This window comes from Solibacillus faecavium, assembly GCF_014836905.1.
GTDB lineage: Bacteria > Bacillota > Bacilli > Bacillales_A > Planococcaceae > Solibacillus > Solibacillus faecavium.
The window spans coordinates 115,343-166,613 of sequence record NZ_JACSPZ010000008.1 but is presented as its reverse complement, the minus strand read 5'-3'; the positions used below and the strand labels follow the sequence as shown (position 1 = coordinate 166,613).

General features: G+C 38.9%; 59 protein-coding genes (1 of these 59 only partly in view). 4 read left to right on the top strand and 55 right to left on the bottom strand.

Going from position 1 to position 51,271, the window contains the following annotated elements:
- The first annotated feature begins 283 nt into the window (after positions 1-283).
- A complete protein-coding gene (locus H9635_RS15370) occupies positions 284-853 on the top strand; it encodes a hypothetical protein (protein ID WP_225231336.1) in 570 nt (189 codons plus the stop codon).
- A 76-nt stretch (positions 854-929) separates the two neighbouring features.
- Here the strand turns inward: H9635_RS15370 and H9635_RS15365 are convergent, their stop codons facing one another.
- Positions 930-1,610, bottom strand: coding sequence for a KinB-signaling pathway activation protein (locus tag H9635_RS15365; RefSeq protein WP_191701181.1), 681 nt, complete (start codon positions 1,608-1,610; stop codon positions 930-932).
- Between the two features lie 147 nt (positions 1,611-1,757).
- On the opposite strand from H9635_RS15365, the gene gerD reads away from it, so the two are divergent.
- Complete coding sequence (gene gerD / locus H9635_RS15360; protein ID WP_191701180.1) at positions 1,758-2,369, top strand: spore germination lipoprotein GerD; 612 nt, start codon at positions 1,758-1,760, stop codon at positions 2,367-2,369.
- Positions 2,370-2,418: 49 nt separating this feature from the next.
- Here gerD and H9635_RS15355 read toward each other — a convergent pair whose 3' ends face one another.
- The 5 genes from H9635_RS15355 to H9635_RS15335 all read right to left on the bottom strand — a co-directional run bounded on the left by H9635_RS15355 (position 2,419) and on the right by H9635_RS15335 (position 8,164).
- A complete protein-coding gene (locus tag H9635_RS15355) occupies positions 2,419-3,474 on the bottom strand; it encodes a P-loop NTPase (RefSeq protein ID WP_191701179.1) in 1,056 nt (351 codons plus the stop codon).
- A gap of 73 nt (positions 3,475-3,547) precedes the next feature.
- Positions 3,548-4,261, bottom strand: coding sequence for an N-acetylmuramoyl-L-alanine amidase (locus H9635_RS15350; protein WP_191701178.1), 714 nt, complete (start codon positions 4,259-4,261; stop codon positions 3,548-3,550).
- A gap of 57 nt (positions 4,262-4,318) precedes the next feature.
- Complete coding sequence (locus tag H9635_RS15345; RefSeq protein ID WP_404828876.1) at positions 4,319-6,127, bottom strand: ABC transporter ATP-binding protein; 1,809 nt, start codon at positions 6,125-6,127, stop codon at positions 4,319-4,321.
- Positions 6,120-7,859: an ABC transporter ATP-binding protein gene (locus H9635_RS15340; RefSeq protein ID WP_191701177.1), complete on the bottom strand. Its 1,740-nt coding sequence runs from the start codon at positions 7,857-7,859 to the stop codon at positions 6,120-6,122. The genes H9635_RS15345 and H9635_RS15340 overlap by 8 nt, the downstream gene beginning before the upstream one ends.
- A gap of 32 nt (positions 7,860-7,891) precedes the next feature.
- On the bottom strand, positions 7,892-8,164 hold the full coding sequence (locus H9635_RS15335) for a 2-keto-3-deoxygluconate kinase (protein ID WP_191701176.1): 273 nt from the start codon (positions 8,162-8,164) through the stop codon (positions 7,892-7,894).
- A 186-nt stretch (positions 8,165-8,350) separates the two neighbouring features.
- Here H9635_RS15335 and H9635_RS15330 point away from each other — a divergent pair, with 186 nt between their 5' ends.
- Positions 8,351-9,175, top strand: coding sequence for a methyl-accepting chemotaxis protein (locus H9635_RS15330; RefSeq protein WP_191701175.1), 825 nt, complete (start codon positions 8,351-8,353; stop codon positions 9,173-9,175).
- Positions 9,176-9,411: 236 nt separating this feature from the next.
- Here H9635_RS15330 and rpsI read toward each other — a convergent pair whose 3' ends face one another.
- The 40 genes from rpsI to H9635_RS15130 form a co-directional block, all read right to left on the bottom strand.
- Positions 9,412-9,804, bottom strand: a complete 393-nt coding sequence (gene rpsI / locus H9635_RS15325; protein WP_191701174.1) for a 30S ribosomal protein S9 — start codon at positions 9,802-9,804, stop codon at positions 9,412-9,414.
- Positions 9,805-9,829: 25 nt separating this feature from the next.
- Entirely contained in the window at positions 9,830-10,267 is a 438-nt protein-coding gene (gene rplM / locus H9635_RS15320) for a 50S ribosomal protein L13 (protein WP_191701173.1), read from the bottom strand.
- A gap of 236 nt (positions 10,268-10,503) precedes the next feature.
- A complete protein-coding gene (gene truA / locus H9635_RS15315) occupies positions 10,504-11,247 on the bottom strand; it encodes a tRNA pseudouridine(38-40) synthase TruA (RefSeq protein WP_191701172.1) in 744 nt (247 codons plus the stop codon).
- 13 nt (positions 11,248-11,260) lie between these two features.
- A complete protein-coding gene (locus H9635_RS15310) occupies positions 11,261-12,058 on the bottom strand; it encodes an energy-coupling factor transporter transmembrane component T family protein (RefSeq protein WP_191701171.1) in 798 nt (265 codons plus the stop codon).
- On the bottom strand, positions 12,055-12,927 hold the full coding sequence (locus tag H9635_RS15305; protein ID WP_191701170.1) for an energy-coupling factor ABC transporter ATP-binding protein: 873 nt from the start codon (positions 12,925-12,927) through the stop codon (positions 12,055-12,057). Before H9635_RS15305 ends, H9635_RS15310 begins: the two co-directional genes overlap by 4 nt.
- The gene (locus H9635_RS15300; protein ID WP_191701169.1) at positions 12,903-13,748 is read right to left on the bottom strand and encodes an energy-coupling factor ABC transporter ATP-binding protein; all 846 of its coding nucleotides are present in this window, start codon (positions 13,746-13,748) and stop codon (positions 12,903-12,905) included. Before H9635_RS15300 ends, H9635_RS15305 begins: the two co-directional genes overlap by 25 nt.
- Before the next feature lie 444 nt (positions 13,749-14,192).
- Positions 14,193-14,570 carry a 50S ribosomal protein L17 gene (gene rplQ / locus H9635_RS15295; RefSeq protein ID WP_008406715.1) on the bottom strand — a complete coding sequence of 126 codons (378 nt, stop codon included), beginning with the start codon at positions 14,568-14,570 and terminating at the stop codon, positions 14,193-14,195.
- A gap of 56 nt (positions 14,571-14,626) precedes the next feature.
- The gene (locus tag H9635_RS15290) at positions 14,627-15,571 is read right to left on the bottom strand and encodes a DNA-directed RNA polymerase subunit alpha (protein WP_008406717.1); all 945 of its coding nucleotides are present in this window, start codon (positions 15,569-15,571) and stop codon (positions 14,627-14,629) included.
- Between the two features lie 149 nt (positions 15,572-15,720).
- Entirely contained in the window at positions 15,721-16,110 is a 390-nt protein-coding gene (rpsK, locus tag H9635_RS15285; protein ID WP_008406718.1) for a 30S ribosomal protein S11, read from the bottom strand.
- 26 nt (positions 16,111-16,136) lie between these two features.
- Positions 16,137-16,502 carry a 30S ribosomal protein S13 gene (gene rpsM / locus H9635_RS15280; protein ID WP_008406720.1) on the bottom strand — a complete coding sequence of 122 codons (366 nt, stop codon included), beginning with the start codon at positions 16,500-16,502 and terminating at the stop codon, positions 16,137-16,139.
- 24 nt (positions 16,503-16,526) lie between these two features.
- Positions 16,527-16,640 (bottom strand): 50S ribosomal protein L36, encoded by a 114-nt coding sequence (rpmJ, locus tag H9635_RS15275; RefSeq protein WP_000868344.1) that lies wholly within the window; start codon positions 16,638-16,640, stop codon positions 16,527-16,529.
- Positions 16,641-16,677: 37 nt separating this feature from the next.
- Complete coding sequence (gene infA / locus H9635_RS15270; RefSeq protein ID WP_016839390.1) at positions 16,678-16,896, bottom strand: translation initiation factor IF-1; 219 nt, start codon at positions 16,894-16,896, stop codon at positions 16,678-16,680.
- A gap of 416 nt (positions 16,897-17,312) precedes the next feature.
- Positions 17,313-17,966: an adenylate kinase gene (locus H9635_RS15265; RefSeq protein WP_191701168.1), complete on the bottom strand. Its 654-nt coding sequence runs from the start codon at positions 17,964-17,966 to the stop codon at positions 17,313-17,315.
- A gap of 62 nt (positions 17,967-18,028) precedes the next feature.
- The gene (secY, locus tag H9635_RS15260) at positions 18,029-19,324 is read right to left on the bottom strand and encodes a preprotein translocase subunit SecY (RefSeq protein ID WP_191701167.1); all 1,296 of its coding nucleotides are present in this window, start codon (positions 19,322-19,324) and stop codon (positions 18,029-18,031) included.
- Positions 19,324-19,764, bottom strand: coding sequence for a 50S ribosomal protein L15 (gene rplO / locus H9635_RS15255; protein WP_191701166.1), 441 nt, complete (start codon positions 19,762-19,764; stop codon positions 19,324-19,326). Before rplO ends, secY begins: the two co-directional genes overlap by 1 nt.
- A 33-nt stretch (positions 19,765-19,797) precedes the next feature.
- Positions 19,798-19,977 carry a 50S ribosomal protein L30 gene (gene rpmD / locus H9635_RS15250; RefSeq protein WP_008406936.1) on the bottom strand — a complete coding sequence of 60 codons (180 nt, stop codon included), beginning with the start codon at positions 19,975-19,977 and terminating at the stop codon, positions 19,798-19,800.
- A gap of 14 nt (positions 19,978-19,991) precedes the next feature.
- The gene (gene rpsE, locus H9635_RS15245) at positions 19,992-20,492 is read right to left on the bottom strand and encodes a 30S ribosomal protein S5 (protein ID WP_191701165.1); all 501 of its coding nucleotides are present in this window, start codon (positions 20,490-20,492) and stop codon (positions 19,992-19,994) included.
- 21 nt (positions 20,493-20,513) lie between these two features.
- On the bottom strand, positions 20,514-20,873 hold the full coding sequence (rplR, locus tag H9635_RS15240) for a 50S ribosomal protein L18 (protein WP_191701164.1): 360 nt from the start codon (positions 20,871-20,873) through the stop codon (positions 20,514-20,516).
- A 41-nt stretch (positions 20,874-20,914) separates the two neighbouring features.
- Positions 20,915-21,454, bottom strand: a complete 540-nt coding sequence (gene rplF, locus H9635_RS15235) for a 50S ribosomal protein L6 (RefSeq protein ID WP_191701163.1) — start codon at positions 21,452-21,454, stop codon at positions 20,915-20,917.
- 31 nt (positions 21,455-21,485) lie between these two features.
- On the bottom strand, positions 21,486-21,884 hold the full coding sequence (gene rpsH / locus H9635_RS15230; RefSeq protein ID WP_008406947.1) for a 30S ribosomal protein S8: 399 nt from the start codon (positions 21,882-21,884) through the stop codon (positions 21,486-21,488).
- A gap of 30 nt (positions 21,885-21,914) precedes the next feature.
- Positions 21,915-22,100, bottom strand: a complete 186-nt coding sequence (gene rpsN, locus H9635_RS15225; protein WP_008406949.1) for a 30S ribosomal protein S14 — start codon at positions 22,098-22,100, stop codon at positions 21,915-21,917.
- A 21-nt stretch (positions 22,101-22,121) separates the two neighbouring features.
- The gene (gene rplE / locus H9635_RS15220; protein WP_191701162.1) at positions 22,122-22,661 is read right to left on the bottom strand and encodes a 50S ribosomal protein L5; all 540 of its coding nucleotides are present in this window, start codon (positions 22,659-22,661) and stop codon (positions 22,122-22,124) included.
- Between the two features lie 28 nt (positions 22,662-22,689).
- Positions 22,690-22,998: a 50S ribosomal protein L24 gene (rplX, locus tag H9635_RS15215; protein ID WP_191701161.1), complete on the bottom strand. Its 309-nt coding sequence runs from the start codon at positions 22,996-22,998 to the stop codon at positions 22,690-22,692.
- A 37-nt stretch (positions 22,999-23,035) separates the two neighbouring features.
- Positions 23,036-23,404, bottom strand: coding sequence for a 50S ribosomal protein L14 (gene rplN, locus H9635_RS15210; protein WP_008406955.1), 369 nt, complete (start codon positions 23,402-23,404; stop codon positions 23,036-23,038).
- A gap of 45 nt (positions 23,405-23,449) precedes the next feature.
- Positions 23,450-23,713, bottom strand: coding sequence for a 30S ribosomal protein S17 (gene rpsQ / locus H9635_RS15205; protein WP_008406957.1), 264 nt, complete (start codon positions 23,711-23,713; stop codon positions 23,450-23,452).
- 18 nt (positions 23,714-23,731) lie between these two features.
- Positions 23,732-23,932, bottom strand: coding sequence for a 50S ribosomal protein L29 (gene rpmC / locus H9635_RS15200; protein WP_008406958.1), 201 nt, complete (start codon positions 23,930-23,932; stop codon positions 23,732-23,734).
- Positions 23,922-24,356: a 50S ribosomal protein L16 gene (gene rplP / locus H9635_RS15195; protein ID WP_008406960.1), complete on the bottom strand. Its 435-nt coding sequence runs from the start codon at positions 24,354-24,356 to the stop codon at positions 23,922-23,924. Before rplP ends, rpmC begins: the two co-directional genes overlap by 11 nt.
- 1 nt (position 24,357) lies before the next feature.
- Complete coding sequence (rpsC, locus tag H9635_RS15190; RefSeq protein WP_191701160.1) at positions 24,358-25,014, bottom strand: 30S ribosomal protein S3; 657 nt, start codon at positions 25,012-25,014, stop codon at positions 24,358-24,360.
- A 3-nt stretch (positions 25,015-25,017) separates the two neighbouring features.
- Positions 25,018-25,362 carry a 50S ribosomal protein L22 gene (rplV, locus tag H9635_RS15185; protein ID WP_191701159.1) on the bottom strand — a complete coding sequence of 115 codons (345 nt, stop codon included), beginning with the start codon at positions 25,360-25,362 and terminating at the stop codon, positions 25,018-25,020.
- Between the two features lie 22 nt (positions 25,363-25,384).
- Positions 25,385-25,663 carry a 30S ribosomal protein S19 gene (rpsS, locus tag H9635_RS15180; protein WP_004233637.1) on the bottom strand — a complete coding sequence of 93 codons (279 nt, stop codon included), beginning with the start codon at positions 25,661-25,663 and terminating at the stop codon, positions 25,385-25,387.
- A 60-nt stretch (positions 25,664-25,723) separates the two neighbouring features.
- On the bottom strand, positions 25,724-26,554 hold the full coding sequence (rplB, locus tag H9635_RS15175) for a 50S ribosomal protein L2 (RefSeq protein ID WP_191701158.1): 831 nt from the start codon (positions 26,552-26,554) through the stop codon (positions 25,724-25,726).
- Between the two features lie 42 nt (positions 26,555-26,596).
- A complete protein-coding gene (rplW, locus tag H9635_RS15170) occupies positions 26,597-26,881 on the bottom strand; it encodes a 50S ribosomal protein L23 (RefSeq protein WP_008406966.1) in 285 nt (94 codons plus the stop codon).
- Positions 26,881-27,504 (bottom strand): 50S ribosomal protein L4, encoded by a 624-nt coding sequence (rplD, locus tag H9635_RS15165; RefSeq protein WP_191701157.1) that lies wholly within the window; start codon positions 27,502-27,504, stop codon positions 26,881-26,883. The genes rplW and rplD overlap by 1 nt, the downstream gene beginning before the upstream one ends.
- A gap of 26 nt (positions 27,505-27,530) precedes the next feature.
- On the bottom strand, positions 27,531-28,160 hold the full coding sequence (rplC, locus tag H9635_RS15160) for a 50S ribosomal protein L3 (protein WP_191701156.1): 630 nt from the start codon (positions 28,158-28,160) through the stop codon (positions 27,531-27,533).
- A gap of 53 nt (positions 28,161-28,213) precedes the next feature.
- Positions 28,214-28,522 (bottom strand): 30S ribosomal protein S10, encoded by a 309-nt coding sequence (gene rpsJ, locus H9635_RS15155; protein WP_008406970.1) that lies wholly within the window; start codon positions 28,520-28,522, stop codon positions 28,214-28,216.
- 369 nt (positions 28,523-28,891) lie between these two features.
- Entirely contained in the window at positions 28,892-30,211 is a 1,320-nt protein-coding gene (locus H9635_RS15150; protein ID WP_191701155.1) for a Na+/H+ antiporter family protein, read from the bottom strand.
- Between the two features lie 125 nt (positions 30,212-30,336).
- A complete protein-coding gene (locus H9635_RS15145) occupies positions 30,337-32,289 on the bottom strand; it encodes an ABC transporter permease (RefSeq protein WP_225231332.1) in 1,953 nt (650 codons plus the stop codon).
- 19 nt (positions 32,290-32,308) lie between these two features.
- Complete coding sequence (locus H9635_RS15140) at positions 32,309-33,070, bottom strand: ABC transporter ATP-binding protein (RefSeq protein WP_191701153.1); 762 nt, start codon at positions 33,068-33,070, stop codon at positions 32,309-32,311.
- A 96-nt stretch (positions 33,071-33,166) separates the two neighbouring features.
- Positions 33,167-34,138: a sensor histidine kinase gene (locus tag H9635_RS15135; protein ID WP_191701152.1), complete on the bottom strand. Its 972-nt coding sequence runs from the start codon at positions 34,136-34,138 to the stop codon at positions 33,167-33,169.
- Positions 34,135-34,815: a response regulator transcription factor gene (locus H9635_RS15130; RefSeq protein ID WP_191701151.1), complete on the bottom strand. Its 681-nt coding sequence runs from the start codon at positions 34,813-34,815 to the stop codon at positions 34,135-34,137. The genes H9635_RS15135 and H9635_RS15130 overlap by 4 nt, the downstream gene beginning before the upstream one ends.
- A 102-nt stretch (positions 34,816-34,917) precedes the next feature.
- Here H9635_RS15130 and H9635_RS15125 point away from each other — a divergent pair, with 102 nt between their 5' ends.
- Positions 34,918-35,805, top strand: a complete 888-nt coding sequence (locus H9635_RS15125; protein WP_191701150.1) for a LysR family transcriptional regulator — start codon at positions 34,918-34,920, stop codon at positions 35,803-35,805.
- A gap of 141 nt (positions 35,806-35,946) precedes the next feature.
- Here H9635_RS15125 and H9635_RS15120 read toward each other — a convergent pair whose 3' ends face one another.
- From H9635_RS15120 to H9635_RS15080, 9 genes are all read right to left on the bottom strand, one after another.
- The gene (locus tag H9635_RS15120) at positions 35,947-38,127 is read right to left on the bottom strand and encodes a malate synthase G (protein WP_191701149.1); all 2,181 of its coding nucleotides are present in this window, start codon (positions 38,125-38,127) and stop codon (positions 35,947-35,949) included.
- Positions 38,128-38,317: 190 nt separating this feature from the next.
- A complete protein-coding gene (gene tuf / locus H9635_RS15115) occupies positions 38,318-39,505 on the bottom strand; it encodes an elongation factor Tu (protein ID WP_191701148.1) in 1,188 nt (395 codons plus the stop codon).
- 136 nt (positions 39,506-39,641) lie between these two features.
- Complete coding sequence (gene fusA, locus H9635_RS15110) at positions 39,642-41,720, bottom strand: elongation factor G (protein WP_191701147.1); 2,079 nt, start codon at positions 41,718-41,720, stop codon at positions 39,642-39,644.
- Positions 41,721-41,802: 82 nt separating this feature from the next.
- Complete coding sequence (gene rpsG, locus H9635_RS15105) at positions 41,803-42,273, bottom strand: 30S ribosomal protein S7 (protein ID WP_191701146.1); 471 nt, start codon at positions 42,271-42,273, stop codon at positions 41,803-41,805.
- Positions 42,274-42,314: 41 nt separating this feature from the next.
- Positions 42,315-42,734 (bottom strand): 30S ribosomal protein S12, encoded by a 420-nt coding sequence (gene rpsL / locus H9635_RS15100; protein WP_191701145.1) that lies wholly within the window; start codon positions 42,732-42,734, stop codon positions 42,315-42,317.
- A gap of 100 nt (positions 42,735-42,834) precedes the next feature.
- Positions 42,835-43,086, bottom strand: coding sequence for a ribosomal L7Ae/L30e/S12e/Gadd45 family protein (locus tag H9635_RS15095; RefSeq protein ID WP_191701144.1), 252 nt, complete (start codon positions 43,084-43,086; stop codon positions 42,835-42,837).
- 180 nt (positions 43,087-43,266) lie between these two features.
- Positions 43,267-46,947, bottom strand: coding sequence for a DNA-directed RNA polymerase subunit beta' (gene rpoC / locus H9635_RS15090; RefSeq protein ID WP_191701143.1), 3,681 nt, complete (start codon positions 46,945-46,947; stop codon positions 43,267-43,269).
- Positions 46,948-47,094: 147 nt separating this feature from the next.
- Positions 47,095-50,652 (bottom strand): DNA-directed RNA polymerase subunit beta, encoded by a 3,558-nt coding sequence (gene rpoB, locus H9635_RS15085; RefSeq protein ID WP_191701142.1) that lies wholly within the window; start codon positions 50,650-50,652, stop codon positions 47,095-47,097.
- 253 nt (positions 50,653-50,905) lie between these two features.
- Positions 50,906-51,271: the 3' portion of a class I SAM-dependent methyltransferase gene (locus tag H9635_RS15080; protein ID WP_191701141.1), read on the bottom strand. It continues 237 nt past the right edge of the window; 366 of the gene's 603 nt are visible here — the last part of the coding sequence; its start codon lies beyond the right edge, outside the window — the gene reads right to left on this strand; the stop codon is at positions 50,906-50,908.

The following is a 51,271-nucleotide window of genomic DNA, read 5'->3' as shown; positions in this document are numbered from 1 at the left end:
AAAAGTTAAAATCTATTGTTTGCTTCATTTAAGAAGCTTGTTTCATTAACGTTGCTTGTTCAGTTTTCAAGGTTCATCGTGTTTCGTTTGTCGCGTCATCTCTTGGCGACTCACTTATAGTAACATCCTCTTGTTATATCCGTCAACACTTTTTCATAAGTTTTTAATAGAATCGTGTTTAAAACAATCGGAAAGTGGGTAGTTAATCATGTTTAAAACGTTGGTATCACTAATTTTATGCTTATTTCTGGTATTCATTTATTTTGATGAAAAAAGTAGTATTATGCCTGTATTTCAATTAACAGAGACTCCAGCAATCATTACAAAAGGTCAATTCGGTAAAAGTGTAATCATTGAACTCAGTTATTCTCATAAAGGTTTGGAAGAATGGGTTACAAACCTGAAAGAGCCTTATCCACTTTTTTTAGCAGATAGTGATTGGCTATTACGAAGTCCTGATTTAGTAAAAGTATTAATAGAAAAGAATATTAGAGTTGGTCTACTCGGTTCTACAAGTGATCAATATGTCGATGAAGCACTTTTAAATAAACAGCTCGCTATTTACGAAAAAACATTTTACAAAAAGCCACTATGGTTTGCGACCGCTGATTACAAAATGGAAGATTCTATGCAATCAGCTTTACATCAACTTGGCATTAACATAATTGCTCCAACAGAAACCTTTCCTATAGTAGAAAGTAAAATTCCTGAAGGTTCATTTGTAAGTATTCCTTTACATCGTGAGGAGAATGTCTCTTTTGATGCCATTAAACAATTTATGAATGAGCATATTTTTGTTTCAATTGAACAAAATATATTTGGTTATGAAATTTCTACAAAACGATTCCCATAATAAATATGAATCTATGTCTACTATAAAATAACAATGGGCCGTCACAAACGCTTATGTTTGTGACAGCCCTTTCTATTTAAGCTTTTGCAGTAGTATGCGACTCTTTTCTTGCTTTGCGACGTTCTTCCAATTTTTTTCGATCGGCTTCAGATTGTGCATTATACTTTGGCAACATTAAAATTTGGTATGCATTAACTGCCACTAACGGGAACAATAATAGTGCAACATATACGTCAATGTTATCCTGGCGGCCCATTAAAGCGATAATCCACTCTAATGAAGTTACAACAATCATAAAGAACATTGTGGAGATTAAGACATGTGGCTTTTTCGTCATTTTTATTTTCTTTACTGCCGTTAATATGGCCGCTCCGACTAAAACTATAAGTAAAAATCCGTAAATCAGCCAATCCCCCATTGTACTAGCTCCTGGGGCAAAGCGGAAAATCACAATATCGACTAAAACTATAATGATCAATAACATTTGTATCCAGTTCCAAAGCGTTAATGATCTAAATATATTAACACCAACTTGATGTAACGTTAAATAAGCAAAAAACCCTGCTTGGGCCATCACACTCATCGTCATACCTAAAACGATATTCCAAATAACCGCAGCCAGAAATTCCGAAATTTCCCCGTTCGCTAAATATGGTTGGTAAAAGTCCCAACGAATAATTAACGAGGCAACTGCATTCACTAAACCACCAATTATCAATGCCCAAAAAGCAAATTTAACCCAGTTTCGTATCGTCACGAACAATTCCCCCATTTTTTAATATACTTGTATATTTTATCAATTCGATTTGAAAAAAGCGACCTCTACTAAAAGTTGTTACATATATTTTGTTAAATTGTGAACAATAAACGAAAGCGCTTAAGTGAAGAAAGGAAGGAAGAAATAGTGAAACGTTTAATAATACTTGCCTTTTCCATCATTCTAATTGCTGGTTGTAACGATTCCAAATCAACGACGCTTTCTTATGACGAAGTAAAGAAAATTATGGTTGATGCTATCCAAACAGAAGATGGAAAAAAGGCGATCCGACAAATATTTGAAGATAAGAGCTTCCGGGAGCTGCTTATTTTAAATACCGAGGAAGTAAAAAAGGCGACCGAGGAAACAATGCTGTCAAAAGAAGCCATGGATTTTTGGGTAAAAACATTTGAAGACCCTAAGTTTAAGGAGAACTTCGCAAAAAGTATGCAGGATCAACAAAAGGATTTAATGAAAAACCTATTAAACGATTCTGCGTACCAAGAAGCTTTAACATCATTTTTTGGACAGCCGGATATGCAAAAGCAACTGGAATCAATTATGAAAGGTGCTGTAATGCGTAAGGAACTGGAAAAAGTGGTGACCGAAACAATAGAGAACCCTCTGATGCAGTCAAAATGGGAAGAGCTGATTAAAAAAAGCGGTGAAGGTTCTTCGTCTGAAAAAGAATCCGGATCTGGTGGTGGAGGTGGATCTGAGAAGGGAAGTAGCGAAGAAAAAAGCGGTGGCGGATCATAATAAAACAACCAGTTGTTCCATTTTGGGACAACTGGTTGTTAATATAAGCTTATTTATTTAATGCCGATACAATCTCTTCAGCAATTTTCAAGTAAATCTGACCTGTAGGGTGATTCTCTGCATAGATAGATGGCGCAAAATCTTCTTCAGTCCAATCTGGTTGACCTAACGGAATTTGACCAAGTAGCTTAGAACGTAATTCTTCAGCTAGCTTTGGACCGCCGCCTTGACCGAATACAAATTCCTTTTCACCAGTTTTGCTTTCATACCAAGCCATGTTTTCGATAACACCTAAAATCTCATGATTCGTTTGTAATGCCATTGCACCTGCACGAGCTGCTACAAATGCTGCTGTTGGGTGTGGCGTTGTAACAACAATTTCCTTTGAAGCCGGTAGCATCTGGTGAATATCAAGTGCTACGTCCCCTGTTCCTGGCGGTAAATCTAATAGTAGATAATCCAATTCGCCCCACTCTACATCACGGAAGAACTGGTCTAGTACTTTTCCAAGCATAGGACCGCGCCATACAATTGGTGCATTATTTTCTACGAAGAACCCCATTGAAATAACTTTTACACCTAAACGCTCAACTGGATATATACGATCTTCTTTTACAACTGGCATTTCCGTTACACCCATCATATCTGGAACAGAGAAGCCATAAATATCTGCATCGATTAATCCTACTTTTTTTCCTAAGCGCGCTAAAGCAACTGCCATGTTGACAGATACAGTCGATTTCCCTACGCCACCTTTACCAGAAGCAATTGAGATAAATTGCACACTTGATAATGGTGATAATATATCCTGTGCCTGTGACTCCGTCGCTTGTCCACGGAATGATTGTAAAACTTCTGCTGGTAATTCTTCAAAACGAATCCCCACTGAAGCCGCGCCGTTTTCTTTTAACACTTCTACAATTTTCATTTGTAGTGTCATTTGTTCCGGCGTATTTACCTTTGCAATTGCAATACGAACACTAACATGCCCTTTTTCTGCTTTAATTGAAACGTTTGTTACACCTTTTGTTTCTGCTAATGTTTTATGTAAAAACGGATCCTGTAATTCGCCCAATAGTTCTCGAACTTGTTGTTCATTTAGCACATCAAACACTCCCCTGAATGAAATATCCATTGTTAGTATATCATACTAGTCCCGTATTGCTATTACATGTTGCCTAGTCAAATTTCACATGAATATAATTTTCGATTCCACGCGCAATTGCAAATGCCATCTTATCCTGATAACTTTCAGTAGCAAGCAAGTCCCTTTCTTCTTCATTGCTTAGGAAACCCGTTTCTACCAATACTGCAGGTATTTCCACCTTCTTTAGTAAATAAACATTTTTAATCGATAATGCTTCCCTGTCTGTATTTTCCATCGTAGTACGAATGGATTGTTGAACAGCCTGTGCGAGTGCTTCACTCTTTTCATGTCCTTCATGATGATAAAACACTTGGGCTCCTCTCCATTTACTATTTGGAATTGCATTTGCATGAATCGTAATAAATATATCCGGCTCATGTGATTCCACTAATGTTTCACGTAGGAAAATATCCTGTTTTTTACGCTCACGAAGTGTTGGAAATGTCTCCTTTGGTGCATGTTCACTTAGTACATCTCCATCTGTTGAACGCGTTAATATTACTTCTGCCCCTAAACGTGTCAATTGACGAGCTACTTTTTTTGTAATTGCCAATGTCACATCTTTTTCGATTACATCACCATTTGAAGCACCACCATCAATACCTCCATGACCAGCATCCAATACAATTTTCAACCCACCTAATGGCTCGGGTAAAAAAAATCGCCGGTCGGAAGCATTTGTTTCATATACAACGACTAGCATCGAACAAAAAATAACGAATATAAGTGCAAGCCAACGCTTCATAAAAACACCGCCCTTTTTGCCTACTATACGCAAAAGAGGGGGCGTTTATTACCTCGATTAATTGGCCATTAGCTGATTTTGAAGCGTTGCATAAAATCCTTTGGCATTAATTAAAGAATCGTGATTGCCTTGCTCTAAAATTTGTCCATCTTTAATGACGAGAATTTGATCGGCGTTTTCTATCGTCTTTAAACGGTGTGCAATAACAAAACTTGTACGACCTTTCATTAAATTATTCAACCCTTTTTGAATATGAACTTCAGTCATCGTATCAACGCTCGAAGTTGCTTCATCTAAAATTAAAATATCTGGATCCTCCAAAATCGCACGTGCAATGGCAATAAGCTGACGCTGCCCTTGACTTAAGTTTAAGCCGCCACTTGATAACACTGTATCGTATTGCTCTGGCAAGTACTTGATAAAATTATGTGCATAGGCAATTTTGGCCGCCTGTTCAACTTCCTCGTCTGTAGCATTCAACTTGCCGAAACGAATATTTTCACGTACCGTCCCGGAAAATAAATACGTCTCCTGTAGGACTACCCCGACATGATCCCGAATATTATTCATTTTGTAATGCGTAATCGGCTCATCATCCAGTAGTATTCGGCCTCCTGTTGCATCGTAAAAACGTGTAAGCAATTGAATAATGGTCGTTTTTCCTGAACCGGTTGGACCAACAATCGCTATTGTTTCCCCGGCTTTCGCTTTAAAGTTGATGCCGCGCAGTACTGGTTTCCCTGACTCATACGCGAATTTGACATTTTCAAAAGTGACATCCCCTTTAAACTGAGGTTTTTCTTTTGCATGCTCGATGTCTTCTATTTCCCTTACTTCATCTAATACTTCAAATACTCGCTCAGAACCAGCAATTGCTGACTGGAATGTATTTAATAAGTTTGATAGCTGATTAATTGGACGGAAAAACTGGCGTGTATATGTAACAAACGATGCGATAACCCCAATCGTAAGTCCACTCGTTACCGCCATAACTGCACCTGTCCCAATTACTAAACTTAATCCTAGGTTATTCATGAAGTTATTAACTGGACCCATGAACCCGGAAATAATATCTGCCCGCATTGCAGAACCACGTAGTCTTTCGTTCGCTTCTTTAAATTCTGCCAGCGTTGATTTTTCTTTACCGAACAGTGTAATAATATCTGCATTAGAAATCGTCTCTTCAATGTAGCCATTTAAATTACCTAGATCCCGTTGACGCGCTTTATAGTTTACACTGCTTCTTTTTATAATCTGTTTCGTAGCGAACACGATAAGCGGGATGATAATAAGTGTGACAAGTGCTAAACGCCAATCCAAATAAAATAGCGCAAATGCCGTACCAACAATGGTTAAAAAGCTCGATACAATTTGAATAACACTTTGCGACAATGCTGCATTTAAATTTTCAATATCATTTGTCATCCGACTCATTAAATCACCCTGTTGCTTTTTATCATAAAAAGCTAATGGTAGTGATTGATATTGCTCAAAAAGCTGTTGACGTAAACGGCGAATGGTCTTTTGTGATACACGTATCATTACAAATGTTTGAATCCACGTTAGTAAAGATGATGCGATATACACCCCTGCCAAAACCAGCGCCATACGAATTGATCCTGATATATCAAGCTTTATAATATAGTCATCAATTGTCTTACCTATTAAAAATGGACCGACTAAACTTAAAAGCGTACTTATAATTACAAAAATAACAACACTAATTAGTTCAACCTTTTGAATACGTAAATAACTCCATATACGAAGTAATGTCTCTTTTTGATTTTTCGGCTTCACAACAGGACCGGTAAATCGCCCTCCTGGATGGCCCATCGGATTTGGTGGTCCCCCTTGTTGTTTATTCACTTAAGGTCACCCCTTTTTCCGCTTGTGTTTTTGCCATTTCATTATATAACTCGCTCGTCTTTAATAATTGCTCATGCGTCCCTTTGGCAATTATTTTCCCGTCATCCATTAAGAGAATTTGATTGGCATGTCGAACTGAGGAAATTTTAGATGAAACGATAAATTTTGTCGCCCCGGCAAACTGTTCATCAATTGCCTGCTGAATAGCCTTTTCGGAAATACTATCAACTGCACTCGTCACATCATCCAACACTAAAATATTCGGTTTGCGTATAAATGCTCGTGCCATTGCCAGCCGTTGCCTTTGTCCACCCGATAAATTCGTTGCCCCTTGTGTTAGCACATGCTCTGTCCCTGCCTCAAGTCTATCAACAAATTCTCTCGCATTCGATGCTTGCAATGCTTGTAAAATTTGTTGCTCTGTTGCCTCTGACTTTCCATATTGAAGGTTCTCAGCTATTGTTTTTGAAAACAAGGTCGCCTTTTGAGGAGCGAATCCTATTGACTGGCGTAGATGTTCAAGCCCGTATTGTCCTATTGGTATCCCATCAATTTTTATCACACCACTATCGACATCAAACAATCTTGGAATCATCTTGACTAACGTGGATTTCCCGCTCCCTGTCATTCCTAGAATGCCAACCGTTTCACCGGCATTTACATGGAAACTAATATTTTTAAGTACTGATTCCGTTCCTTTTAAATAAGAGAAGCTGACATTTTCAAAACTAACACTACCTTGAATCTTATGTGACTCTGGTACGGAAGGATTTGTAAATTCTATTTTTTCCTCCAATACTTCTACAATACGCTCTGCACTCGGAACTGCACGTGCAAGCTGTACAAGAACCATTGAAGAACTCATCAGCCCTTGCATGACCATCATTAAATAGTTAATAAAGGCTAAAATAACACCTACTTGTAAGGTATTATTATCTACCTTAATGGCACCCATCCATAATGCTGCAACAATTCCCATATTCACGACAAACATCGTCAATGGAGCTAGCACACCAATAATTTGATCTGCTGACATAGAGCGTTTCATTAATTGTGTATTAATGTCTGTAAACTGATCAATTTGATGATTTTTTCGGTTATAAGCCTTAATAACCCGAATACCAGCTAAATTTTCTTGAACCTTTGTATTTACTACGTCGACTACCAACTGAACTTTATGGAAAAGCTTGCCTGACAGTGCTGTGAAGTAATACATACAAAACGCTAAAATCGGTACTACTACCATCAAAATCGGAAATAGTTCCCGCGCTGTAATAAATACAATAACAATAGCCCCGATAAACATCATTGGACCACGAACAAATATTTTAAGCAGCATCGTTAATGCACGCTGAAGCATTTCAATATCACTCGTTAAATTCGTAACAAGTTTTCCGAGTGTAAATTTGTCTTTACTACTATTTGAAAAATAAGTAATCGTTTCATACAAATCATGACGAAGATCCGTTGAAAAATTAACTGCGGTTCGTGAGGCATAAATCGAACATCCAATCCCACCTATCAAACCGATTAATGATGTAATAATCATTAAACCAAAACTTCTTAGTATAAATACCGTATCGTTTTCAGCAATCCCATCGTCAATAATATGCTGTAAAATTGTTGGCTGTAACAAATCCATACTTACTTCGACTATCATCATTATCGGTGCAATGATAGCAAACAGAATATATGGTTTTATATATTTTGATAATTTCCCTACTGCCTGCATTAAATTCGTTCACTTCCTTATGGGAATCCAAATTAATTTTCTTGTGGATCTTCTAATATTTCATTTAGCTGAAACAACTCTAAAAAGTCATTCATAATAGCTTCCGTTGCTTTTAATTCGCCTGCGATAACTGGATGAATAGTTTGCAGTTCTTTAGATTCCAATTGATTTATTAATGTAGCGCGCTTTGATTCAAGCTGGCGATAAAATACAATTGCACGACCTCGACGGAAAGTTTGGGCACCTCTTCGGCGAGTGCCACACTCGATATCCTTACGTCGTCTACCGCTACCTTCTGATTTCATGAAATTCCTCCTTAGTATATGAATATAATCGTATCTTATTGTATACGAACGTATACAATATTGCTATTTATCATAAATTATTCATAATATTCTGTAAAATATGCCCCCTCTAAGTAGAGTATATAGTAGAATAAAGTTAGATATTGTTCGAATCAATTTATTAATATTTGTTAAGGGGTGGTTGCTATGAATCCAAAGCTACAAGCAATTGTAGACTCGATTGACTTTTACCAATCTACATATCCTGAAGATGCATGCATACTTATATTTGATACGGAAAAGGTGATCGGATACAAAAAGGGGCGTAACATTGATTTAAACATTCAATTAGGGGAATCAGTTGAAAAGCATCATCATACGACGAGTGTCCGTGCTCTGAAAAGTGGAAAATTTCTTCGTGAAGAGCGTAGTGCAGAAGGATTTGGCTTCCCATATATCGCATCTTCTGTGCCAATATATGAGCAGGGCGAAGTAATTGGTGTTGTAACAGGTGTTATCTCCAATTACCGGGTGAGTAATATGCGATTTGTAGCAACAGAGCTTTCTGGAGCTGTCGAAGAAATGTCCGCGACTACAGAACAATTAGCAAATGCCAGCAGCGATGTGTCTAAGCGCGTCGAAGAACTATCCGTTTTCGCAGAGCAAATGCATAAAAATATTATAGAGATTAATTCAATTGTGGGTGCGGTAAAAGATATTGCTATGCACTCAAAAATTTTAGGGTTAAATGCCTCTATTGAAGCTGCCCGTTCAGGCGAACATGGTAAAGGCTTTGCAGTCGTAGCAAAAGAAATACAGAAAATGGCCCAAAACAGTACGGACAGTGCAGATAAAATTGCACAACAACTTATTGATATTACTAATTCCATTGAATATATTAATACGTACACGAATCAAATTTCTACATTTACCGAAGAGTATACTGCGAGCATGCATGAAATGAGCAGTGCGTACGGAAGTATAAATGAAATGGGCGAAAAACTTTTAGAGCTAGATAATATTGAAAAATAACTTTGACTTATATATTTAAATAAACTAGTAAACCCTTTCCCGAAAAATATTGGGGAAAGGGTTTTGTTATGGGAATTTCTAATTTCATTTTAAATTTAAATGATTAAAAGTGACCTTACCTTCACTAGATTAGTTATAACTATTCGGATACGTCGTTAAAAAACACAGAAAAACCCTTTCTCGGAACAAGTCCTGAGAAAGGGTTTTGTAATTTCGCAAAATAGTAATCGTAAAGATTAACGTTTTGAGAACTGAGGTGCACGACGAGCGCCGCGTAAACCTGGTTTTTTACGTTCTTTCATACGAGAATCACGAGTTAATAGACCTGCAGCTTTTAAAGCTGGACGGAAGTCTGGATCAACTTGTAATAATGCACGAGCGATACCGTGACGGATTGCTCCAGCTTGACCTGTGAATCCACCACCGTTTACGTTAACGTGAACGTCATAAGAACCTTTAGTTTCTGTAGCTACTAATGGTTGGTTGATAATTAAGTGTAAAGTTTCGTATGGTAGGTAATCTGCAATTTCACGATTGTTGATTACTACTTTACCTTCGCCTGGTACTAAACGTACGCGAGCAGTTGAGCTTTTACGGCGACCTGTGCCGATGTATTGTACTTGTGCCAAAGTTATTTCCTCCTATTATAGTTTATTAACCACGTAGCTCGTAAGCTTCTGGTTTTTGTGCAGCATGTGGATGTTCAGAACCAGTGTAAACGTTCAGTTTAGTGAACATTTGACGACCTAAAGAGTTCTTTGGAAGCATACCCTTAATTGCTAGTTCAAGCATTTGTGTTGGGTATTTTTCTTTCATTTCTCCAGCTGTACGTTGTTTTAAACCACCAGCGAATTGAGTGTGACGGTAGTAAATTTTCTTTTGTAATTTGTTACCTGTTAACTCAATTTTATCAGCGTTGATGATGATCACGTGATCTCCTGTATCAACGTTTGGTGTGAAAGTTGGTTTATGTTTACCACGTAAGATAGAAGCTACTTCAGAAGCTAAACGACCTAATGTTTGGCCTTCTGCGTCAACTACTAACCATTTACGTTCTACTTCTTGACCTTTAGCCATGAAAGTTGTGCGCATGTTTGTATCCTCCTAATCGATATGAATTACCGTTATTTTTCATTATATACACTATATAAGTTTCGGGGCTTATTATTGTGGTGGTAATGAAAATACCATACATCATCATATAATGTATCGCGTTTAAAGTCAAGATATTTAATTGAACACCTGGAGAGGTTGTTAATCCTTTTCCCACGGCTATTTTTCTCGTATTTTTACATAATCGTACAAAAAATTTTCAAAAAATATATAAATTATTTATAAAAAACTTGCTCTAAATATAAACCGTGCGCTGGGGCAGTCTTACCTGCCAAAGAACGATCCTTCGAAGCAATCATCTGGGGTAACGAACTTATTTCCCTTCTCTCTGTTCCTACTTCCCATAACGTACCCGCTATAATCCGGACCATATTGTACAGGAAGCCATTCCCGCTTATTGTCATATGCAATTCCTCACCATGCCAATTAAGCTCTAATGCATTGACTACACGCACCTTATCAACCACACTCGTATTCGCCGCGCAAAAACAGCTAAAATCATGCTTTCCTATAATAGCTTGAGCCGCATCTCGCATTGATTCAATATCGGGTTTTATCCCATTAGTCTCAACTGCATAATGACGTCTAAAAGGACTTTGAATCATGCTACAATCCCAAATGTACCGGTAACGCTTTCCTAGTACATCATAGCGTGCATGAAAATCATCCTTTACTTGCTCTACTTGCATTACTCGAATATCACGTGGTAACTGCACATTTAAAGCCTTTTGATATTTTTCTAGCGGTATGGATAAAGGTGTATCGAAGTGAATCACTTGACCTGTTGCATGGACACGCGCATCCGTACGTCCACTTGCTGTAATTTTCACCTGATTTCCTTTATGCATCGTAGCTAATACCTTTTCAATTTCAAGCTGTACTGTACGCTCTCCCGGCTGAACTTGATAACCAGCAAATGCCGTACCATCATAGCTTATTGTTGCTTTTAATCTGACCATTTCAATACCCCTCTTAACCTCGTAGCATCCACAGCAGGACCGCCATTATTACTAGTGCGATTAAAATTATCGTATCTTTTGCATGCCATTTTAACAAACGATACTTCGTACGACCTTCGCCTCCACGATAGCCACGTACTTCCATGGCCGTTGCAAGATCCTCTGCTCGTTTAAATGCGCTAATAAACAGCGGCACTAGCAATGGTACCACAGCCTTTAGACGATCTTTAATCGGTCCCGCACTTAAATCTGAACCTCGTGCCATTTGTGCTTTCATAATTTTATCTGTTTCATCCATTAATGTTGGAATGAAACGCAGTGAAATAGACATCATGAGTGCTAGCTCATGCACAGGCAGCTTCAACTTCTTAAATGGGTTTAACAGGACCTCTAAGCCATCTGTAATGGAAATAGGGGATGTTGTTAGCGTTAAGATGGATGTCATAAAGACGAGCATTAAAAAGCGCAGTGAAATATACACACCTTGGCGCAAACCTTCTTCATAAATTTTCATAAAGCCAAGGTCAACGAGTACAGGACCTTCTCTCGTCATAAATAAATGCAATATGAGTGTAAAGAGCATTAAAAATATAACCGGCTTTAATCCATTAATTAAAAAGTAAAGTCGAATTTTTGAAAGCAAAATTACGATTAAGGTAAAGGCTAATAGTATTCCGTACGTCAACGTATTATTGGCCAAAAAGACAACAATAATAAATGCAAATACAAAGAGCAGCTTTGAACGTGGGTCAAGCATATGAACAAATGAATTCCCCGGAATATATCGGCCAAAAATCATTTTTTCCATCATTGTCCTTCACGCTCCTTAGGAATCGCTTGTCCGATTTCAAATGCAAGCTCTTCTTCAGTTAAGCAAACTTTTGATAATGATTTGTCCATCATTTTCTCTACTTGCCGCTGGAAACGGACAATGCGTGGTGGTTCTAAACGAAATTGCGCAAGTGTTCTGCTGTCACCGAAGATTTCTCTTGGATTGCCATTCAACACACATCGACCTTCATGCATGATGGCAATTGAATCCGCATAACGTGCTGCATCTTCCATACTATGTGTAACAAGAATCGTTGTTAAACCTCGTTGTTTATGTAACTCATAAAATAAGTCCATAATCTCCTTTTGCCCTCGAGGGTCAAGACCAGCAGTTGGTTCATCCAAAACAATTACTTCAGGATCCATTGCTAAAACCCCTGCAATTGCTACTCGACGCATCTGTCCCCCTGACAAATCGAACGGAGATTTTTCAAGGATATCCTCAGGCAACCCTACAAGCGAGATTAATTCACGTGCGCGCTTTTCTGCTTCTTCCTCTGAAACTCCGAAATTCATCGGACCAAACATAATATCCTTTAATACGGTCTCCTCAAATAGCTGATGCTCTGGAAACTGAAAGACGATACCAACTTTCTGCCTTATTGATTTCAAATCTTTCGCCTTTTTCCCAGCTTCAATTAACCGGTCTCCGATTTTCACCGTACCGCTCGATGGCTTTAGTAGACCATTAAAATGAAGGAGGATTGTTGATTTACCTGATCCTGTATGTCCGATGATTGCCTGAAATGTTCCACTTTTAATTGTTAAGTCAACCTCATGTAAAGCTTGTTTTTCAAATGGAGTGCCTTTTGCATAGGCATAGCTTACTTGTTGAAGTTGGATGTCCATAAATCATTCACCAGCTCTTCTTCTGTCATATGTTGCCCTACAAGCTGTACTCCCTGTGCTTGTAGTAGCTTAGTCATCTTCATGGCAAAAGGCATATCCAGACCAAACTGCAGAAGTTTATCTCCTAATGAAAAAATTTCTGCAGGCGTACCTTCTTCATACTTTTTACCATCATTCATAAAAATAATACGATCCGCCAAAAGTGCCTCTTCCAAATCATGTGTAATCGCCAAAACAGTTAAGTCAATTTCTTTTCTTAATGTTTCAACGAGCGTCAACACTTCTTCACGACCTTGAGGATCCAACATCGAAGTCGCTTCATCCAATATTAGAATTTGAGGATGCATTGCTAAAGCCCCAGCAATCGCTACACGTTGCTTCTGCCCTCCTGATAAATGATGTGGCTCATGATTAATGAACGCCTCCATTTTAACTTGTTGAAGTGCATCCTGTACCCGCTGAACCATCTCTTTATGCGGTACACCGTTATTTTCAAGAGAGAAAGCTACATCGTCCTGCACAGTAGCACCAACAAACTGATTATCTGGGTTTTGAAAGACAATCCCAATTTGCGAACGGATGTCCCATAGGTTTTCTTCTGTTAGAATATTATGTTTTATGCGGACTTCCCCTTGCTGAGGTAATAGTAAGCCGCTCATTAATTTTGCCATTGTCGACTTTCCAGAACCATTGTGTCCAACTATTGTAATCCATTCACCTTTGTTAATTGCAAAGGAGACATCCTCTACAGCGTTTCGTGCATTTGGTTCATCGGGCGTATATGAAAATGTTACATGATTAAATGATAAAATCTCATTCATACTCAGCTATTCTCCCCTTTGCCTTGAATGTATTACACATATATAAATAGGTAGTTAAAATTTCCCAGGAAATTATACATATATAAAAATAAAGCACGTTCTCAAACAAGTTCAGCTTTATGCCACCTATTTAAACGTACTTTATGTTTGCATATGTATGAGGAATGTAGGGGCTCAATCCTAGTATTCCATAAATAAAAAAGCGCGCACCTCATTCAGAGAAATGCGCTTGTCGTTACATTTACAAAATTTACGGGTGCTCAAGCCCGGAAATTCATTGAATGAGGTGCGGAGAGCTAAACGAGACGCCAGTAGTTGACTACTCCGCTCATCATAACGCTCAGCTTAATTATTGTCGTATAAAATCACAAAACCTATGAAAAAAGAGGGGTGCATGGGTTCAACCGGTGAACCGGACACCCCTCTTCACCTATTTCGTTAGAATTAAACTAATTCGATAACTACTACTGGTGCGCCGTCTCCACGACGAGGACCTACTTTAAGAATACGAGTGTAACCACCTTGACGCTCCGCATAACGAGGTGCGATATCATCAAATAATTTTTGAAGTGCGAAAACAGTTTTTTCTTCTTCGCCTTCTCCAACTGTTACTAACTCACGACGGATGAATGCTGCCGCTTGACGACGAGCGTGTAAATCACCGCGTTTACCTAAAGTAATCATTTTCTCAACTGCTTTACGAGTTTCTTTAGCGCGCGCTTCAGTTGTTTCGATGCGCTCGTTGATGATTAAATCAGTAGCTAAGTCGCGTAGTAATGCTTTACGTTGAGAACTTGTACGACCAAGTTTTCTGTAACCCATGGACGTTTCCCTCCTTTTAAATATATCTGATCTAGCTAAATTTTATAATTTTTCGCTTAGTCTTCTTTACGTAATCCTAAACCAAGCTCTTCTAACTTATGCTTAACTTCTTCAAGAGACTTACGACCAAGATTACGTACTTTCATCATATCGTCTTCAGACTTATTAGCTAACTCTAATACCGTATTGATACCAGCGCGCTTTAAGCAGTTGTAAGAACGAACAGAAAGATCAAGTTCTTCGATAGTCATCTCTAATACTTTTTCTTTTTGATCTTCTTCTTTTTCGACCATGATTTCAGCAGTTTGTGCCTCGTTCGTCATGCCTACGAAGATATTTAAGTGTTCAGTTAAAATTTTCGCTCCAAGTGAAATCGCCTCTTTAGGACCGATGCTTCCATCTGTCCATACATCAAGTGATAACTTGTCGTAGTCAGAATTTTGTCCAACACGAGTGTTCTCTACTTGGAAGTTGACGCGTGAAACTGGAGTGTAAATAGAGTCGATCGGGATCACGCCGATAGGAAGATCCTCACGTTTGTTTTGATCAGCAGGAGTATAACCACGGCCACGTTGTGCGTACATACGCATACGTAAATGACCGTTTTTTGCGATTGTTGCGATATATAAATCTGGGTTTAATATTTCTACATCACTGTCATGTGTAATGTCAGCTGCAGTAACCGTTCCGTCACCCTTTACATCTATCTCAATGACTTTTTCTTCGTCCGAGTAGATTTTTAAAGCTAGCTTTTTCACGTTTAAGATAATTGAAGCAACATCTTCTACAACGCCTTCTACAGTTGAGAATTCGTGTAGTACGCCGTCAATTTGAATTGACGTTACAGCAGCTCCAGGTAATGAAGACAGAAGGATACGACGTAAAGAATTTCCCAAAGTATTACCATAACCACGTTCAAGCGGTTCTACAACAAACTTGCCGTATTTGGCATCTTCGCTAATCTCCACTGTTTCAATCTTTGGTTTTTCAATTTCGATCATTCCAATTTACCCTCCTTCAAAACATCTAATGTATAGGTTCTTATCATCATAGTTGTTAATCTAAGATAGACTAAAAAATGCACAAGACTTTTGTACAAAGTAACATGATGTACATAGAAGTACAAAATTATACTTCTAAGATGCACCCATTACACGCGACGACGTTTTGGCGGACGGCAACCGTTATGTGGAACTGGAGTAACGTCTTTAATAGCAGTTACTTCTAATCCAGCAGCTTGAAGTGCACGAACTGCAGCTTCACGACCAGAACCAGGACCTTTAACTGTTACTTCAATGTTTTTTAAACCATGTTCCATTGAAGTTTTAGCAGCTGTTTCAGCAGCCATTTGAGCTGCGAATGGAGTTGATTTACGTGAACCACGGAAACCTAAAGCACCAGCTGAAGACCAAGATAATGCGTTACCTTGCATATCAGTGATCGTTACGATTGTATTGTTGAATGTAGAACGGATGTGAGCAACACCAGATTCGATGTTCTTTTTCACACGACGTTTACGAGTTTGTTGTTTACGAGCCATGTTAAGAAGGAACCTCCTTTACTTAATTATTTTTTCTTGTTCGCTACAGTTTTACGAGGACCTTTACGCGTACGCGCATTGTTTTTCGTATTTTGACCACGAACAGGTAAACCACGACGGTGACGGATACCACGGTTTGAAGCGATTTCCATTAAACGTTTGATGTTTAAAGAAACTTCACGACGTAAGTCACCTTCTGTTTTGTATGAATCTAATTGTTCACGAATTTGGTTTAATTGATCTTCTGTTAAGTCTTTAACGCGAGTATTTTCGTCAATACCTGCACCTGCTAATACTTTTTGAGAAGTAGTTTTACCAATACCGTAAATGTAAGTTAATGAAATTACAACGCGTTTGTCGCGAGGAATATCAACACCAGCAATACGTGCCATTCGTTAGTGCACCTCCTTGATTAATTATCCTTGTTTTTGTTTGTGTTTAGGATTTTCACAGATTACCATTACTTTACCGCGTCGGCGAATTACTTTACATTTTTCGCAGATCGGTTTCACAGATGGTCTCACTTTCATCTAACCTAACCTCCTTAATAGTCCGGAGTGCAAAAGATTATTTAAAACGGTATGTGATACGACCGCGAGTTAAATCATAAGGAGATAACTCAATAGTAACCTTATCTCCAGGTAGGATACGGATAAAGTGCATACGGATCTTTCCAGAAACGTGTGCTAGCACAGTGTGCCCATTTTCTAATTCTACCTTAAACATCGCGTTTGGCAAAGTCTCAACAACTGTCCCTTCGACTTCAATTACATCGTCTTTCGCCATCTTCTCGTCTCCCTTCTATATGCTAATATCAAAAAACTCATGCGAGCTCTTGCAACTGTTTCTCCTGATTAAGAAGCAACTCGTTCCAACATATGTTTTGGATTGCATGAGAGATGTACAATAAGACGCTCGTCTGGTTTCGCTTCACACAATCCATGGAAACAGTCCTTATAATAAGGAACCGCATCCCTTATGTTAACACGATAGCCGGAATGTCTTGATGAGAGATTCATACCCGTTACACAGATGCTTCCACGAAACCCATTATACGTTACAAAGATGTCATCACACGAATTTTGTGCTCAACCCTTATAGTATATACCGGGCACAATATGCTTTTGCAACTCTCAAAAAATTATGTTTCGTTGTTGCCTCCGCATGAATACCGCGGAAGCTGTCTAGCGCCCGGACGGATATCAGCTGCGGCTGCCCTGCAATAGAGCATCAAGATCAGCAAATACTTTAGAAATTTCTTGCTGTCCATTAATATTTTTAAGTACTCCCTTTGCTTCATAAAAATCAAGTAAAGGTTGTGCTTGGTTCATATTTACTTCAAGACGGTTTGTAACAGTTTCAGGATTATCATCCGCACGTGTATATAACTCGCCGCCATCTTTATCACATTTGCCTTCCTCTTTTGGAGGATTAAACACTAAATGATACGATGTACCACAAGTCTTACATATACGACGTCCACTTAAACGTGCGATTAATTCTTCTTTTTCAACTTGAACATTAATTGTATGCTCAACTGGACGACCTAATTCATCAAGGATGCTATCTAAAGCTTCTGCTTGAGGAACTGTACGTGGGAATCCATCTAATAAGAATCCTTTTTCGCAGTCATGTTGTGAAAGACGTTCACGAACAATACCAATCGTTACTTCATCCGGCACTAATGCGCCTTGATCCATAAACGATTTTGCCTTTAAACCTAATTCAGTACCATCTTTAATAGCGGCACGGAACATATCGCCTGTAGAAATATGAGGGATTGCGTACTTCTCAACAATTTTGTCAGCCTGAGTACCTTTACCGGCACCTGGAAGACCCATTAAAACGATATTCATACGTAATAGTCCCCTTTACAACATAAGCCGGCAAGGAAACGTAAATGTTTCCTAAACCTGCATTATTTCATAAATCCTTTATAATGGCGTTTTACTAATTGAGACTCTAATTGTTTCATCGTTTCAAGTGCAACACCAACTACGATAATCATACTTGTTCCCCCGATTTGAGCCGAAGCTGGCAGGTTCATAAAGTTGATGAATAGAATTGGCATGATTGAAATGACTACTAAGAATAGAGCACCAACAAATGTTAAACGATAAAGAACTTTTGTTAAGTAAGCTTGTGTGTCATTACCTGGGCGAATACCCGGGATATAAGCACCTTGCTTTTTCAAGTTATCTGCCACATTTTCCGGATTCACTTGAATGAATGCATAGAAGTATGTGAAGGCGATAATTAACGCAACATAGATAATCATCCCAATAGGTTTAGTATAGTCAAACGCATTAGTGATGAATGCAGTTACATTATTATCTCCAAAGAATGTTGCTAAAGTTTGTGGAGTAACAATAAACGCTATTGCAAAGATTACCGGAATAACCCCTGCAGCATTTACTTTTAACGGTAAATGCGTTTGCTGTGCCCCAACTTTAGGTGAATTCCCAGCAACTCGTTTTGCATATTGAATTGGAATTTTACGCAACGCTTGTTGAATATATATAACTCCAACTACAACAGCTAGTAGCACTAAAACTAGTAAAGCTAAGATAGCAATATTAATAAATAATTGATCCCCAGCTCCATCAATTTGTTGTGCATACACTTGGTTTACTGCGTTAGGAATCGCAGCTACGATACCAGCGAAGATAATGATTGAAATACCATTACCAACACCATATGCAGTAATTTGTTCAGATAACCACAATAGGAATGCTGTACCTGCTGTTAACACGACAGAAATCGTTAAGTACGATTGAATACTAGTATCCGTAATCAATGATCCACCATAAAATTGGTTAAAACCAAAACTCATAGCGAAAGATTGAATAAATGCTAGTACAATTGTGAAGTAACGAGTGAATTGAGCCAACTTGCGTCGACCTACATCACCTTGTTTCGCCCATTCTGCAAACTTAGGAACGACATCCATTTGAAGTAACTGGACAATGATTGAAGCAGTAATGTATGGCATAATCCCCATCGCAAAGATAGAGAAGTTTGCTAATGCACCACCGCCAAACGTATTAAGGAAACCTACTAAGCTGAACTCATCAGTTGCCTTTAATACATCTGCGTTAACATTTGGTACCGGGATGAATGTCCCGATACGAAAAATGATTAACATTAATAGTGTGAAGATGATTTTATTTCGTATATCTCGAACGCGCATAAAGTTAGAGATTGTCTGAAACATTAGATCACCTCAGTTGTTCCGCCAGCGTTCTCAATTGCTTCTTTTGCAGAAGCAGAGAATTTGTGAGCTTTAACATTAAGCTTAACGCTTAACGTACCATGACCTAGAATCTTGATTCCAGCTTTTTCATTGCTCACGATACCAGTTTCTAGTAATAATGCAGGTGTTACTTCTGCACCATCTTCAAAACGGTTTAACGCATCAAGGTTAACGATCGCGTATTCTTTACGATTAATGTTCGTAAAGCCACGTTTAGGTAAACGACGGAAAAGTGGGTTTTGACCCCCCTCAAATCCTGGGCGAACGCCGCCGCCAGAACGAGCGTTTTGACCTTTATGACCTCTACCAGAAGTTTTACCGTTACCAGAACCGATACCACGACCAACGCGGTTACGTACTTTACGTGAACCTTCTGCTGGTTTTAACTCATGAAGTTTCATTTGGGTGGCACCTCCTTGTTCGTATAATTGAAATTAAATTTCTTTAACAGTAACTAAGTGAGCTACTTTTGTAATCATCCCGCGGATAGCAGCATTATCTGCTTGTTCCACAGTTTGGTTTAATTTACGTAATCCTAAAGCCTCAACAACTTTGCGTTGGTTTGGTTTAGTACCGATGACAGATTTATTAAGGGTAATTTGTAATTTAGCCATTATAATTCCCCCCCTTATCCTAATAACTCTTCCACTGATTTACCGCGTAGTTTTGCTACATCTTCTACACGTTTTAATTCAGTTAAACCTGCTACAGTTGCACGCACCATGTTAATTGGTGTGTTTGAACCAAGAGATTTTGAAAGAATATCAGTAATACCAGCTAGTTCTAGTACGGCACGTACTGGACCACCAGCGATAACTCCTGTACCAGGAGCTGCAGGTTTAATTAAGATTGAACCTGCACCGAAGCGACCTTGCACTAAGTGTGGAGTAGTTCCACCCACGCGTGGTACTTCGATTAAGTTTTTCTTCGCGTCTTCAACAGCCTTACGGATTGCATCTGGAACCTCTTGGGCTTTACCAGTACCAAATCCTACATGGCCATTTTTATCTCCTACTACTACTAGAGCAGAGAAGCGGAAGCGACGACCACCTTTAACAACTTTAGCAACACGGTTAATTGTAACTACGCGTTCTTCAAGTTCTAATTTGTTTGCGTCAATGCGACTCATGAAGTATGTCCCTCCTTCTTATTAAAATTCTAAGCCGTTTTCACGTGCAGCTTCTGCTAAAGCTTTTACACGTCCGTGATATAAGTAACCGCTACGGTCAAATACTACTGTAGTAATATTTTTTTCAGCAGCGCGTTTAGCGATTGTTTCACCGATTTTAGCAGCAGCCTCAATGTTTGCGCTCATACCCTCGAAACCTTTTTCTTGAGTATTAGCAGAAACTAAAGTTACGCCAGCTACATCGTCGATTAGTTGTGCATAAATGTTCTTGTTAGAACGGAATACGTTTAAACGTGGACGTTGTGCAGTACCCGAAATTTTAGAACGAACACGCCCATGACGTTTTTTACGAACTTGATTTTTATCTTGTTTCGTAATCACAGTGGTCACTCCTTTCAATTATTAATGCGATTTAAGCCGCATTATTTACCTGTTTTACCTTCTTTACGACGAACGAATTCGCCTTCGTAACGAATACCTTTACCTTTGTATGGCTCTGGTGGACGAACGTCACGAATGTTAGATGCTAATGCACCAACACGCTCTTTAGAAATACCTTTTACGATGATCTTAGTGTTCGAAGGAACTTCGACCTCTAAACCTTCTTCAGGTGTAAACTCTACTGGATGAGAGTAACCTACGTTCAATACAAGCTTGTTGCCTTGTAATTGAGCACGGTAACCTACACCGATAAGTTCTAGAGAACGAGTGAATCCTTCAGAAACACCAGTTACCATGTTAGCTAATAACGCACGAGTTGTACCGTGGTTAGTACGGTGTTCTTTAGAATCAGAAGGACGAACAACAGATAGGATGTTGCCTTCTTGCTCGATTTTCATATCTTGGTTGAATTGACGAGTTAATTCGCCTTTTGGACCTTTAACAGTAACAACGTTGTCAGTACCGACTTCGATTGTAACGTTTGCAGGTACCTCGATAACTTTTTTACCTACGCGAGACATTTATATTGCACCTCCGTTCTTTTCTTACTAATTACCAAATGTATGCTAAGATTTCTCCGCCAACTTGTTTAGCGCGAGCTTCTTTGTCAGTTAATAAGCCGTTTGAAGTAGATACTAAAGCGATACCAAGACCGTTTAATACTTTAGGTACTTCGTTTGTTTTAGCATATACACGTAAACCTGGTTTAGAAATACGTTTAAGACCAGTAATAACACGCTCGTTCTCTTTACCATATTTTAAGAAAATACGGATGATACCTTGCTTGTTGTCTTCTACATATTCTACATCACGTACGAAACCTTCACGCTTTAAAATTTCAGCGATCTCTTTCTTTACGTTAGAAGCAGGAACTTCTAACTTCTCGTGACGTACCATGTTCGCATTACGAATGCGTGTAAGCATATCTGCAATCGGATCAGTCATTGTCATGAAAATTTACCTCCTTCCCAAATTAGGGGATTACCAGCTGGCTTTTTTAACGCCAGGAATTTGTCCCTTATATGCAAGTTCACGGAAACAAATACGGCAAAGTTTAAATTTGCGGTATACAGAGTGTGGACGGCCACAGCGTTCACAACGTGTATATTCTTGAACTTTAAATTTTTGCGTGCGTTGTTGTTTAACGATCATTGATTTTTTTGCCACGTCTTCGCCCTCCTTATTTTATTACTTTTGGAACGGCATACCGAACTGTGTTAATAACTCGCGAGCTTCTTCGTCAGAATTCGCAGTAGTTACGATCACGATGTCCATACCGCGTACTTTTGAAACTTTATCGTAATCGATTTCTGGGAAAATTAACTGCTCTTTAACACCTAATGTATAGTTACCGCGACCGTCGAATGCTTTTTTAGAAACACCACGGAAGTCACGTACACGTGGAAGTGCAACAGAAATTAATTTATCCAGGAATTCATACATACGCTCACCGCGTAATGTAACTTTAGCACCGATCGCTTGACCTTCACGTAAACGGAAACCTGCGATAGATTTTTTCGCTTTAGTTACAACTGGTTTTTGACCAGTGATTGTTGTTAATTCTTCAACAGCTACATCAAGAGCTTTAGAGTTTTGAACTGCGTCACCAACACCCATGTTGATTACGATTTTGTCTACTTTAGGCACTTGCATTACTGATTTATATTCGAACTTGCTCATAAGAGCAGGTGATACTTCATTTAAATACTTTTCTTTTAGGCGGCTCATGTGTGTACCTCCCTTCTCATTTTACTTATTAGTCGATTACTACACCTGATTTTTTTGCAACACGAACTTTTTTGCCATCTTTGATCTCAATACCTACACGAGTCGGCTCGCCAGATTTAGGATCGATTAGCATTACGTTCGAAACGTGGATTGCAGCTTCTTGAGATACAATTCCACCTTGTGGGTTAAGTTGGTTAGGTTTAACGTGTTTCTTAACGATGTTTACACCTTCAACAAGAACGCGGTCTTGTTTAGGGAAAGCAGCTAAGATTACGCCTTCTTTACCTTTGTCTTTACCAGTAATTACTTTTACTTTGTCGCCCTTTTTAACATGCATTATGTGTCGCACCTCCTTGATTGGTACTGTCATGAAATTAAAGAACTTCTGGAGCTAAAGAAACGATTTTCATGAAGTTGCCATCACGTAATTCACGTGCAACTGGTCCGAAAATACGAGTTCCGCGTGGTGATTTATCATCTTTGATAATTACGCAAGCATTCTCATCAAACTTAATGTAAGTACCGTCTTTACGACGTGCACCTGATTTTGTGCGAACGATAACAGCCTTAACAACGTCGCCTTTCTTGACAACGCCACCTGGTGTTGCTTTCTTAACTGTACAAACAACGATATCACCGATGTTAGCAGTTTTACGTCCAGAACCACCAAGAACTTTAATTGTTAAAACTTCACGTGCACCTGAGTTGTCAGCAACTTTCATACGACTTTCTTGTTGAATCACTTAGGTTACCTCCCTTCGGAAATTTTATTTTATTCCGAAATGTTATTAAATAATAACCGCTTTTTCTACAACTTCAACTAAACGGAAGCGTTTAGTAGCTGATAGCGGGCGAGTTTCCATGATACGTACGATATCACCGATATTCGCAGTGTTTAGCTCATCATGAGCCTTAAACTTTTTCGAGTATTTTACACGCTTGCCATAAAGCTTATGCTTTTTATGAGTTTCAACTAATACAGAAATTGTTTTATCCATTTTGTCTGAAACGACACGGCCCGTGTAAACTTTGCGTTGGTTACGCTCAGTCATACATAAAACCCTCCTTTATCAGTTATTTGCACTGATTTCTCTTTCACGAATCACAGTTTTCATACGTGCGATCGCTTTGCGAACTTCACGGATGCGAGCTGTGTTTTCTAATTGACCAGTCGCCAATTGGAAGCGAAGGTTGAAAAGCTCTTCTTTCAGTGATTTCACTTTTAATTCAATTTCATTAGTGGCAAGGTCACGGATTTCATTAGCTTTCATTAGATTCACCACCAGTTTCTTGACGTTTTACAATCTTACATTTCACAGGAAGTTTGTGTGATGCTAAACGAAGTGCTTCACGTGCTACCTCTTCAGATACACCAGCGATTTCGAACATTACTTTTCCTGGTTTTACTACTGCTACCCAACCTTCAGGAGAACCTTTACCAGAACCCATTCGGACTTCTAGAGGCTTTTTCGTGTAAGGCTTATGTGGGAAGATTTTGATCCAAACTTTACCGCCACGTTTCATGTAACGAGTCATTGCGATACGAGCAGATTCGATTTGACGGTTAGTGATCCAAGATGCAGTTGTAGCTTGTAAGCCAAACTCACCAAAAGATACTTCTTTACCGCCCTTCGCTTCTCCACGCATGTTACCACGGTGTTCACGACGATATTTTACGCGTTTAGGTAATAACATTTTATTTGCCTCCTTCCACAGAGTTCTTTTTAGTAGGAAGGACTTCACCACGGTAGATCCAAACTTTTACGCCTAGTTTACCATAAGTAGTGTCTGCTTCAGCATGTGCATAATCAATGTCAGCACGTAATGTATGAAGTGGAACAGTTCCTTCGCTATAGTGTTCAGCACGCGCGATGTCAGCGCCACCTAAACGACCAGATACTTGTGTTTTAATACCTTTTGCACCAGCGCGCATTGTGCGTTGGATTGATTGTTTTTGAGCACGACGGAATGATACGCGGTTCTCAAGTTGACGAGCGATGTTTTCAGCTACTAATTTAGCGTCAAGATCTGCACGTTTAATTTCAATAATGTTAATATGCACACGTTTACCAGTTAAATCAGTTAAATGTTTACGTAAGTTTTCAACTTCCGTACCACCTTTACCGATAACCATACCTGGCTTCGCAGTGTGAATAGTAATGTTCACGCGATTTGCAGCGCGTTCGATTTCTACTTTAGATACAGATGCATCTTTAAGTTTAGTTTCGATATATTTACGTACTTTGATATCTTCGTGTAATAAGTTTGCGTAATCTTTCTCAGCGAACCACTTAGATTCCCAGTCACGAATAATACCAACACGTAGTCCTATTGGATGTACTTTTTGACCCACGGATTAAACCCCCTTCTTCTCAGATACCACAATAGTAATGTGGCTAGTACGTTTGTTAATTGCCGATGCACGACCTTGGGCACGTGGACGGAAACGTTTTAATGTTGGACCTTCATCAACAAAGATTTCAGATACAACTAAGTTATTAATATCTAACTCGTAGTTGTGTTCAGCGTTAGCGACTGCAGATTTTAATACTTTCTCAACGACTGGAGACGCCGCTTTTGGAGTATGACGTAAAATTGCAACTGCTTCACCAATTTGCTTGCCTCGAATTAAGTCTACTACTAGACGAACTTTACGAGGAGCGATACGAACTGTACGAGCGATAGCTTTAGCTTGTGTCATTAGGATTTACCTCCTCTCAAAATTAGCGTCTTGTTTTCTTGTCATCTGCACCGTGACCTTTATAAGTACGTGTCGGTGCGAACTCACCAAGTTTGTGACCTACCATATCTTCTGTCACGTATACAGGAACGTGTTTACGTCCATCATATACAGCGATTGTTAAACCGATGAAGTTTGGGAAGATAGTAGAACGGCGAGACCAAGTTTTAATAACTTGTTTTTTCTCAGAAGCCTCTTGTGCTTCCACCTTTTTCATTAGGTGGTCATCAACAAAAGGTCCTTTCTTTAAGCTGCGACCCATTTAGGAACCTCCCTCCGTGATACGACCACGGCTCTCAAACTGAACCGTAGTATTACCACTTTATTTTTTACGTCCGCGAATAATAAATTTAGATGATTTATTTTTCTTTTTACGAGTTTTGAAACCAAGAGTTGGTTTGCCCCATGGTGTCATTGGTGATTTACGTCCGATTGGAGAACGTCCTTCACCACCACCGTGTGGGTGATCGTTAGGGTTCATTACAGAACCACGAACTGTTGGGCGTTTACCTAACCAACGAGAACGACCTGCTTTACCGATGTTGATAAGTTCGTGTTGTTCGTTACCAACTTGACCGATTGTTGCACGGCAAGTAGCAAGAATTAAACGTACTTCACCAGATTGTAAGCGAACGATTACGTACTTATCTTCACGACCTAATACTTGCGCAGAAGTACCAGCTGAACGTACTAATTGTCCACCTTTACCAGGTTTCATTTCGATGTTATGGATTGTTGTACCCATTGGAATGTTTGCTAATGGTAAAGCGTTACCTACTTTAATATCCGCTTCTGGACCTGAATAAATAGTGTGACCTACTTCAAGACCTTTCGGAGCTAAGATGTAACGTTTTTCACCGTCAGCATAGTTAATTAAAGCGATGTTCGCAGAACGGTTTGGATCGTACTCGATTGTAGCAACGCGTCCTGGAATGCCGTCTTTAAGACGTTTAAAATCGATAACACGGTATTGTTTCTTGTGACCGCCACCGTGATGACGAACAGTAATTTTACCCTGGTTATTACGACCAGCTTTACGTTTAGTCGGTTCTAATAAAGACTTTTCAGGTTTATTAGTAGTGATTTCAGCAAAGTCAGATGATGTCATGTTACGACGTCCATTTGAGGTTGGCTTATACTTTTTAATCGCCATTTGTTTTCCCTCCTTCTTAAAGGTTACTTTATAAATTAGAAATTAGATTTCGAATAATTCGATTTCTTTTGAATCAGCAGTTAATTTAACAATCGCTTTACGACGTTTGTTAGTGTATCCACCGAATTTACCAACGCGTTTGAACTTACCTTTGTAGTTCATAACGTTTACTTTCTCAACTTTAACGCCGAAGATTTCTTCAACAGCATCTTTAACTTGAGTTTTGTTAGCGCGAGTGTCTACTTCGAAAGTATACTTTTTCTCTGCCATAATTTCTGAAGAACGCTCAGTAATGACCGGACGTTTTAAGATATCACGTGCTTCCATTATCCAAGCACCTCCTCAACTTTTTTTACAGCATCTTGAGTGAATACAACTTTATCATGACCTAATAAGTCTAATACGTTGATTCCTTCAGCTGTTAACACTGTAACACCAGGGATGTTACGAGCAGACAAAATTGCGTTTTCGTTAACTTCAGAAGTTACGAATAATGCTTTTTTGCTGATTTCTAATGCAGCTAATACTGCTTTGAAATCTTTTGTTTTTGGTGCATCAAATGATAATGCATCAAGTACTACTAAGTTTTGCTCTAATACTTTCGTAGATAAAGCAGACTTAATCGCTAAGCGACGAACTTTTTTAGGTAGTTTGTAAGCGTAACTACGTGGAGTAGGACCGAATACAACACCACCGCCACGCCATTGTGGAGAGCGGATCGAACCTTGACGAGCACGACCAGTTCCTTTTTGACGCCATGGTTTACGACCACCACCAGCAACTGCTGAACGGTTTTTAACTTTGTGATTACCTTGACGTAGAGATGCGCGTTGTGCAACAACTGCGTCGAATAATACAGCTTCGTTTGGTGTGATTCCGAAAATCGCATCGTTTAATTCGATTTCACCAACTGAAGCACCTGTTTGACTAAGTACTGAAACCTTTGTCATTCCTGTTTCCTCCTTTCTTGAGAAAATTATTTAGATTTAATAGCAGTCTTAACTGTTACTAATGCTTTTTTAGAACCAGGAACATTACCTTTAACAAGTAGTAAGTTGCGCTCTGCATCAACCTTAACGATTTCAAGGTTTTGAATAGTAACAACTGTGCCACCCATTTGACCAGGTAATTTCTTTTGTTTGAATACGCGGTTCGGAGCTACTGGACCCATTGAACCTGGACGACGGTGATAACGAGAACCGTGAGACATAGGGCCGCGAGATTGACCATGGCGTTTAATAACACCTTGGAAACCTTTACCTTTTGTTACACCTGTTACATCGATTACATCGCCTTCAGCGAAAATTTCTACCTTGACTTCTTGACCAACTTCGTAAGCTGCAGCATCTAAGTTGCGGAACTCACGGATGAAGCGCTTAGGAGCAGTGTTTGCTTTAGCTACGTGTCCTTGCTCTGGTTTGTTAGAAAGCTTAATACGCTTGTCTTCAAAACCAAATTGGATCGCTTCGTAACCATCAGTTTCAACAGTTTTCTTTTGTAAAACTACGTTTGGAGCAGCTTCGATAACTGTTACTGGGATTAAATCGCCGTTTTCAGCAAAGACTTGAGTCATGCCAATTTTTCTACCTAAGATTCCTTTAGTCATTTGTCACACCTCCTGTAAATTTTGAGAAAAAGATTTATATTGTGTTTTTACCATTAAAGTTTGATTTCGATATCAACGCCAGATGGTAAATCAAGCTTCATTAACGCATCAACAGTTTGTGGTGTCGGGTTAACGATGTCGATAAGACGTTTGTGTGTGCGCATTTCAAATTGCTCACGAGAATCTTTGTACTTATGAACCGCACGTAAGATCGTGTATACAGATCTTTCAGTTGGTAGTGGGATCGGACCCGATACTCCAGCACCTGAACGTTTCGCAGTTTCAACGATTTTCTCAGCAGATTGATCAAGGATACGGTGATCATACGCTTTTAAACGAATACGAATTTTTTGTTTTGCCATTACTTTCCCTCCTTCTCGCCTATTTTCTAGACATTCTCCACGAAAATTTCTCCTACACACCGCCATGGCAAAGCGGCCGGGTGTGTCGGCAACCTCTCGCTTCATCGCAGTCAAAGACCAACATTCAACATTATATACAATAAAAAAGAAGTTCGCAAGTGTTTTAGCAAAATTCTTTTAAATAATGTTTCGTTCTTTGTTTTTAATTAAATGCGTTCGCTCTTTTTGAGCCGTTTTCTAGTATATAAGAGTATTAACTTGAAAGCAACTATTAAGAGAAGAATCTATTTTAAATAAAATATTCAGAAAATACAATTGTTTTGTTTAACTAAAAAAAGCCACTTTCAATTAAATGAAAGTGGCGACATACTATAGGAAGAAAACAACTGCAATCCATCCAAAAATGATTTGCGGTATATTATAGAAGATAAATGTTGGAACACACGTATCCCAAATGTGGTTATGCTGACCATCCACATTTAGCCCTGCTGTCGGTCCTAGCGTTGAGTCGGAAGCTGGTGAACCAGCGTCTCCTAGTACACCTGCAGTACCAATTAGACAAATAATCGCTAATTCACTTAGACCTAGTTCCATTGCAATCGGAACAAAGATTGCTGCGATGATCGGTATTGTTGCAAATGAAGAACCAATTCCCATTGTTACGATTAAACCGACAATGAGCATTACTAATACAGCAATACTTACATTCCCATTAAAAATAGTCATCGCTCCAGTAACTAATGTTTCTACATCCCCTGTTGCATTAATCACTGCTGAAAAGCCATTTGCTGAAATCATTACAAAGCCGACGAATGCCATCATGCGCATACCATCCGAAAGAACTTCGTCGGCTTCTTTCACTTTTAATGCACCTGTTATATACAAAACCATAATACCGACAAGCGACCCGATAATCATTGAATCAGTCATAACTTGCACTATTATAGAAGCAATTAATGCAACTACAGCAAACAGTATATGTAATGTATTTACTTCTTTATCTAAACTACTCGTTACTTCTACTTTTAAGTCATCATATTGACGTGGTTTACGGAAAGCAAAAAATGCGCCGATAAGACCTACTGCCATTCCCACTGCTACGAAAGCCATCGCCTTTGGAACATCACTTAAAGAAATTTCAAGACCAGCTAAACCAAGCTGTTCCACGATTATACCTTGATAAAGTAAGCCGAAGCCTGCAGGAATAAACATATAGGGCATAACTAAACCAAATGTTAAAATACATACAATTAAACGACGATCGATTTGCAGCATGTTCATTACTTTAATCAGTGGTGGAACGATTAATGGTATGAAAGCAATATGCACTGGAATTAGGTTTTGCGACATAATGGCCATCGCTAGTAATACTAGGAAGATCAATGCTTTCGCGGCACCTTGCTTTTGTGAGTCGCCCTCACGTTGTACTACTTTTAAAATTGCCTTTACTAGCACTTCTGGTATACCTGTACGGGATATGGCCAATGCGAAGCCTCCAAGTAGTGCATAGCTCAACGCTATATTTGCACCGCCTCCTAGTCCCCCTACAAAGGCTTCTATTGTATCAGTTAAATTTAATCCTCCAACAAGACCACCAATGACAGCCCCTACTGTTAGAGATAAAACGACATTTATACGCAGTAGGCTTAAAATAAGCATAACCCCAACCGCTATTAAAACAGCATTCATGTTGTACACTTCACTTTCGTCTGCTAAATTACTAATGTGTTAAAGTTACAAGAAATCTACTATCGAGTCAATATTTTAGGACAAAATAAAACCGTCAATTAAGAAAAAATTGACGGTTTTGAGTATTATAAAGCTTGTTTAATTATTTTTTTGTAATAACTGATCGTTAATGATGCAAATATAATATACATCGCAATATATAAACTCATTGTAATTAGAAGTGGGGTTGTCATTTCTGTACCGAATAAAAACCAGCCTGATTTTACAGCATAATAGCTGTGCAGTAAGCCAATAAGCAATGGAACACCAAAATTAAATAGCTGCTTCATCATAATGCCACGTAATAATTCATCCTGTGTGAAACCAATTTTACGGAGAATTCTATATGATTCTGCCTCTTCATCTGCCTCAGACATTTGTTTAAAGTAAAGAATACTACCTGTGGCAAGTAAAAAAGCCAAGCCTAAAAATGCTGTTGTAAAAATTGTTGTACCGTAAAGATTTAAATTGTATTCAACCGTGGACTGCTGTGAACTTAATTTATTTACTGTACTGCCTTCATGAGATTCAAATAATACATTCGCACCTGTCTGTTTATAAAGCTTTTCCACCTGCTTATATGTTTCTTCATCGGCATTTGTTAAATTAATCGTTGTTTGCTCTTGTGTTGAATAACCAATTGCGTATTCGCTATTTAATTGTTGCAGCTGATTAAAAACACTATCCTCAACAACAACAATAAATCCACCTGCCGTAACCCTCCATGCTAGTACAGCTGTATCATTCACTTCTTGAATACGTAGCGGGAATTCACTTTCCTGATGTAAAAGAGTTAAGTCATTCGGTGCTTCAATTGGCATTATATTCGATTGAAAGCCGCTGAAGCCTGTAATAATTGCCTCACCTTTGTTGAGCTGTACTTCAGGATCAAGCTGGTGATAATCTGAAAGCGGAAGTATCAAGGCATCTGATAATGTATTACCTTGAAACATACCTATTACATCACCTGAAAGTATTGTAGCCAAATCAAATTGTGCACTTGTTAATCTAAACGTTTTTTGTTCAAATGCTATTCCTTCTTGCTCAAGCGCCTGAATGAATGGCTCTTCACGCCCATCTACAGCTATATAATCTGCCGGCACTTCATCCTCTGCAGAACTACTAGCTGAATAATAGCTAATATACGAAAGTGTTGTTATTGCAAGTGACACCGCTGTTAATACTGTAATAAGCGTTAAGGATTTAGCATTACCTTTCATTCGATGCATAATTGGTGTAAGTGCCAGTACATCCGTTAAATTTAAATGTCCCTTTTTTGTAAGACGGAATAAATTCAACAAAAATGCTACTGAAAAACGAAACACTAGATATGTGCCGCCAATTGTAGTCGCTAAAATAACAACCATGCTTACAAATAAATTTGTCGTTTGCCCTGTAAACAATACAGTACTTCTATAATATCCATAAATTATTAAGCCGAGGCCAATCGCCCCCATCATCATCGGGAATACACTAAAACGTTTTACACGCTCATCTGCTTGTTTAGAAGCATTAAATAAAGAAAGTAAACTTGTTTTACGAACTATAAACGCCATTTGAACTAAAATAATAACTAATAAAATCCCAAATACCATCAAAGTATTTACAACCGCTACTTTACTAAAAGTCATTGTTACTACTGCATCAAATTGCAAAAGTTTCAGCAAAATCATTGCGAACAGTCGTGAGCTCAGTAACCCTAATACCATTCCGATACTTACTGCTCCGATAAATAGTAATATATTTTCAAAGGCAATTAAGCGTGTTACAAGTCCTTTTGTCATACCGATAAGCTGGTACAGACCAATTTCCTTGCTCCGGCGCTTAATGAATAAGTGATTGGCATAAAGCACAAAGAATAACACAATAAAATACAGCATATACGATGCAGCTTCAAAACCTGATGAAGCTGTACCGCTCGCTTTTGTTGCTGCGATGATCGATTCATTATATTGTAATGTTACAAAAGAGAAAAACAGTGTCACACTAAAAATTAGTGCAAAAAAGTATAAATAATAGTGACGCATGTTTTTTTGCATACTTTTAAAAACGAGCTGACTAAGCTTCACCTTGCTCACCGCCTAAAACACTTTGCGTATTTAAAATTTGTTGGAAAAATTCTGTGCGGGATTTATCGCCCTTGTACAACTCCGTATAAATTTGACCATCTTTTAAAAACAGTACACGTGAACAGAAACTTGCCGCGACTGCATCATGTGTAACCATCATAATCGTTGCATTTTTTGCTTCATTAATTTCCGATAAATTATCGAGTAGTGCAGTAGCTGTCTTTGAATCAAGTGCTCCTGTTGGCTCATCGGCAAATACTAACGAAGGATTAGATATTAGTGCACGTGCAGCAGATGTACGCTGTTTCTGACCACCTGAAATTTCATTCGGATACTTCGATAAAATATCCGAGATACCCAAAATGGATACGAGATCCTGCAACCGTTTTTCTGCAGCCGCTTTTGGAATAGAGCTAAGCGATAACGGTAATAGAATATTTTCCTTCACAGTCAATGTGTCGAGTAAGTTATAGTCTTGGAATATAAAACCGAGCTCGTCGCGTCGAAATTTTGCTAGTGTACGCTCTTTCATCCCTTGTAACTTTTGCCCGTTAATTTCCACAAATCCATCTGTTACTTGATCTATTGAACAAAGTACATTTAATAACGTTGTTTTCCCTGAACCTGAAGGACCCATAATCCCAACAAATTCACCTTTTTCTACTTCTAAATCAATCCCCTTTAATACTTCCTGTGCAAGCGAACGCTTACCGTATGTTTTTCGAACTTTACGTGCGATTAGAATACTCATTGTTCCCATCCTTTCTTGTTATGTTCATTTTACAAGTTCTGCCCTATTTAATCGTTTGATTTACATGACAAAAACGCTCGGTAAATGACAAGTTCGTCACATTCCAAGCGTTTTATGATAACTATTCGGTTTTGGGAAAGTAATTTTTACGGAAGTACCGATATTTTCGGTTGATTTAATTGTGAGAAGAACATGCAGTGATTCGGCTGCCTGCTTAGCTAAATACAACCCCATTCCCGTTGCTGCACTTGTTTCCCGACCAATAGTTCCGGTATAGGATTTACGAAAAACACGAGGTAAATCTTCACTTTTTATTCCGATTCCGTCATCTTGGATTTCCAATACAACTTGTTCATCTATCATACGTGCTAGTACCCTGATTTCTCCTCCGACGTCACTATACTTTACTGCATTGGATAAAATTTGCCGTACGATAAATCCAAGCCACTTTGCATCAGATTGAACTGTCATCTTTTCAATATCAAGCTCTATAGCTATTTGTTTTTCAAAGCACCAGCTGCGAAGTGCTTTTATTTCTTGTATAATAACACTTTTGACGTCAACTTTTTCGATTCGATTGTCGAGTTCGATTGTCATCAGACGGGTTGCGTGAAGCTGTTGATCTAATAATAAATAAAGACGTAGCCACTCATTTTCCATACGTTCCTTTAATTCATTATCCTCAATCTTTTCCATTAACAATTGCATAGCGGTTAAAGGGGATTTCATTTCATGCACCCATGCTAAAAACTCATCCTGTCGTTCAAGTACTAGCAGCTTTTGCTCTTGCACTTGAGCACTCCTTCTTGCTAGTTGTTCTTCATACTCTTCATGAATAACTGCCATGTAATTACCTTTGTGTTTTGCATAGGCCTTCATCATTTGTCTATCTTTCATAAAACGCCAGCTAAAATAACCAACAACGAGTGCAAACCATACAATGTTTACATAAAAAAAGGAAACACCTTCAAATCCTTTATCGACAAATATAATTAAATTTATAATAAGCTGAAGTACAGCAACAAACAGTATGGTCGAAAAATATTGTCTTATAAACAGTGAAATCATGCATCCACCGCCATGTAGCCTAGCCCTTTTTTAGTAATAATGCCCTCTAATATCCCAATATCCTCTAAACGTTGTCTTAATCGGTTTACATTTACAGTTAATGTATTATCATTTACGAATCGTTCATCATCCCATAATTTACGCATCAGCTCATCTCGGGAAACAATCTGTCCCCTAGCCTTTACCAACACCTTTAAAATAAACAATTCATTTTTCGTTAGCTCAACACGTTCACCCATAAAATGAACCATCGCCCGATCATAATGAATTTCCGCTCCATTCCATTTCTCAATATCACTCTGAATTGTTTCCTGGTAATTATAAGCCCGACGTAGTAATGCTTGTACTTTTGCAATTAAAACTTCTGTATGAAATGGCTTTTGAACAAAGTCATCTGCACCCATTTGCATAGCCATAACCATATCCATTGGATGGTCACGTGAAGAAAGAAATAAAATAGGCACATTTGATACTGCCCGAATTTCGCGACACCAATGAAAGCCATCAAATGCCGGAAGTTGAATATCAATAATAACGAGCTGTGGCCCCTCTTTTTTAAAAGTTACCATTATATGCTGAAAATCTTCCGGACCGATTACATCTATATTCCACTGGGCAAAACGCTCACAAATTACATCAAAAATTGAAACATCGTCTTCAATGAGTAGCACCTTCATCCATTTCACTCCTTTTACCTACTACCATTATACAAAAACTAATACGCCACTACTTCTAAACTTTGCTATAATCAATTCAATTACACCAGAAGAGGTGAAACTATGGATATACGCCAAATTGAATACTTTGTGGAAGTAGCAAAACATTTAAGTTTTACTAAAGCAGCTACTACATTGCATGTATCGCAGCCATCTATTAGTAAAGCAATTCAAAACTTTGAAGCTGAACTTGGTGTGCCGTTATTTTACCGTTCATCAAAACAGCTTGAACTAACGGATGCCGGTCAAGCGGTACTCATTAATTCAATGCAAGTACTCGAATCCTTTCAAAACTTGCGCTCAGAACTAACCGATTTAATGCAACTAAAAAAGGGGCAAATTCGGATCGGCATTCCACCAATTGTCGGCGCTGAATTTTTCTCCAGATTAATTAGCTATTACAAAGAGCTTTATCCATACATTGAAATTTTATTAACAGAAGTAGGTACAAAGCGGATCCGTCAGGAAATTGAATCAGGCGAGCTGGATATTGGTTTAGTATGTAGTGTGACATCGTCGAATGAAAATTTGGAGACAATCCGATTTTTAAAAGATCCACTACTTTTAATCGTACATGAAAGTAATCCACTTGCTCAAAAGCAAAAAGTACAATTAAAAGATTTAGCTGAAGAGAGTTTTATTATATATAGGAAAGATTTTATTTTATACGATCGAATTATTGAAGAGTGTTCAAAAAATGGTTTTTTCCCGATGATTGCCTGTGAAACGACCCAAAAAGATTTTTTTATAGAAATGGTTCAGGCAAAGCTTGGTATTGCTTTACTACCAGAAAAGTTAGCTGAGAAGATTCCGTACAAATCCATCAAGCGTATTCCTTTTCAAGAAGAAGCGATTCATCTAGAACTCGGTATAACATGGAAGAAAAATAAATACTTACCTTTTTCAGTACGTGAATTTATCAAACTCGCACATGAATATGTTTTACAATAAAATGGTTGCCTAGAAATATTCATTCTCTAGGCAACCGTTTTATATAGACATTTCTAGATGCTGCTCCTTAACCATAAAAATGACCATGAACTATAAAAAAATACTGCTATCTCGCTAAAGATAGCAGTAACTCAGAAAATATTATGCGTTTACTTTTTGTTTTGCTTTTGCTTCAATTCGTTTTTTGTGCAAAATCGGCTCAGTATAACCGTTTGGCTGTTCGTAACCTTTAAACACTAAATCACTTGCTGCTTGGAAAGCTACAGACTCCTCATAGTTTGCTGACATTGACGTACATGATGGATCATCTGCATTTTGCTCATCTACCACTTTTGCCATGCGTTTTAAAGTTTCTTCCACTTGTTCTTTTGTGCAAATGCCGTGGTGTAACCAGTTTGCAATATGCTGACTTGAAATACGTAAAGTTGCACGGTCTTCCATTAAGCCAATATTATTAATATCCGGCACTTTTGAGCAACCAACACCATTTTCTACCCAACGTACCACATATCCTAATATTCCTTGAGCATTGTTATCTAGCTCTTGCTGAATTTCTTCCGCTGTCCAGTCCGTATTTGCAGCAACCGGAATTTCTAAAATAGCATCTTGTAATTCTTCTGAAGTTGAAATACCTTTTTGAACATCCTTTACACTTACTTCATGATAATGTGTTGCATGTAAGGTAGCTGCTGTAGGAGATGGTACCCAGGCTGTATTCGCACCTGCTTTTGGATGATTAATCTTTTGCTCAATCATTTCCGCCATTAGATCCGGCATTGCCCACATTCCTTTACCTATTTGCGCACGGCCTTGTAATCCTGTATTTAAACCAACGACAACATTTGATTTTTCATAAGAAGTTAACCAAGTAGATGTTTTCATTTCACCTTTGCGGATCATTGGCCCCGCTTCCATCGATGTATGAATTTCATCGCCCGTACGATCTAAGAAGCCTGTGTTAATGAATACAATACGATTTTTCACTTCACGAATACATGCTTTTAAGTTAAGCGACGTACGACGTTCTTCATCCATTACACCAATTTTTAAAGTATAGCGCGACAACCCGATTAAATCCTCTATCCGATCAAATAATTTATTAGCGAAAGCAACTTCCTTAGACCCATGCATTTTTGGTTTTACAATATAAATAGAGCCTTTTTGTGAGTTTTTATATTGACCATTTCCTATTACTTCATGCTTAGCAATTAAGCTCGTCAAAACCCCATCCATAATTCCCTCAGGTACTTCGCCACCATCTTTATCGAGAATAGCCGGATTCGTCATTAAGTGGCCCACGTTCCGAATAAACATTAATGAACGTCCATTTAAAGTAACTGTATCACCATTTAAACCTGTATATTCACGGTCTGGATTTAAAGTACGAGTCACTGTCTTTGTATCTTTTTCAAATGTTGCCGATAAATCACCTTTCATTAAACCTAACCAATTTGAATATACTTCAACTTTATCTTCTGCATCTACTGCTGCAACAGAATCCTCACAGTCCATAATCGTTGTAATAGCAGACTCTAGGAAAATATCCTTTACACCAGCGGCATCATCTTTTCCTATTGGATGGTTACGGTCGATTTGAATTTCTATGTGTAAATCATTATTCTTAAGTAAAATTGCAGTTGGTTCTTCAGCTGTACCTTGGTAGCCAACTAATTTTTCCTGATTTGCTAATGTTGTTTTTTCGCCGTTATTTAATGTTACTTGTAATGTGCCTTCTACAATTGCATAATGAGTTGCTTCTTTATGTGAAGCACCATCTAATAACGGAACAGCCTGATTTAAGAAATTTTTTGCATACTCAATTACTTTGTTCCCACGAATCGGGTTATAGCCTTTCCCTGCAGTTGCACCATCTTCATCACTGATAACATTAGTCCCATATAATGCATCATAAAAACTTCCCCAACGTGCATTCGCTGCATTAATGGCATAACGTGCATTACTTACCGGTACTACTAATTGTGGACCCGCTTGGAAAGCAATTTCTTCATCTACATTTTCTGTCTCTACACGGAAATCCTCAACCTTTGGCTCAACATAACCGATTTGCTCTAAGAAAGCTTTGTAACTGTCAAATTCAAAATTCCCCTTGTTTTCTTTATGCCACTGATTAATTTTATCCTGCAATTGATCACGGTGTGCAAGTAACGCTTTATTTTCTGGTGCCAGCTCGTGAATTAATTGATCGAAACCGGCCCAAAATACTTGTTGCTCGACGCCACTGTCTGGTAGCACCTGTTCATTAATAAACTGAAGCAATACATCTGCTACTTGTAAATTCCCCACCTGTACATAATTTGTCATAAATATATCCCCCTTCATATTTAAAAATAAATAAGAATCCCCTGTTCTTGTTTTCATTATAATAGAAAGAGGGGGTATAAATAAAATACATAATTCGAATAAACATTATGCTTTTAAGTTATAAGGTAAATAAAAAAACACCTTGCAAGCGTCCCTGCAAGGTGTTTAAACAATTAGCCATTAGCTAAAATTATTTTTGGATAGAAGCTACTACGCCAGCGCCTACAGTACGGCCACCCTCACGGATAGAGAACTTAGTACCTTCTTCTAAAGCGATTGGAGCGATTAACTCTACAGTCATTTCGATGTTATCGCCAGGCATAACCATTTCTACGCCTTCAGGTAACATACAAATACCAGTTACGTCAGTTGTACGGAAGTAGAACTGAGGACGGTAGTTAGAGAAGAATGGAGTATGACGTCCACCCTCTTCTTTTGATAAAACATAAACTTCAGCTTTGAAGTTTGTGTGTGGAGTAATTGAACCTGGTTTAGCTAATACTTGACCACGTTGGATATCTTCACGAGCAATACCACGTAATAAAGCACCGATGTTGTCACCAGCTTCAGCATAATCTAATAATTTACGGAACATTTCTACACCAGTTACAGTTGTAGTTTTAGCTTCTTCATCGATACCGATAACTTCTACAACGTCACCAACTTTAACTTGTCCACGCTCAACACGACCAGTTGCAACTGTACCACGACCAGTAATAGAGAATACGTCCTCTACTGGCATCATGAATGGTTTGTCAGTTTGACGTTCTGGAGTTGGGATGTACTCATCAACAGCGTTCATTAATTCAACGATTTTTTCTTCCCACTCTGGCTCTCCTTCAAGAGCTTTAAGAGCAGAACCTTTGATTACTGGAAGATCGTCGCCTGGGAAGTCGTACTCAGATAATAAGTCACGGATTTCCATTTCAACTAATTCTAATAATTCTTCGTCGTCTACCATATCACATTTGTTCATGAATACTACTAAGTAAGGAACACCTACTTGTTTAGAAAGTAAGATGTGCTCACGAGTTTGTGGCATTGGACCATCAGCAGCAGATACTACTAAGATACCGCCGTCCATTTGTGCAGCACCAGTGATCATGTTTTTAACATAGTCAGCGTGTCCTGGGCAGTCAACGTGTGCATAGTGACGAGTTTCTGTTTCATACTCAACGTGTGAAGTATTGATTGTGATACCGCGCTCTTTTTCTTCTGGAGCGTTATCGATGTCAGCGTAAGATTTAGCTACTCCACCCATTTTTTTAGAAAGAACTGTTGCGATAGCAGCAGTTAATGTAGTTTTACCATGGTCAACGTGTCCGATAGTACCAACGTTAGCATGCGTTTTTGAACGGTCAAATTTTTCTTTAGCCATTAGAAAATGCCTCCTCAGAGATATGTTTTATTTTTTAAAATTTATTCTAAGATTGCTGACTATCAACGGGCCCCATCTCTAGTCAGTCAATCATAGCTTACAAATTATTTATACTTGATGCAAGGTGAAATTTCAATTATTCACCTTTATTTTTTTTAACGATTTCTTCTGCAATTGATTTTGGTACTTCTTCATAGTGATCGAACACCATTGAGAATACACCGCGACCTTGAGTTGCAGAACGTAAAGTTGTAGCATATCCGAACATTTCAGATAGTGGTACCATAGCACGTACTACTTGAGAGTTACCACGAGCTTCCATACCCTCAACGCGTCCGCGACGAGCAGTAATGTTACCCATAATATCACCAAGGTACTCTTCTGGAATTACAACTTCTACTTTCATCATTGGCTCAAGGATAACTGGGTTACATTTTTTAGCTGCTTCTTTTAGTGCCATAGATGCAGCAATTTTGAACGCCATTTCACTTGAGTCAACATCATGGTAAGAACCGAATACTAATTTCGCTTTAATGTCGATTAATGGGTAACCAGCAACTACACCGCGGTCAAGAGAGTCACGTAGACCCGCTTCTACTGCAGGGATGTATTCACGAGGTACAACACCACCAACGATAGCGTTTTCGAATTCGAAACCTTTACCCTCTTCATTTGGAGAGAACTCGATCGTTACGTCACCGTATTGACCGCGACCACCAGATTGACGAGAGAATTTACCTTGAACTTTAGCTTCGCTACGGAATGTCTCACGGTAAGATACCATTGGAGCACCCACGTTAGCTTCAACTTTAAATTCACGTTTCATACGGTCAACTAAGATATCAAGGTGAAGCTCACCCATACCAGAGATGATTGTTTGACCTGTTTCAGTGTCAGTATGAGCACGGAAAGTTGGATCTTCTTCTTGTAATTTTTGTAAAGCTTGACCCATTTTATCTTGGTCAGCTTTAGATTTTGGTTCTACAGAAAGAGAGATAACTGGTTCTGGGAAATCCATTGATTCTAAGATAACAAGATTTTTCTCGTCACATAGAGTATCACCTGTTGTAGTATCTTTAAGACCTACAGCCGCAGCGATATCACCAGCAAATACTTTTCCAATCTCTTCACGAGAGTTAGCGTGCATTTGTAGGATACGTCCTACACGTTCACGTTTACCTTTAGAAGAGTTTTGTACGTAAGAACCTGCATCCAATGTACCTGAGTACACACGGAAGAATGTTAACTTACCTACGAATGGGTCTGTCATTACTTTGAATGCAAGAGCTGAGAATGGCTCTTCATCAGAAGAATGGCGGATGATTTCTTCTTCGCCGTCAACATCAGTACCTTTAATAGCAGGAACATCAGTTGGAGCTGGTAAGTAATCAACAGCAGCATCTAACATTTTACGAACACCTTTGTGTTTGAATGCTGTACCACAAAGTACAGGGTAGAATTCTACCGCGATTGTAGCTTTACGGATAGCCGCTTTTAATTCTTCATTAGAAATTTCTTCGCCTTCTAAGTATTTTTCCATAAGCTCTTCATCAACACTTGCAACAGCGTCGATTAACTTCTCACGGTACTCTTCGGCTTGTGCTTTATGAGATTCTGGAATCTCTCCAACAGTTACTGCAGTACCCTCTTCGTTACCGTAGAACGTAGCGTTCATTTCGATTAAGTCGATGATAGCTGAGAACTCGTCTTCAGCACCGATTGGTAATTGGATTGGGTGAGCGTTCGCTTGTAAACGATCGTGTAAAGTTCCTACAGAATATAAGAAGTCTGCACCCATTTTGTCCATTTTGTTGATGAATACGATACGAGGAACCCCGTACGTAGTAGCTTGACGCCATACTGTTTCAGTTTGAGGCTCAACACCTGATTGAGCATCTAATACTGTTACAGCACCATCTAGTACACGTAAAGAACGTTCTACTTCTACAGTGAAGTCTACGTGTCCAGGAGTATCGATGATGTTGATGCGGTGACCGTTCCATTGAGCTGTTGTTGCAGCAGAAGTGATCGTGATACCACGCTCTTGTTCTTGCTCCATCCAGTCCATTTGAGATCCGCCGTCATGAGTTTCACCGATTTTATGAATCTTACCAGTGTAATAAAGGATACGCTCAGTTGTTGTTGTTTTACCAGCATCAATGTGAGCCATGATCCCAATATTACGTGTATTCTCTAGAGAGAATTCGCGTTTCATAGGAAATTTCTCCTTCCATATTGGGTTAGCTGTATAAGTGGGTAAAAAACCTAAGCTCTAGCAAGCTAGAGCATAGATCAAATTACCAACGGTAGTGAGCGAATGCTTTGTTCGCTTCTGCCATTTTGTGCATATCTTCACGTTTCTTAACTGAAGCACCTGTGTTGTTAGATGCATCTAAGATTTCGTTAGCTAAACGCTCTTCCATCGTTTTTTCTCCACGAAGACGAGCGTAGTTTACTAAATAACGTAAACCTAAAGTTGTACGACGTTCTGGACGAACTTCTACTGGTACTTGGTAGTTAGAACCACCAACACGACGAGCACGTACTTCAAGTACAGGCATTACGTTGTTTAAAGCAGCTTCAAATACTTCTAAAGCATTTTGACCCGAACGCTCTTGAACTAATTCAAAAGCTCCGTATAAAATCTTTTGAGAAGTACCTCTTTTACCATCAATCATCATTTTGTTGATTAAACGAGTTACTAGTTTTGAATTATAAATTGGATCTGGTAACACGTCACGTTTGGAAACAGGACCTTTACGAGGCATGTGTTTTCCTCCTTTCAAATCGTTGTCTATTTAAACTTAAATTATTTTTTTTCTTTTGGACGTTTAGTACCGTATTTAGAACGAGATTGTAAACGACCGTTAACACCAGCTGTATCAAGTGCACCACGAACGATGTGGTAACGTACTCCAGCTAAGTCTTTTACGCGTCCGCCACGGATAAGAACTACACTGTGTTCTTGTAAGTTGTGACCTTCACCTGGGATATACGCAGTAACCTCAAGTTGGTTAGTTAAGCGTACACGAGCATATTTACGTAAAGCCGAGTTCGGTTTACGTGGTGTCATTGTACCAACACGAGTACAAACTCCGCGTTTTTGAGGAGACTTAACGTCAGTTAAAGATTTTTTAAATGAGTTATATCCTTTGTTTAACGCTGGAGATTTTGATTTCGTGTTTTTAGATTGACGAGGCTTACGTACTAATTGGTTAATTGTAGGCATCGATTTGTCCTCCCTTCATTTTTTCCTTGTTTCAATACCACACATCCAGGTGGTTCATTTTTTGGGTAAAAACAAAGTCTTTGTGTATTTTACACAAAAACTACATCGCAGTAATCGCAACAACTGCAGCTCCAACATGAATGCCGCAAGCTTTACCAAGTTCTTTTCTAGAATCGACATAATAAACTGGTACACCGATTTCTTTCGCGAGAAGAATGGCCGGATCGGTAACCCACTTGTCTGCATCGATTGCGACAAAAAGAGCTGATACTTGTCCAGCATACATTGCTTTCACTGCTTGCTTTATACCTATGATTGTTTTACTGGCCTGTTTTACTTGATCGTAAGACATTTACATATCCTCCTAAGTACAGACAGTTAACTATCAACCTTCAATATATTATCATTCCAAAGTTATACTGTCAACCAATTTCTTATGAAAGAATATTGATTATTGTTAATTCCGGCATATTTATTAGAAAAACCCCGGCAGAGAATGACCTCTACCGGAATTTCTATTGTTGATAGACTGTTATTCAGCTGTTACAACTTCAGCAGAACCTTCTTGATCCATGCGAATTTGACGGTAACGTTGCATACCAGTACCAGCCGGAACTAGTTTACCGATAATTACGTTTTCCTTCAGACCTAGAAGTTCATCACGTTTACCTTTAATTGCAGCATCCGTTAACACACGAGTTGTTTCTTGGAATGATGCAGCAGATAAGAATGATTCTGTTTCAAGAGAAGCTTTTGTAATACCTAAAATGACTGGACGGCAAGTTGCTGGTGTTTTTCCGTTAAGAACGGCATCAACATTCGCCTCAGAGAATTGGTGAATATCAAGCAGTGAACCTGGTAATAACTCTGTGTCACCTGCTTCAATTACACGCACTTTACGAAGCATTTGGCGAACCATTACCTCGATGTGCTTGTCACCGATTTCTACCCCTTGCATACGGTATACTTTTTGTACTTCTTTTAATAGATATTCTTGAACTGTCGATACGTCTTTAACTTTTAGTAATTGTTTAGGATCGATCGAACCTTCTGATAAAGTTTGACCCGCAATAATTGTATCGCCTTCAGCTACCTTTAGGCGTGCATTATAAGGTGCTTGGTATTTACGTGTTTCCACGTCACCTTGGATCGTAATTTCTTTTAGACCTTCACGGATTTCTTCGATTTCGATAACTGTACCAGTAATTTCAGAAATCACTGCTTGCCCTTTCGGATTACGAGCTTCGAAAATCTCTTGGATACGTGGAAGACCTTGTGTAATATCGTTACCTGCTACCCCACCTGTATGGAATGTACGCATTGTTAACTGTGTACCTGGTTCACCGATAGATTGAGCTGCGATAATACCTACCGCTTCACCAACTTCTACCTCTTCACCAGTAGCTAAGTTCATACCGTAACATTTTTTACATACGCCATGTTTTGTATTACATGTGAATGCTGAACGGATTGTAACTTCTTCGATATTTGCATCTTCAATTGCACGAGCAACATCTTGTGTTACTAAACCATCACGTTCTACGATAACCGCTCCTGTTTCTGGATGGCGAACTGTTTTCTTCACGTAACGACCAACAATACGTTCGTCTAACGCTTCAATCATTTCATTGCCTTCCATTAATGAACCGATTAATAAGCCGCGATCAGTACCACAGTCGTCTTCACGAACGATAACATCTTGTGCTACGTCTACTAAACGACGAGTTAAGTAACCTGAATCGGCAGTTTTTAGTGCTGTATCGGCAAGACCTTTACGCGCACCATGTGTAGAGATGAAGTATTCCAATACTGTTAAACCTTCGCGGAATGAAGACTTGATTGGTAACTCGATAATTCGACCAGCCGGGTTGGCCATCAGACCACGCATACCTGCTAACTGAGTAAAGTTAGATGCGTTACCACGGGCACCAGAGTCGGACATCATGAAGATTGGGTTTGTTTTTTGTAAAGATTTCATCAGCTTACCTTGAATTTCATCTTTGGCAGCTGTCCATACGTTAATAACACGGTTATAACGCTCTTCCTCTGTGATTAAACCACGGCGGAATTGGATCATTACTTTATCTACTTTACTTTGTGCTTCCTCTAAAATACCGCCTTTATCTGGTAATACAACGATATCAGATACACCTACAGTAATACCTGCACGAGTAGAATATTTGAAACCTAAGTTTTTCATGCGGTCAAGCATCTTAGAAGTTTCTGTAATGTGGAATTCTTTAAATACTTCAGCAATGACATTACCTAAGAATTTTTTACGGAATGGATCTACTACAGGCATATTTGTGAAATGCTTCGCTAAAATAGCGCGGCGTTGTGCTTCGATTTTTTCTGCTTCAGATAAATCAGCATAGCCTTCTGTTGCTTCGATCTCTTTCAGTAACTCTTCGTCAATTGTTAAGTTTACGAAGTATTTCTCAGGTGTTTTTTGCTCTAAGTTAACTGATGTCGGCTCATTAATATAAGGGAATGAGCTTGGTAAAATTTCATTGAAGATTACTTTACCTACAGTAGTTAATAAGAACATTTTATTTTGTTCTTCTGTAAATGTTGGGTTATTTAATGAGCTCGCTTTAATCGCAATACGAGAGTGTAAATGTACGTGACCATTTTGGTAGGCAATTAACACTTCGTTTGAATCATAAAATACAGAGCCTTCACCACGAGCACCTTCACGCTCAAGTGTTAAGTAATAGTTACCTAATACCATATCTTGAGATGGTGTTACTACTGGTTTCCCGTCTTTCGGGTTAAGGATGTTTTGAGCTGCTAACATAAGTAAACGAGCTTCTGCTTGTGCTTCAGCTGATAGTGGAACGTGCACGGCCATTTGGTCACCATCGAAGTCAGCGTTGTAAGCTGTACATACTAATGGGTGAAGACGGATTGCACGACCTTCTACTAATGTTGGTTCGAATGCTTGGATACCAAGACGGTGAAGCGTCGGTGCACGGTTAAGTAATACCGGATGCTCACGGATAACATCTTCTAAAACGTCCCAAACTTCATTGTGTAAACGCTCAATTTTACGTTTTGCTGATTTAATGTTGTGAGCTAAACCACGCTCAACTAGTTCTTTCATTACGAAAGGCTTGAATAATTCAATTGCCATTTCTTTTGGAAGACCACATTGATACATTTTTAGATTTGGACCTACTACGATAACCGAACGACCAGAATAGTCTACACGTTTACCAAGTAAGTTTTGACGGAAACGACCTTGTTTACCTTTCAGCATGTGTGAAAGTGATTTTAAAGGACGGTTACCAGGACCTGTTACTGGACGACCACGACGACCATTATCGATTAATGCGTCAACCGCTTCTTGTAACATACGTTTTTCGTTTTGAACGATAATGCTTGGTGCACCAAGGTCAAGTAAACGTTTTAAACGGTTGTTACGGTTAATAACACGACGGTAAAGATCATTTAAGTCAGAAGTGGCAAAACGACCACCATCTAATTGCACCATTGGACGAAGCTCTGGTGGAATTACTGGTAGTACATCTAAAATCATCCACTCCGGTTTATTGCCAGAGTTACGGAATGACTCTACTACTTCAAGACGTTTAATCGCACGTGTACGGCGTTGGCCTTGTGCAGATTTTAGCTCTTCTTTTAAAACTTGTGTTTCATCTTCTAAATCAATTTTCTCTAAAAGACGTTTAATAGCTTCAGCACCCATTGCCGCTTCGAACTCGTTACCATACTTTTCACGGTATGCGCGATATTCTTTTTCGGAAAGTAAGTCTTTGTATCCTAGAGACGTTTGACCTGTCTCGATTACTACATAAGAAGCGAAGTAAATTACTTCTTCCAATGCACGTGGAGACATATCTAAAATAAGACCCATTCGGCTTGGAATACCTTTGAAGTACCAAATATGTGATACTGGTGCAGCCAGCTCAATGTGACCTTGACGCTCACGACGAACTTTTGCACGTGTAACTTCTACTCCACAACGGTCACAAACGACACCTTTGTATCGTACACGCTTATATTTACCACAGTGACATTCCCAGTCTTTTGTTGGTCCAAAAATACGTTCGCAGAATAGACCATCTTTTTCTGGTTTTAATGTACGGTAGTTAATTGTTTCTGGTTTTTTAACCTCTCCATATGACCAAGAACGGATCTTGTCAGGTGAAGCTAAACCAATTTTCATATATTCAAATTCATTAACATCGATCAAGGAGCCTACCTCCCTTTAGTTATAAGTCGTAAATGACTTTTAATGTAGCTCTACACTTACAAAATTTCATATTAGGCCATAATGAAACTTGCATCTAAAACATAAGAAAAATCGGGCAGGGCATATACCTGCCCGATTCAATTGAAGTTATTCAAATGATTCTACTGGGTCTTCTTCTTTATCATCAGATGGGCGTCCAGCTTCTGAAGCTGGTGGAGCTACTTCTTCCTCATCGTCAAGGTCGCGTAATTCTACTTCCTCGTCATTGATTGTAAGCATCTTCACATCCATACCTAATGATTGAAGTTCTTTAATTAATACTTTGAATGATTCTGGTACACCTGGTTCTGGAACACTTTCACCTTTTACAATAGCTTCGTATGTTTTCACACGACCTACAACGTCATCTGATTTTACAGTTAAAATCTCTTGTAACGTGTAAGCAGCACCGTATGCTTCAAGTGCCCAAACCTCCATCTCACCGAAGCGCTGACCACCGAATTGTGCTTTACCACCAAGCGGCTGTTGCGTTACTAATGAGTAAGGTCCAGTTGAACGTGCGTGAAGTTTATCGTCAACCATGTGCGCTAGTTTAATCATATACATGACACCAACAGAAACACGGTTATCGAATGGCTCACCTGAACGTCCATCATAAAGAATTGTTTTACCATCACGGTTCATACCAGCTTCTTCCATCGTTTCCCAAACATCAGCTTCGTTGGCACCATCAAATACTGGTGAAGCCATATGAATGCCTAAGTAACGTGAAGCCATACCTAAATGCAGCTCCAGTACTTGTCCGATGTTCATACGTGAAGGTACCCCTAGTGGGTTAAGCATGATATCTACTGGTGTTCCGTCTGGCATAAACGGCATATCCTCTTCCGGTAAAATACGTGAAATTACACCTTTGTTACCGTGACGTCCGGCCATCTTGTCACCAACGCGAATTTTACGTTTTTGAACAATATAAGCACGAACTAATTGGTTTACACCTGGTGGTAATTCGTCACCGTCTTCACGGTTGAATACTTTAACATCTAAAATGATACCGCCAGCCCCGTGTGGTACACGTAGAGACGTATCGCGTACTTCACGTGCCTTTTCACCAAAGATAGCATGTAATAAACGCTCTTCCGCAGTTAACTCTGTAACCCCTTTAGGCGTAACTTTACCTACTAAAATATCACCGTCACGTACTTCCGCACCGATACGGATAATTCCGCGATCATCTAGGTTTCGAAGTGCATCTTCCCCTACGTTTGGAATGTCACGTGTGATTTCTTCAGGTCCAAGCTTAGTATCACGAGATTCCGACTCATATTCTTCAATATGAACAGAAGTATATACATCGTCTTTTACAAGGCGTTCGCTCATAATTACAGCATCCTCGTAGTTGAAGCCGTCCCATGTCATAAACGCAACAAGTACGTTTTGACCAAGTGCTAATTCGCCTTTTTCCATTGAAGGACCATCAGCTAAAATATCACGAGGTTTTACACGGTCGCCAACTTTTACGATTGGGCGTTGGTTATAAGATGTACCTTGGTTAGAACGAATGAATTTTTGTAATTTATATTTAGTTAAGTCACCCTTAACTTCTTTACCATCTACTAACTCAATACGACGTACATGGATTGAACGTGCTTCTACATGTTCTACAATACCGTCATATTTTGCTACAACAGCAGCACCTGAATCACGCGCGTCAACATGCTCCATACCCGTACCAACGAATGGTGCATTTGGATATAATAACGGAACAGCTTGACGTTGCATGTTCGCTCCCATTAACGCACGGTTTGAGTCGTCGTTTTCTAAGAACGGAATACATGCAGTGGCAGCAGATACTACTTGTTTTGGTGATACATCCATATAGTCGATGCGGTCTCTTGTAAATACTGTGTTATCGCCACGGAAACGTCCTACAACCTCTTCGTTAGCGAATGTACCATCATCATTTAAAATAGAGTTTGCTTGTGCAACTACATAGTTATCTTCTTCATCAGCCGTTAAATAATGGATTTCTTTCGTAACAGCACCTGTTTCCGGATCAACACGGCGGTAAGGTGTCTCGATGAATCCAAATTTGTTAACTTTTGCGAATGAAGATAAAGAGTTGATAAGACCGATGTTTGGTCCCTCTGGCGTTTCGATTGGACACATACGCCCATAGTGAGAGTAGTGAACGTCACGCACTTCCATACCTGCACGCTCACGTGTTAAACCACCCGGTCCTAATGCAGATAGACGACGTTTGTGCGTCAACTCTGCTAACGGGTTTGTTTGGTCCATGAACTGAGATAATTGAGAGCTACCAAAGAACTCTTTAATTGATGCAATAACCGGACGAATATTGATTAACTGTTGTGGTACGATTGCCGCTGTATCATTAATTGACATACGCTCACGTACAACACGTTCCATACGAGATAAACCGATACGGAATTGGTTTTGTAATAACTCACCAACAGAACGTAAACGACGGTTACCTAAATGGTCAATATCATCTGTGTTACCAACGTCATATAATAAATTGAAGAAGTACGATACAGAAGCCAATACATCGGCCGGTGTAATGTTTTTCACTTCTTCATCTACATAAGCGTTTGAAATAACATTAATTTCTTTTTGTGCTTCATCATTTGGTGCAAAGATTTTAACCGACTGGATTGTAATGTCATCTTCCAATACGCCACCAACTTGGTTTAATGTACGGAATCCTACACCACTTTCTAAATAAGGGATTAACTTATCAAGATTACGGCGGTCTAATAATGTACCTGCTTCAACAATAATTTCCCCTGTATCAGGATCTACTAATGTTTCTGCAATCGTTTGGTTGAATAAACGATTTTTGATGTGAAGCTTTTTGTTCATTTTGTAACGACCAACATTCGCTAAATCATAGCGTTTTGCATCAAAGAAGCGAGAATATAATAGATTCTTCGCAGATTCAACTGTCGGTGGTTCACCTGGACGTAAACGTTCATAGATTTCAAGAAGAGCCTTTTCAGTACCTTCTGTGTTATCCTTTTCTAACGTGTTACGTAAATACTCATTGTCACCAATGATATCTAAAATTTCTTGGTCCGAGCCGAAACCTAATGCACGTAAAAGTACCGTTACCGGTAACTTACGTGTACGATCGATACGTACATAGACAACGTCTTTTGCATCTGTTTCGTATTCTAGCCATGCACCACGGTTAGGAATAACTGTAGCACCAAAGCCTTTTTTACCGTTTTTATCCGTTTTTTCGTGGAAGTATACACTTGGAGAACGAACTAACTGAGACACGATAACACGCTCAGCACCATTAATGATAAATGTGCCTGTTTCTGTCATTAACGGGAAATCACCCATAAAGACATCTTGCTCTTTAACTTCGTTTGTTTCTTTGTTGTGCAAACGCACTTTCACACGCAGTGGCGCAGCATAAGTAACGTCACGTTCTTTACATTCGTCCACTTCATACTTAGGTTCACCTAAAGTATAATCAACGAATTCTAATGAAAGATTACCTGTAAAATCCTCGATTGGAGAAATGTCGTGGAACATCTCGCGCAACCCTTCTTCAAGGAACCACTCATAAGATGCTGTTTGGATTTCGATTAAATTCGGAAGTTCCAGCACCTCACTAATACGCGCAAAGCTTCTACGCTGGCGGTGTTGTCCGTACTGAACTAGTTGACCTGTCAACTCATTCACCCCTCAATAAAGCGATAATAGGTCTTTGCAAAAACATACAAATGGTGTATGATTTCGAAAGACAAAAAGAAAACGAGACTTTTTTAAAACCTCATTTTCGGTTAAACTTAACTTATTCTTAGCAAGTATACCCGTAAATTTGAATAAATAATGCAAAAGGGCATACTACCTCAAAATAATAATTTTGCATTTTATTATGTTATCACACTCAATTTGTCAAGTCAATATTTGATATAGATCTTACTTATTTTTTTGCACGAATGATCCAATATCCTTTTTTCTTCTCAACAACATCTACTTCTGAAAACATTTCTTCTAAATGACTCATTGTCGATGGAGCACCTTGCTTCTTCTGAATAACAATCCATAGTTCACCATTTTCCACAAGCAGCTCATATGCGCGGTCGTAAAACTTAAAAACCGTTTCTTTTCCTGCACGGATTGGTGGATTCGTTAATACTGCCGCTACTTTTGATTTAGTATCTACAGCATCCAATCCATCACTTTCAAAAATACGTACATTTTGAACCCCGTTAAGTTGGGCGTTTTTTTGAGACAAACTAACTGCACGTGAGTTAATATCCATCATGAACACTTCACGGTCAGGGTT

Coding starts and splice junctions, on each gene's coding strand:
- H9635_RS15370 (WP_225231336.1), top strand. CDS start 284: ATGCCTGTATTTCAATTAACAGAGACTCCAGCAATCATTACAAAAGGT.
- H9635_RS15350 (WP_191701178.1), bottom strand. CDS start 4,261: ATGAAGCGTTGGCTTGCACTTATATTCGTTATTTTTTGTTCGATGCTA.
- H9635_RS15340 (WP_191701177.1), bottom strand. CDS start 7,859: ATGCAGGCAGTAGGGAAATTATCAAAATATATAAAACCATATATTCTG.
- H9635_RS15335 (WP_191701176.1), bottom strand. CDS start 8,164: ATGAAATCAGAAGGTAGCGGTAGACGACGTAAGGATATCGAGTGTGGC.
- H9635_RS15330 (WP_191701175.1), top strand. CDS start 8,351: ATGAATCCAAAGCTACAAGCAATTGTAGACTCGATTGACTTTTACCAA.
- rplM (WP_191701173.1), bottom strand. CDS start 10,267: ATGCGCACAACTTTCATGGCTAAAGGTCAAGAAGTAGAACGTAAATGG.
- truA (WP_191701172.1), bottom strand. CDS start 11,247: ATGGTCAGATTAAAAGCAACAATAAGCTATGATGGTACGGCATTTGCT.
- H9635_RS15310 (WP_191701171.1), bottom strand. CDS start 12,058: ATGATGGAAAAAATGATTTTTGGCCGATATATTCCGGGGAATTCATTT.
- H9635_RS15305 (WP_191701170.1), bottom strand. CDS start 12,927: ATGGACATCCAACTTCAACAAGTAAGCTATGCCTATGCAAAAGGCACT.
- H9635_RS15300 (WP_191701169.1), bottom strand. CDS start 13,748: ATGAATGAGATTTTATCATTTAATCATGTAACATTTTCATATACGCCC.
- rplQ (WP_008406715.1), bottom strand. CDS start 14,570: ATGGGTTACAGAAAACTTGGTCGTACAAGTTCTCAACGTAAAGCATTA.
- H9635_RS15290 (WP_008406717.1), bottom strand. CDS start 15,571: ATGATCGAAATTGAAAAACCAAAGATTGAAACAGTGGAGATTAGCGAA.
- rpsK (WP_008406718.1), bottom strand. CDS start 16,110: ATGGCTCGTAAACAACAAACTCGTAAACGTCGTGTGAAAAAGAACATC.
- rpsM (WP_008406720.1), bottom strand. CDS start 16,502: ATGGCACGTATTGCTGGTGTTGATATTCCTCGCGACAAACGCGTTGTA.
- rpmJ (WP_000868344.1), bottom strand. CDS start 16,640: ATGAAAGTGAGACCATCTGTGAAACCGATCTGCGAAAAATGTAAAGTA.
- infA (WP_016839390.1), bottom strand. CDS start 16,896: ATGGCGAAAGACGATGTAATTGAAGTCGAAGGGACAGTTGTTGAGACT.
- H9635_RS15265 (WP_191701168.1), bottom strand. CDS start 17,966: ATGAATATCGTTTTAATGGGTCTTCCAGGTGCCGGTAAAGGTACTCAG.
- secY (WP_191701167.1), bottom strand. CDS start 19,324: ATGTTTCAGACAATCTCTAACTTTATGCGCGTTCGAGATATACGAAAT.
- rplO (WP_191701166.1), bottom strand. CDS start 19,764: ATGAAACTTCATGAGTTAAAACCAGCAGAAGGTTCACGTAAAGTACGT.
- rpmD (WP_008406936.1), bottom strand. CDS start 19,977: ATGGCTAAATTACAAATTACCCTTAATAAATCTGTCATCGGTACTAAA.
- rpsE (WP_191701165.1), bottom strand. CDS start 20,492: ATGAGTCGCATTGACGCAAACAAATTAGAACTTGAAGAACGCGTAGTT.
- rplF (WP_191701163.1), bottom strand. CDS start 21,454: ATGTCTCGCGTAGGTAAAAAAGTTATCGAGGTACCTGCAAACGTTACA.
- rpsH (WP_008406947.1), bottom strand. CDS start 21,884: ATGACAATGACTGATCCGATTGCAGATATGCTTACACGCATTCGTAAT.
- rplE (WP_191701162.1), bottom strand. CDS start 22,661: ATGAGCCGCCTAAAAGAAAAGTATTTAAATGAAGTATCACCTGCTCTT.
- rplX (WP_191701161.1), bottom strand. CDS start 22,998: ATGCATGTTAAAAAGGGCGACAAAGTAAAAGTAATTACTGGTAAAGAC.
- rpsQ (WP_008406957.1), bottom strand. CDS start 23,713: ATGACTGAGCGTAACCAACGCAAAGTTTACACGGGCCGTGTCGTTTCA.
- rpmC (WP_008406958.1), bottom strand. CDS start 23,932: ATGAAAGCTAATGAAATCCGTGACCTTGCCACTAATGAAATTGAATTA.
- rplP (WP_008406960.1), bottom strand. CDS start 24,356: ATGTTATTACCTAAACGCGTAAAATATCGTCGTGAACACCGTGGTAAC.
- rplV (WP_191701159.1), bottom strand. CDS start 25,362: ATGACACAAGCTAAAGCTATCGCTCGTACAGTTCGTATCGCTCCTCGT.
- rpsS (WP_004233637.1), bottom strand. CDS start 25,663: ATGGGTCGCAGCTTAAAGAAAGGACCTTTTGTTGATGACCACCTAATG.
- rplB (WP_191701158.1), bottom strand. CDS start 26,554: ATGGCGATTAAAAAGTATAAGCCAACCTCAAATGGACGTCGTAACATG.
- rplW (WP_008406966.1), bottom strand. CDS start 26,881: ATGGAAGCACGTGATATCTTAAAACGTCCGGTCATTACTGAGCGTTCT.
- rplD (WP_191701157.1), bottom strand. CDS start 27,504: ATGACAAAGGTTTCAGTACTTAGTCAAACAGGTGCTTCAGTTGGTGAA.
- rplC (WP_191701156.1), bottom strand. CDS start 28,160: ATGACTAAAGGAATCTTAGGTAGAAAAATTGGCATGACTCAAGTCTTT.
- rpsJ (WP_008406970.1), bottom strand. CDS start 28,522: ATGGCAAAACAAAAAATTCGTATTCGTTTAAAAGCGTATGATCACCGT.
- H9635_RS15150 (WP_191701155.1), bottom strand. CDS start 30,211: ATGAATGCTGTTTTAATAGCGGTTGGGGTTATGCTTATTTTAAGCCTA.
- H9635_RS15145 (WP_225231332.1), bottom strand. CDS start 32,289: ATGCAAAAAAACATGCGTCACTATTATTTATACTTTTTTGCACTAATT.
- H9635_RS15140 (WP_191701153.1), bottom strand. CDS start 33,070: ATGAGTATTCTAATCGCACGTAAAGTTCGAAAAACATACGGTAAGCGT.
- H9635_RS15135 (WP_191701152.1), bottom strand. CDS start 34,138: ATGATTTCACTGTTTATAAGACAATATTTTTCGACCATACTGTTTGTT.
- H9635_RS15130 (WP_191701151.1), bottom strand. CDS start 34,815: ATGAAGGTGCTACTCATTGAAGACGATGTTTCAATTTTTGATGTAATT.
- H9635_RS15125 (WP_191701150.1), top strand. CDS start 34,918: ATGGATATACGCCAAATTGAATACTTTGTGGAAGTAGCAAAACATTTA.
- H9635_RS15120 (WP_191701149.1), bottom strand. CDS start 38,127: ATGACAAATTATGTACAGGTGGGGAATTTACAAGTAGCAGATGTATTG.
- tuf (WP_191701148.1), bottom strand. CDS start 39,505: ATGGCTAAAGAAAAATTTGACCGTTCAAAAACGCATGCTAACGTTGGT.
- fusA (WP_191701147.1), bottom strand. CDS start 41,720: ATGAAACGCGAATTCTCTCTAGAGAATACACGTAATATTGGGATCATG.
- rpsG (WP_191701146.1), bottom strand. CDS start 42,273: ATGCCTCGTAAAGGTCCTGTTTCCAAACGTGACGTGTTACCAGATCCA.
- rpsL (WP_191701145.1), bottom strand. CDS start 42,734: ATGCCTACAATTAACCAATTAGTACGTAAGCCTCGTCAATCTAAAAAC.
- H9635_RS15095 (WP_191701144.1), bottom strand. CDS start 43,086: ATGTCTTACGATCAAGTAAAACAGGCCAGTAAAACAATCATAGGTATA.